Annotated in this window: 42 protein-coding genes (2 of these 42 running past the window's edge); 29 read left to right on the top strand and 13 right to left on the bottom strand. The window is 43.3% G+C overall.

Annotated elements, in window-relative coordinates:
• Together ABR189_RS13630 and ABR189_RS13625 are read left to right on the top strand one after the other, a co-directional pair.
• A protein-coding gene (locus tag ABR189_RS13630; protein WP_354661085.1) for a LexA family protein crosses the window boundary here: on the top strand, positions 1-268 show its 3' portion. The gene continues 308 nt to the left of window position 1, outside the view; the window shows 268 of its 576 coding nt (coding positions 309-576); its start codon lies beyond the left edge, outside the window; its stop codon occupies positions 266-268.
• Between the two features lie 454 nt (positions 269-722).
• Positions 723-1,652 carry a hypothetical protein gene (locus ABR189_RS13625; protein ID WP_354661057.1) on the top strand — a complete coding sequence of 310 codons (930 nt, stop codon included), beginning with the start codon at positions 723-725 and terminating at the stop codon, positions 1,650-1,652.
• Positions 1,653-1,688: 36 nt separating this feature from the next.
• On the opposite strand, the gene ABR189_RS13620 is transcribed toward ABR189_RS13625, so the two are convergent.
• Both ABR189_RS13620 and ABR189_RS13615 read right to left on the bottom strand, forming a co-directional pair.
• Positions 1,689-2,423 (bottom strand): GNAT family N-acetyltransferase, encoded by a 735-nt coding sequence (locus ABR189_RS13620; protein WP_354661056.1) that lies wholly within the window; start codon positions 2,421-2,423, stop codon positions 1,689-1,691.
• Positions 2,424-2,467: 44 nt separating this feature from the next.
• On the bottom strand, positions 2,468-3,466 hold the full coding sequence (locus ABR189_RS13615) for a 3-hydroxyacyl-CoA dehydrogenase family protein (protein ID WP_354661055.1): 999 nt from the start codon (positions 3,464-3,466) through the stop codon (positions 2,468-2,470).
• A gap of 185 nt (positions 3,467-3,651) precedes the next feature.
• Here ABR189_RS13615 and ABR189_RS13610 point away from each other — a divergent pair, with 185 nt between their 5' ends.
• The 18 genes from ABR189_RS13610 to ABR189_RS13525 all read left to right on the top strand — a co-directional run bounded on the left by ABR189_RS13610 (position 3,652) and on the right by ABR189_RS13525 (position 31,580).
• Positions 3,652-4,596, top strand: coding sequence for a DUF5996 family protein (locus ABR189_RS13610; protein ID WP_354661054.1), 945 nt, complete (start codon positions 3,652-3,654; stop codon positions 4,594-4,596).
• Between the two features lie 278 nt (positions 4,597-4,874).
• Positions 4,875-5,450, top strand: a complete 576-nt coding sequence (locus ABR189_RS13605) for an RNA polymerase sigma factor (protein WP_354661053.1) — start codon at positions 4,875-4,877, stop codon at positions 5,448-5,450.
• Positions 5,451-5,543: 93 nt separating this feature from the next.
• Positions 5,544-6,659, top strand: coding sequence for a FecR family protein (locus ABR189_RS13600; RefSeq protein ID WP_354661052.1), 1,116 nt, complete (start codon positions 5,544-5,546; stop codon positions 6,657-6,659).
• Between the two features lie 85 nt (positions 6,660-6,744).
• Positions 6,745-10,122 (top strand): SusC/RagA family TonB-linked outer membrane protein, encoded by a 3,378-nt coding sequence (locus tag ABR189_RS13595; RefSeq protein ID WP_354661051.1) that lies wholly within the window; start codon positions 6,745-6,747, stop codon positions 10,120-10,122.
• Positions 10,123-10,206: 84 nt separating this feature from the next.
• Positions 10,207-11,655, top strand: coding sequence for a SusD/RagB family nutrient-binding outer membrane lipoprotein (locus ABR189_RS13590; RefSeq protein WP_354661050.1), 1,449 nt, complete (start codon positions 10,207-10,209; stop codon positions 11,653-11,655).
• 183 nt (positions 11,656-11,838) lie between these two features.
• Positions 11,839-13,536 carry an alkaline phosphatase family protein gene (locus ABR189_RS13585; RefSeq protein WP_354661049.1) on the top strand — a complete coding sequence of 566 codons (1,698 nt, stop codon included), beginning with the start codon at positions 11,839-11,841 and terminating at the stop codon, positions 13,534-13,536.
• Positions 13,537-13,606: 70 nt separating this feature from the next.
• Positions 13,607-16,603: a SusC/RagA family TonB-linked outer membrane protein gene (locus ABR189_RS13580; RefSeq protein WP_354661048.1), complete on the top strand. Its 2,997-nt coding sequence runs from the start codon at positions 13,607-13,609 to the stop codon at positions 16,601-16,603.
• Between the two features lie 13 nt (positions 16,604-16,616).
• Entirely contained in the window at positions 16,617-18,131 is a 1,515-nt protein-coding gene (locus tag ABR189_RS13575; RefSeq protein ID WP_354661047.1) for a RagB/SusD family nutrient uptake outer membrane protein, read from the top strand.
• A gap of 10 nt (positions 18,132-18,141) precedes the next feature.
• Positions 18,142-19,149 (top strand): fasciclin domain-containing protein, encoded by a 1,008-nt coding sequence (locus ABR189_RS13570; RefSeq protein ID WP_354661046.1) that lies wholly within the window; start codon positions 18,142-18,144, stop codon positions 19,147-19,149.
• Positions 19,150-19,178: 29 nt separating this feature from the next.
• Positions 19,179-20,225, top strand: coding sequence for a DUF5007 domain-containing protein (locus tag ABR189_RS13565; protein WP_354661045.1), 1,047 nt, complete (start codon positions 19,179-19,181; stop codon positions 20,223-20,225).
• Between the two features lie 36 nt (positions 20,226-20,261).
• Positions 20,262-23,387, top strand: coding sequence for a SusC/RagA family TonB-linked outer membrane protein (locus ABR189_RS13560; protein WP_354661044.1), 3,126 nt, complete (start codon positions 20,262-20,264; stop codon positions 23,385-23,387).
• Positions 23,388-23,398: 11 nt separating this feature from the next.
• Complete coding sequence (locus ABR189_RS13555; protein WP_354661043.1) at positions 23,399-24,865, top strand: RagB/SusD family nutrient uptake outer membrane protein; 1,467 nt, start codon at positions 23,399-23,401, stop codon at positions 24,863-24,865.
• A gap of 9 nt (positions 24,866-24,874) precedes the next feature.
• Positions 24,875-25,573 carry a fasciclin domain-containing protein gene (locus ABR189_RS13550; protein ID WP_354661042.1) on the top strand — a complete coding sequence of 233 codons (699 nt, stop codon included), beginning with the start codon at positions 24,875-24,877 and terminating at the stop codon, positions 25,571-25,573.
• Positions 25,574-25,611: 38 nt separating this feature from the next.
• On the top strand, positions 25,612-27,201 hold the full coding sequence (locus ABR189_RS13545; RefSeq protein ID WP_354661041.1) for a DUF5008 domain-containing protein: 1,590 nt from the start codon (positions 25,612-25,614) through the stop codon (positions 27,199-27,201).
• 25 nt (positions 27,202-27,226) lie between these two features.
• A complete protein-coding gene (locus tag ABR189_RS13540) occupies positions 27,227-28,930 on the top strand; it encodes an alkaline phosphatase family protein (protein WP_354661040.1) in 1,704 nt (567 codons plus the stop codon).
• Between the two features lie 64 nt (positions 28,931-28,994).
• Positions 28,995-30,221 (top strand): alkaline phosphatase family protein, encoded by a 1,227-nt coding sequence (locus ABR189_RS13535; RefSeq protein WP_354661039.1) that lies wholly within the window; start codon positions 28,995-28,997, stop codon positions 30,219-30,221.
• A gap of 53 nt (positions 30,222-30,274) precedes the next feature.
• On the top strand, positions 30,275-31,102 hold the full coding sequence (locus tag ABR189_RS13530; RefSeq protein WP_354661038.1) for a 5'-nucleotidase, lipoprotein e(P4) family: 828 nt from the start codon (positions 30,275-30,277) through the stop codon (positions 31,100-31,102).
• Positions 31,103-31,178: 76 nt separating this feature from the next.
• Positions 31,179-31,580 carry a hypothetical protein gene (locus tag ABR189_RS13525; RefSeq protein ID WP_354661037.1) on the top strand — a complete coding sequence of 134 codons (402 nt, stop codon included), beginning with the start codon at positions 31,179-31,181 and terminating at the stop codon, positions 31,578-31,580.
• 86 nt (positions 31,581-31,666) lie between these two features.
• Here ABR189_RS13525 and ABR189_RS13520 read toward each other — a convergent pair whose 3' ends face one another.
• The 6 genes from ABR189_RS13520 to ABR189_RS13495 form a co-directional block, all read right to left on the bottom strand.
• Entirely contained in the window at positions 31,667-32,164 is a 498-nt protein-coding gene (locus ABR189_RS13520) for a DinB family protein (protein WP_354661036.1), read from the bottom strand.
• Between the two features lie 38 nt (positions 32,165-32,202).
• Positions 32,203-33,201, bottom strand: a complete 999-nt coding sequence (locus ABR189_RS13515) for an L-histidine N(alpha)-methyltransferase (protein ID WP_354661035.1) — start codon at positions 33,199-33,201, stop codon at positions 32,203-32,205.
• Between the two features lie 17 nt (positions 33,202-33,218).
• On the bottom strand, positions 33,219-34,367 hold the full coding sequence (gene egtB, locus ABR189_RS13510; protein ID WP_354661034.1) for an ergothioneine biosynthesis protein EgtB: 1,149 nt from the start codon (positions 34,365-34,367) through the stop codon (positions 33,219-33,221).
• A gap of 10 nt (positions 34,368-34,377) precedes the next feature.
• Positions 34,378-35,949, bottom strand: coding sequence for an ABC transporter permease/substrate-binding protein (locus tag ABR189_RS13505; RefSeq protein WP_354661033.1), 1,572 nt, complete (start codon positions 35,947-35,949; stop codon positions 34,378-34,380).
• Positions 35,950-35,953: 4 nt separating this feature from the next.
• A complete protein-coding gene (locus tag ABR189_RS13500) occupies positions 35,954-36,907 on the bottom strand; it encodes an ABC transporter ATP-binding protein (RefSeq protein ID WP_354661032.1) in 954 nt (317 codons plus the stop codon).
• Positions 36,908-37,001: 94 nt separating this feature from the next.
• A complete protein-coding gene (locus tag ABR189_RS13495) occupies positions 37,002-38,387 on the bottom strand; it encodes a mercuric reductase (protein WP_354661031.1) in 1,386 nt (461 codons plus the stop codon).
• A 225-nt stretch (positions 38,388-38,612) separates the two neighbouring features.
• Between ABR189_RS13495 and ABR189_RS13490 the strand changes: the two genes are divergently transcribed.
• Positions 38,613-39,131: a GyrI-like domain-containing protein gene (locus ABR189_RS13490; protein ID WP_354661030.1), complete on the top strand. Its 519-nt coding sequence runs from the start codon at positions 38,613-38,615 to the stop codon at positions 39,129-39,131.
• A 329-nt stretch (positions 39,132-39,460) separates the two neighbouring features.
• Here ABR189_RS13490 and ABR189_RS13485 read toward each other — a convergent pair whose 3' ends face one another.
• Genes ABR189_RS13485 through cas6 form a run of 5 tightly spaced genes read right to left on the bottom strand, consistent with a single transcriptional unit; the run spans position 39,461 to position 45,215 of the window.
• Entirely contained in the window at positions 39,461-40,528 is a 1,068-nt protein-coding gene (locus ABR189_RS13485; RefSeq protein WP_354661029.1) for a hypothetical protein, read from the bottom strand.
• Positions 40,529-40,537: 9 nt separating this feature from the next.
• Positions 40,538-41,842 (bottom strand): hypothetical protein, encoded by a 1,305-nt coding sequence (locus ABR189_RS13480; RefSeq protein WP_354661028.1) that lies wholly within the window; start codon positions 41,840-41,842, stop codon positions 40,538-40,540.
• A gap of 15 nt (positions 41,843-41,857) precedes the next feature.
• Positions 41,858-43,999, bottom strand: coding sequence for a CRISPR-associated helicase Cas3' (gene cas3 / locus ABR189_RS13475; protein ID WP_354661027.1), 2,142 nt, complete (start codon positions 43,997-43,999; stop codon positions 41,858-41,860).
• Entirely contained in the window at positions 43,986-44,546 is a 561-nt protein-coding gene (locus tag ABR189_RS13470) for a hypothetical protein (RefSeq protein ID WP_354661026.1), read from the bottom strand. Before ABR189_RS13470 ends, cas3 begins: the two co-directional genes overlap by 14 nt.
• Positions 44,547-44,555: 9 nt before the next feature.
• Positions 44,556-45,215 (bottom strand): CRISPR-associated endoribonuclease Cas6, encoded by a 660-nt coding sequence (gene cas6 / locus ABR189_RS13465; RefSeq protein WP_354661025.1) that lies wholly within the window; start codon positions 45,213-45,215, stop codon positions 44,556-44,558.
• A 296-nt stretch (positions 45,216-45,511) separates the two neighbouring features.
• Between cas6 and tkt the strand changes: the two genes are divergently transcribed.
• From tkt to ABR189_RS13425, 8 genes are all read left to right on the top strand, one after another.
• Positions 45,512-47,515, top strand: a complete 2,004-nt coding sequence (gene tkt, locus ABR189_RS13460) for a transketolase (RefSeq protein WP_354661024.1) — start codon at positions 45,512-45,514, stop codon at positions 47,513-47,515.
• Between the two features lie 117 nt (positions 47,516-47,632).
• Positions 47,633-48,223 (top strand): RNA polymerase sigma-70 factor, encoded by a 591-nt coding sequence (locus ABR189_RS13455; RefSeq protein ID WP_354661023.1) that lies wholly within the window; start codon positions 47,633-47,635, stop codon positions 48,221-48,223.
• Between the two features lie 77 nt (positions 48,224-48,300).
• On the top strand, positions 48,301-49,275 hold the full coding sequence (locus ABR189_RS13450; protein WP_354661022.1) for a FecR family protein: 975 nt from the start codon (positions 48,301-48,303) through the stop codon (positions 49,273-49,275).
• Between the two features lie 37 nt (positions 49,276-49,312).
• Positions 49,313-52,705, top strand: coding sequence for a TonB-dependent receptor (locus ABR189_RS13445; RefSeq protein WP_354661021.1), 3,393 nt, complete (start codon positions 49,313-49,315; stop codon positions 52,703-52,705).
• Between the two features lie 11 nt (positions 52,706-52,716).
• Positions 52,717-54,102 (top strand): RagB/SusD family nutrient uptake outer membrane protein, encoded by a 1,386-nt coding sequence (locus tag ABR189_RS13440; RefSeq protein WP_354661020.1) that lies wholly within the window; start codon positions 52,717-52,719, stop codon positions 54,100-54,102.
• A gap of 20 nt (positions 54,103-54,122) precedes the next feature.
• Positions 54,123-55,328, top strand: coding sequence for a thioredoxin family protein (locus ABR189_RS13435; protein WP_354661019.1), 1,206 nt, complete (start codon positions 54,123-54,125; stop codon positions 55,326-55,328).
• 1 nt (position 55,329) lies between these two features.
• The gene (locus ABR189_RS13430; RefSeq protein ID WP_354661018.1) at positions 55,330-56,439 is read left to right on the top strand and encodes a redoxin domain-containing protein; all 1,110 of its coding nucleotides are present in this window, start codon (positions 55,330-55,332) and stop codon (positions 56,437-56,439) included.
• A 228-nt stretch (positions 56,440-56,667) separates the two neighbouring features.
• Positions 56,668-57,671, top strand: the 5' portion of a protein-coding gene (locus ABR189_RS13425; protein WP_354661017.1) for a sugar phosphate isomerase/epimerase family protein. 28 nt of this gene lie beyond the right edge of the window; only the first 1,004 of its 1,032 coding nucleotides appear in the window; it begins with the start codon at positions 56,668-56,670; the stop codon falls past the right edge of the window.

Genomic DNA, 57,671 nt, shown 5'->3' with positions numbered 1-57,671 from the left:
CATTTGTTTGTTCAGGAAGTATAATGGCGGAAGCAGGAATGGGGAGATTGTATTGGCTTCTCATACTAAAATTCAAGATGTTGATTTTGGTCCACAATTCACTATTAAGCAGTATTTTAGCGAGAAGACTATTAATGATGATACCTGGCATCATTCAAGTATCATCCTAAGGCCCCTTTCACACGATCCTCGCTATGAAAGCATAATCCTAGAGTATGATGAATTGTCAGAGTTTAAAATATATGGTATCTTCGAAAGAATATTATAACCGCAACATTTTTAAATGCCCCATCAGATATTCATCTTCCTTTCTTACCCCAGTCGTTTCCATTATTTAGAGTAGCATGTTAAGAATGTATCTTCTTAGCAAAAGCTCGATGTAATCCCTTCCCCCCTCCACTAAATTTGATTTTTAGGATACAAGCTATATTTTGGGATTTCATAATAATTTAGTGTGGTAGTGGTAAATCAGCCATGAAAGCATTAACGTGGCCCCAACTTTTAATGAATATTGATTGCCAAATTTGTCTGTTCCCATTTGTGTTCCGTAGGTAGGCTCAGTTGTAGATATGCTGTTTCTCAAGAATAATATAACAAGTGAAAAATGATCCGGTAGGATTGCTTAATTTTAAGCAGAAAGTAAGCATTTTAATCTGAAGCCAGTCATTACTCTTAACCTTGATTATATCAACCTTATACAGACATGCAAATCTTATTGAAAGATGGACAAAATATTAGCGAAAGTAATCAGTAAGCTGGATAAAGATAGGTTTATTGATCAGATAGCGACTGAACTATCGGGGACGGAGTTTAATTCTTTGATGCTGGAAATTTTCAGAAAACGAGCAACAGTTATTCAGCCTGCAGCACTGATGGAAGCATTTGAGAAAAACCGCTTTGTACAACCAGGCAGAAATGCTACAATTAAAAGCAGGGAGATGGAGTTGGAGTGGTTGAAACATGTGCACACCCAAGGTTTCCATGCGCTTACCTTATCCCCGGTAGCTCCTATTGGCTGTTGCGCTGCTGTGGCTACCGTAAATCAGAATAAGGTGCTCAGTAGCCTTAAGGGCACCGAGGTAGTGGCAGACGCTTCCAATATGCTGGCTTTAAAAATAGCACAGGATTTTAAAGAAGAAAAGAATAAAGATAGGATAGTGCAGTATGCAACGGTACATAGACATATCAGAGCGCAGGCATATAATAATCCGGATTATGCCGCCCATTTCTCTGTCCTTTGTATGGCATCAGGTGGTTTTGACAGAGGAGGCTATAATTTTGAAATAAATCAACTTAACCTTCATATGGCAACGCTTTGGACCCTACTGAAGAAAGCGCTTCCTATGGAAGAAATGACCATAAAATTTTATCTCAAATCAACCGATGAGCAGTTTGCTGCACTATTACAACAGGAAGGGCATGTTTGGAGCTCATTAAAATATGAGCTGATCAGTGACCTGAACAAACCATATTACCATACCGTACAGTTCAAAATATTTATTACAGTGGATAATATTGAAATGGACATAGCGGATGGTGGTTTTGTTGACTGGACCCAGCAACTGATTCCAAATAAAAAACATCGGCTGATAATAAGCGCAGCTGGCCTGGAGCTCGTTCAACTTTTATTATCCCGGAAGAGCGCGCAATGATTTTCATTTTACCTTGCAACACCAGGAAAACGATACTTAGAGTGCTTGCTGGTTGATTACTCCTTTGAGTCTGTACCCACAAATTTTAAAACCTGCTTTTAATAATGTGGCCTTTGATATGCTGTTCTTTATATTACATCTGGCTGCGGGTACCCTTCCCATAAGGTAGGCCTCCTTTTTTAGTTCTTGTACGATGAGGCTGCCAAGCCCTCTTTGACGATATGGCTCTTTTACTTCATAATACAGATCCGCGTAAGGCATATTGTAATTGAGCATTAAACCACCTGAGGCTACTACCTCACTATGTTGTTTTAACAAATATGGATAGTCATCATTTTGTTGAATGCTCTTGATCAATATTGTATCCGGAATTGTAAAACTGGTTTGGAAACAATCTTCAAAAAGTATAGCCTCTGCGTCAATATGCTGCGAATGCTCATATAGGAGGGATGACAGTAACAGATCATTGCTTTGGCATTCAATAAACGTAGCGTGAGATAGCGCATGCAATTGAGAAAAGAATACCGTACTAAATTTTCGATATAGAGGAATCATGTAGAATTCAAAAACAGTATCCCGATCTGTTCTGTTATTCTGTCCCCATATGGCACCGTAACCAACTTTTAAATCATCCATTAAGAACAGGTAAGTATCTGCCCAGCCATACAAATGACATTTGTTGAGGATGAACTGAAAATTGGTTTCCTGTAGAAACAGGATGCGGAGATCCTGGATATTGGCTAATTCTGTTTGAATTACTTTTATACCCATCGTGATGTATTAGGTGGCTGAAAGAAATATACTGCTCCTGGTATTTATACTTTTTTCTGCTTTTCCTCTTCCTGTGCTTTCAATTTCTTTTTAACAATATCTGCCGGATATTTTAATGCCAGTTGTCTGATCTCATAACTAAAGTCAGCAAAGGTTTCTTCCCATAGGTGGGCTTCTTCTGGTGTGTATTCATAAAAACCATGTGCATTGGCTACTCCTCTTCCACCTGCTTTAACAATATCGTCAATCAATTTAGGTACAGCAGTGGAGTTATTCAGTTCGGGGAACAGATCTTTCATCACATTGTGATAAGCCGGTACTCCCGTCAGGTCCATCCAGCGAAAAATACCTACGAGTGTCATAAAGTAGCCCGCATTATTACGGCAGGCACGGTCCACATCCTCCACGGTGGCATATCCGTTTTCTACCAGGGAGAATGCTTCCCGGTACATTGCATACATGATCCGGTTTGTAATAAATCCCCTGATATCTTTGCGCACGAGTGTGGGCTCTTTTCCCCAGAGATGGGATAAGTCGTACAGATATTCGCCCAGTTCAATATTGCTCAGGTCGCCACAGATCACTTCCAGGAAACGGGTAGTATGTGAAGGTTCTGCCCAGTGCAGCCCGAAAAATCGTTCCGGATGTTGCGTCAATTTTTGTAGTATGCTGATGGGGATTGCAGAAGTATTACTTACCAGCAGGCAGTTAGTGTCTACAATAGCCTCTATTTTTCCATATACTGTTTTCTTGATGTCCAGATTTTCAATGGTACTTTCAATCACCAGCTTACAGGGGCGCAGCGAGCTAAAATCTTCAGTGATCAACAGGGATTGTAAGAGAACATCCGGGTGCTTATCGGTGAGGCCTTCCTGCCAGGACCTTTGCAGATGTGCTGCAATTCGCCCATGCGCATGCGTCATGTCAGCAGGAATAGGGGCTATAGCCATTACGGGATGACCAGCCATCAGCAGGCAGGCAGTGATACTGCAGCCCATTAAGCCAAGACCAACAACGCCTACCGGGATATCTTTGGGTTCCATCTATTATTCGTTAAGAGGTGATTTAATTTCTTAAAACTAAACTATTCGTGCCAGGAATGCAATAGCCGTTGTGCCATAAGCAGGCACACTTTTCCGGACTTCAACTGCAGCAGCAACTATATCCCCTCCTTTTTTGTTAAATTACTATTGAAAGTGCCTTCTCTTCACATTTTAATAGATATGTTATGGGGAATACTGCCTTAAAACAGGGAAAATGGCCGGAGCTGAAGTTTGAGGATTGGAAAGATACTTTGGCTACGGTACACTTATGGACACAGATTGTGGGAAAGATACGCCTGCGAAAAATGCCCTGGTTAAACCATTCCTGGCATGTTACGCTATATGTTACGCCGTATGGTTTAAGTACAGGTAGTGTGCCATACCAACATGGCATCTTCCAGATCGACTTTGATTTTATTCATCATCAGCTCGTTATCATTACCAGTACCGGCAAAAAAGAAACAATGCGGCTGTCACCCAGAACAGTGGCCGATTTTTATGGGGAATTGTTTGAGAAATTACGGGCATCAGGGGTTGATGTGGTTATTTATGGTGTGCCAAATGAGCTGGAAGAGGCTATTCCTTTTGAAAAGGATGATGTTCATAAATCTTATGACCGGCAGAAGATGGAAGATTGCTGGCAGGCGCTGGTAAATATCCATAATGTATTTACCCGTTTTAAGGCCCGTTTTACAGGAAAGTGCAGCCCGGTCCATTTCTTTTGGGGAGCCTTTGATCTGGCTGTTACCCGCTTTTCTGGCAGAGATGCCCCCGAACATCAGGGAGGTGCGCCTAATATGCCGGTAAAGGTAATGCAGGAGGCTTATTCCAAAGAGGTAAGTTCCTGCGGATTCTGGCCTGGCAACGAGCAATATCCACATGCATCTTTTTACGCTTATTGTTATCCAGCTACGCCTGATTTTGGTAAGCAGCCTGTTAGCCCGGAAGCGGCTTTTTACAGCCAGGAAATGGGAGAGTACCTGTTGCCGTATGAGGTGGTACAGCAGGCGGGTAATCCGGAGGAAGTGTTGCTGGCATTTCTGCAATCTACCTACGAAGCGGCCGCCAATACAGGCCACTGGGACCGCCATGCATTGGAATGCGATCTTTCCAGGTTTGAAACCCCATAACAGCGACTGTTCCTGAATACGTATATACTGTACCGGTAGACGCTTCAGCGCTTTGGTTGTCCCTTAATAGTAAATTAATATATGATCTGCCTGTTTTGTTATAGGTTGCACCCTTATTTAGAAGGACTTGACTTTAATAGGGAAATGAGTATCTTTAAATGATTAATGAATTTACTCGCAGAATATTGTAGTATTGTAGAACACATGTGAATCAACTGAAGTCCATATTTTAATCAGTCCGCGTTTACCACATTAAGCACCAAAAAGTACAGGCATTTATGCAACAATTACTGGAGCGTATACAACAACATGGTGATCAGGCTGCATTTCGTGAATTTTATCTGCTATACTCGCCGCAGCTGCTAACTTTTGCCTATACCTATACCAAAAGTAAGTTTGTAGCGGAAGAGGTGATCAATGATGTTTTTCTAAGCCTGTGGAAAAACCGCTCACGGTTGATAGAGATCTCCAACATGAAGGTATATCTTTACAGAGGAGTTAAAAATGGGATTATCAACTATTTTACGCGAAATAAGGAATGGCAGCACCTGGATATTGATGAGATTGCAGATGTGGAGCTGAAATTCAGTGCAGACCCCGAAGAAATCCTTATTACTGCTGAACTGAGGAAAAAGATCGAAACAGCCATTGCTTCGCTGCCACCCCGTTGCCAGGTTGTGTTTAAACTTATCAAGGAGGATGGTATTAAACATAAAGAAGTGGCCGAAATATTGGATATCTCCCTGAAAACAGTAGAAAATCAGATGACTATTGCAATCAGGAAAATTAATGAGGTGATACAGATTCCCGTAGGGAAAAAGATAGTGGAAACAAATATGAAACAAAATCAATAAGACCAGAATATTAATATATTAAGCAGGGGCTTAGGGGTATTTGAAAAAAAATGTGTCTTAAAGGGTGGAGGGTAGGTAAATTTAAATATATTAATGAAGGACGATAAAATTGCTTTATTATTATCAAAAAAGCTGGCGGGCGATGCAACCGGGCCGGAACTGGAAGAATTGCAGCAATATCTGCAACAGCATCCGGAAGAGGCATTTACCTGTGAGATCATAAATGGTATAAAGCAGGACACAGATAGTAATGATGAAGAGCTGAGGAACCCCGGGAAGTGGGCTGCCAACAATTGGAGTAAGCTGGAACTGGCACTGAATGAACCAGACCAGGCTCCTGCCTTGCCTGATACCCCTCAGTCAGATTATAATTTATCACCTGTCCGTAAGTTGTATTGGTATAAGGTGGCTGCTGCGGTAGCTGCAATAGTCATACTTACTACAGGCTACTTTTATTGGAACCGCACCAGTGCGCCAGTGCCGAATGGGATTGCAAAAAATCAGATATTGATGGAAAGGGGAAACAGGTCCAGTGTAACACTACCTGACGGTACGCTGATCTGGATGAATAGTAGCAGTAAACTTACTTATGGGGATGATTTTGCCCGCGGTAACCGGGATGTATACCTGGAAGGGGAAGCCTATTTTAACATCCGGAAAGATGAAGAACACCCTTTTATTATACATACCAAAAAGATGGATATCCGGGTATTAGGTACTGTATTTAATGTTAAAGCCTATCCCGAAGACCCGATGACAGAGGCGGCGCTTTTAAGTGGCAAGATCAGTGTTGTGATAAAAGGAGAGGGGGAGGGCCGTAGCAGTGATATTGTTTTATCGCCCGAACAAAAGTTAATAGTAAAAAATACCGCAAAGCCAGATGGTGATTTCTCAATGGATGCATTAATGGACTCGGCTGCTGCAGTGAAAATTGTAGCTGTTAACTGTGGGGAGGAAACTACCAGTTGCGATGAGGTAGGATGGGTATTTAATAAACTGATTTTTAAGGATCAAACATTTCAGGCATTGGCAGTACGAATGGAACGGTGGTACAATGTAAACATCCATTTTGAAGATAACTCCCTGAAAACAGAAACTTTCAACGGAGTATTTGAAAAAGAAAATATAACGGAAGCCTTAAAAGCCTTGCAACTGACCACAGATTTTTCTTTCCGGCATGAGGGTAATAATATTTATCTTAGAAAGTAATACCTTGATCTATAGTTTAATATTGATACCAACCATATAAAACGAAAGTTCTGAGACAGGGTAAATGGGTAAAAATTTATCCGATATGAAATTAAGGGTAGCATTGGGAATACTAATGTGGCTAATGGTGGTAAAGCTCGGATATGCCCAGGAAAGATTTAATTTTAATTTCCGGAATATCCCGCTGAAAAAAGCATTGGAAAGAATTGAGCGAAAGAGTGCCTGTAAATTCCTATACAATAATAAAACAATTGCCCATCATAATGAAGTAAGCCTGCAGGTAAGGAATGTTACACTTCCTGAGCTCCTGGGTGCTTTGTTGGGTAACACACTTTCATTTAAAATATTACGGAACAACCTGGTAGTGATTGTTCCGGTGGATACCAAAACAACTTTACTGCAATTTACTGGTATTGTTACCGATAGTGCGGGAGCACCACTCGTAGGGGCAACTATATCCGCAAAAGATATGAATAAGGTGCTGGTCACTGAAAATGACGGCACTTTTATTCTGGAAGCCCCCCCTGGCATGGTTCTTACTGTTAACCACCTTGGATACTACAGAAAGGAGATTCTTACTGGCAGAACCACCCGGCTCAATATTGTATTAAAGAAAGAGATCAGTGTCTTGAATGAAGTAGTGATCACTGCACTGGATATACGTAAAGAAGCCCGTGCAGTAGGTTACGCTGTCCAGAATATCCAGGTAGCAGGTTCCCATATGATCCGCGCCCATAACCCGAATGTTTTAGCATCTTTAGCCGGAAAGGCTGCAGGCCTGGGAGTACAACAGGCGCATTATATGTTTGATGATCCGAAGATCTTTTTACGTGGTAAACGTCCTTTGATTGTAGTAGATGGTGTGCCTAACAACTCAGGATCCTGGAATCTTAATATGGACGATATTGAATCCATTACCGTGCTTAAAGGGCCGGTAGCGGCGGCATTATACGGCCAACAAGGTGCTAACGGGGCCATTCAGATCACTGGTAAACGTGGTGCAGGAAACGGTACCCGCAAGTTTTCCGTAGAGTATAACAGTACCACCGAACTGCAAACCAGCTTTATTGCTATTCCTGAAGCCCAGCATGAGTATGGTCCGGGCGAATATTTTAAATACGCATTTAAAGATGGGCGTGGGGGCGGAACATTTGATTACGACTATTATGTATGGGGCCCCCGTTATGAAGGACAGCCTATCACACAATGGAACAGTGAAACGGATGCCAATGGTAATCTCATTCCCTTACCCTGGCTGTCAAGAAACAATAATAATATAAAAGACTTTTTGCGGAGAGGTATACTATCCACAAATAATGTCGCGGTATCCAGTAAAACAGACCAGGGAGATTTCAGACTATCACTTACCCAGCTGTATCAAAAGGGTATTGTACCTAATACCCACCTGGGTGTTACTACTGTTAATTTATCCGGTGGGGTGAAATTGGGGAAAAAGGCTCACATTGATGCTAACCTCAGTTACAATAAACAATACACCCCCAACTATCCCAGTATCAACTATGGACCGGAAAGTCCTATCTACGAACTGGTGATCTGGAACGGCAGCAATTTTGATATTAATGATCCACGATTAAGAAACTACTGGTATCCGGGAAAAGAGGGCACCCAGCAACAGTGGGTGGAATATCAGCATTATAACAATCCCTGGTTTAATGCATATGAATACCTGAAGGCATACTATAAAGATGTGTTTACCGGGTACACCTCCCTTTCATATAAGTTCAATGATAGGTTTGATGCGCAGTTTAAAACGGCTATCAATACTTTTTATATTAATCAGCAGCATTCTTATCCTGTTTCAGGATTGTACTATGGCAGGGATTATTATAAGGTAGGTGGTTATAGTGAATCCTATGACCATTATTCGCAAACCAACACAGCTGTGATGCTTAATATGCAGCAACCCATAGGAGACAAGATGGGAATAAAAGCATCTGTTGGAAGCAGCTTGGAAACAATTCAGACAAAAGGTATTTCTGCTAATACTTCCGGTGGGCTGGTGGTGCCAGGTATTTATACGCTCCAGAATTCCGTAAATCCCATCAGCAGTGCATTTACCAATAAAACTAACGCCCGGGTACTGAGTGCTTACGGTTATGTAGATATCCACTATAAGCACTTACTTTTTCTGAATATGACAGGTCGAATGGACCGTAACTCTAATATGCCGGAACGTTATAGTACCTATTTCTACCCACAGGCTAGTGTAAGTGCAATCCTGTCAGATGCAATAAAATTTCCCCGCCCTTTTTCTTTTGTAAAACTGAAGGCTGCCGTGACAAGCGTAGCGGAAGGACTGGGGCCATATGCATTATCAGAAGTATATTCAAAAGGAACTACCTGGGGAGAAAACCCCTCCTTACAATTCGCGGCCAATAACATATTGTACGATAAACAGATAAAGCCTGCTTACAATACCAGTTACGAAGCAGGGCTTGAAATGGGATTTTTTAATAATCAGATAGCACTTAAATCCCAGTTTTATAAAACATTTGATGGCCCGCAGATCTTTCCTTTGCCGATTTCTGAAGCTTCCGGCTATTCTACTTTCCAGACAAATGGTCTGGTAGTTGAACGAAGGGGAATAGAATTGGAATTAAATGCACGCCCTTTACAGTCAGGAGCCTTTAAATGGAATATGCTGGTTAACTGGGGCACTAATGTTGGATATCTTAGAAAAGTATATAATGAACGCAGCAGCTACGCACGAATCAAGACAGGAGAACGATATGATCAGCTGTTTATTCATGCTTTTGAGAGAAATCCTCAAACAGGAGCCCTCCTTTATTATTCGGATGGTACACCGGCAGTAGACAGTCAGCGCCTGGCTTTTTATGGCTATACTAATCCCGACTGGACAATGGGTACTACCCAAATGTTGTCATACAAAAAATGGAGCCTGGCACTGGAGTTTGACGGGAGCTATGGGGGGAAGATTTTTAATTTTGTGAATTATAAAATGTGGCAGTCAGGTACACACGAAGCCTCTGCTAATTATTACCGTTACCAGGATTGGCTAAACAGGGATAAACCAGGTTATAAGGGAACACGTGTGGGAGTGGGGGATATAGTAGTAAGTGGTGAGGTGTTACGTGATCAGGCAGGTAATATAATTTCAGATAACCGGAAGTTTGCGCCGAATACAACTCCTGTGCTGGAACAAATATGGGCTAACTCTTATGGTGCCTCAGATGAAATCAATTATCAGAGTAAAACCTATTTTAAGCTAAGAGGAATTACCCTCACTTATCAGCTGCCGGAAAAGGTGGTTAATAACAGTAAACTGATTACAGGTGGGAGCATATCATTCATAGCCAGGAATGTGCTCTATTTTTCACATACCAGGCAGATTGATCTGGATCGCTGGACATATACAGGCCAGAGTGATCTGGAAGAGCCTTCTGTTAGAAGTGTGGGAATAAACGTAAATCTTAAATTCTAATTGCAGGCCATGAATATTTATCACAAATACAAATGGATTTTATTAATTGCAGCAGGCATTTGTTGCTTGCTGTCCTGCAAAAAAATGGCAGAACTAAGGGTAAATCCTAATAATGGCACAAAGGCTTCCCCGGATGTATTGTTGTCAGGTATACTACAACAGATGTATTATTTCCCCTGGAATGATGCGCAGTATAGCAGCCAGTTTCATTGCCAGCTTACGTCTTACTATGGTGACCAGAGTTATAATTTTGGTGCTGCAAAATTTTATTACGCTGCTATCAGGAATATCGATCAGATGGTAAAGGAAGCAAGACGTACCGGAGGAAAAACGATGCAGCCCTATTATGCCTTGTCTTATTTTTTAAGGGCGTTCTTTTATATACAAATGACAGGTCAGGTAGGAGATATTCCTATGAAGGAAGCGATGAAAGCGGAAGATGGGATATTTGAACCTCCTTATAATACACAGAAGGATATTTATCTGCAATGCTTGCAATGGTTGGATATGGCCAATGACAGTCTCACCGAAATAAATAATCAGCCTTTATTTTTAGTGAAGGGAGATGTTTTCTTTAATGGCAATCTTGTCAAGTGGCAAAAACTGGTAAATGCATTTCGTTTGCGTGTATTGATCAGTTTGAGCGAAAAAACGGATGATCCTGATATGCAGGTAAAAGCACGTTTTAAAGAAATTTTTGAGCATCCGGAACAATACCCTGTTATTACGGATAATGATGATAACATGCAGATTACCTATACTGGGGATAATACGGCTAGTTATAATCCGGGATACTCGGAAACCCCAGAGGCTGCTGCCCGAAAGCTGCCTCTGGCCCGTGTTTTTGTAAGTTTGTTGACCGGACTAAAAGATCCCCGTTTGTTCATAATGGGATTGCCGGCTCCCATTGCGGCTAATAGCGGAGATCCGGATTATGCACTTAAGTTTACTTCCTACCGGGGAGCATCCACAGGTTCTTTAATGTCTGTGCTCAATGATTCCCTCGTGGATGGTTATTTTTCTATTCCTAATTATCAATATTGGTTCATGTCAAAAAAGGGGGTACCTACAATACAACTTGGTGCGGCTGAAGTGAATTTCACGATTGCAGAGGCAATCAACAGGGGATGGGTAGGTAGTGGTAATGTAGCATTGGCCGCACAGTATTATGAATCAGGTATTAAAGAGGCTTTACGCTTTTTTGGAATCCGGGCTGATAGCATAGCAGATTATCTTGCTCAGCCAACTGTAATATACAAAGGAAATAATGCTGCCGGTTTAAAACAGATCCTGGAACAAAAGTATTTGTCCTTTTTTCAAAATTCCGGGTGGGAAGCATTTTATAACCAACGTAGAACTGGTATTCCTGCTTTTGATATAGGCCCCTCCAATAAAAATGGTGGTAAGATTCCCCGCCGCTGGTATTATCCCCAGTCAGAATACCTCAATAATTTTACACATCTCAAAGCGGCACTTTTAAGGCAATACCAGGGCGCCGACAACCTGAACAGCAATATGTGGTTATTGCAATGACCTGTCTCAGCCTCATTTTCTCTTTTATAAAAAAATATTTATCCCTTTGGGGGTAAGTGTAAAAATCCGTGTCTTACAGTAGAGTATTATGATTGTAGCGGTTGGCAAATATACCAGGATATGAAAACTAACAAAACAACCAGGAACTAAGCAGGCAACACCCACATCTAAAAATACGATTGCATGAATAAAACTATACCTGTGAAAGGATGGCAGCTGCCTCTTTTTGCATTAGTTACCGTATTATTATTAAGTTATTGTAATAAACCGGTGTCTTTCTATGAAGAGCTGGGGGCAGACTCAGTGAGTGTGAATCTCACCCGGAAAAAGGTATTGCTGATCAATATACAGGGAGCGCAGGGGAATACGGTTAGGGATGCTAATACTCCAAATATTAAGGGATTGTTATCAAACAGCATTTACAGCTGGGACGCTGTTTGTGATACCGTGTCTACAGACCACGTGGGATGGGCAGAATTGTTGACGGGTGTAAGAGGTAAGAAAAATGGCATTACAGATGGATCGTATATAGATAACCGTTTGGTGGAATACCCTTCTTTTCTGAGCCGTTTAACAGCTGCCAATGATAAATTAAAGCTCATCAGTATCAGCAGTGTGGCTACACTAAATGACACTATTATTCCTGCGGCATCTGCATCTGTAATCGTAAAAGCTGCCACTGATGCGGCAGCAAAAGATACGGCCATAAACCGTTTGAAAAATGATCAGGCTGATGTTGTAATGGTAAGTTTGCGGGAGGTGAATGAAGCTGGCAAACAACATGGATTTTCACCTGCCAGCACTGCTTATATGTCCGCGATTGAAGCGGCAGATCAGCATATTGGCGAAATACTGGCTGCTTTAAAGGGCCGGGAAAATTATGCAAAGGAAGACTGGATGGTGATTATTACCTCTAATCATGGAGGAACTGCTGCGGGTACCTATGGGGGAAACAGCTTTAATGAACGGAACACCTTTTTAGTATTCTACAATAACCGTTTTGTATCCAAGGAAATTACCATGCCATTGGTAAATGTTCCCTATGCTGGTAAGTACCCCTTTTTCTATCGCGCAGACAATAAAGACCATGCAGCATATACCAATAACCCGGCTTTTCACTTTGGAAGTGATGTGAGTTTTACCGTAGAATTTAATATCCATACTACAGGATCCCAGCAGGATAACCCGATCGTAACAAATAAAAACTGGAATAGTGGTGGTAACACCGGCTGGATCATCTTTATTGCTAATGGTAATATACGACTCAATTACAAGGGCGCTTCCACAGGCCGTTTGGATATGGGGAACGGACCGCCGGTAGCAGATGGCAAATGGCATCGTGTTACGGTTGTGTTTGACCGTCAGAAAGAAATTGCGATGTACAAGGATGGTGAATTTTTTGTGTCCGGACCCAATATAAAAGATAAGGGTAATGTGGATGCAGGCTTACCGCTTACTGTGGGAACACATGCTATTCTCAATTATGATTACTATGGCCCTAATGATGGCTCACTTAACAGTTATGTAGCTGATATCAGGATTTGGAAAACCGTTTTGTCGCCTGAAACGATCCAAAGCTGGGCATTCAGATCTGTTACGCAGGCACATCCTGACTATGCCTCATTAATTGGTTACTGGAAGGCCAGCAATGGAGATGACGGGGATGTGGTGTTGAAAGATGATAGTCCAACGAAAGCAGATCTTACCATACAGCATGGTTTACGGTGGGATTATATTGATGAGGTTTTAAATCCTTCTTCTATAGATGCTACGGCCTTCGTTCCGCAATCAGTGGATCTGCCCGCTAATGTGCTTGCATGGATGGGATTGAAGCTGCAACCTTCCTGGCAACTGGATGGCAGAATACTGATACTGCAATAATGCAGTGAAAATATAGGCTAACGAATGCCGACCCAATTTTGATGCATTTACAAGTAAGTAAATATATACTATGATCAGATTTTTACCTGCTGCTTTACCCGGCAGAACATTCGGGGTAGTGGCCTGTATATTCACCATTGCCGGCATAACAGGTGCTTTCCAAAGTTATGCACAGACAACGCCGGCAACAAAGCAGGAAAATATACAGCCGGATAGTATGAATGAAAAAACGGTTGCTGTAAAGTATAATCTCCATACACAAAAAATCATTACTTCAGCAACAGGGACATTACCTATTAGTACTGTCAGAGAATTACCCTACAGTTACCTGGGGCAGGCACTGGATGGAAGAGTAAGCGGCGTTACGGTATTGCGCAATTCAGGCGAACCCGGGATAGCACCATCTGTACTTATCAGGGGAGCGGCAGTCCCCATCGGCAGTTATGCTGATATGTTCGATAACCAGCCTTTATATGTGGTAAACGGGGTGCCGATGATTGCAGGCAATCATCCTTATCCCCTTGCCATCAAACAATTTGACCTTAATGGTATTGGTAGCGGGATTGATCTCAATACGATGGTAGATATGAATAATATTACCGGCGTAGAAGTACTGAAAGGAGCAGAGGCTACCGCACAGTATGGTGCACAGGCTGCAAATGGTGCTATTCTTATCACCACTGCCAGGCCGGCTGTGGGTAAATACCGTATCGGATTGAATGTATATGGGGGAGTAGCCGTAAAGCCAACCATGAATTCAGGGAACGGTAGAAATATTGTCAATGGTGCTTTTCAGCGCGATTTTGTCATGCCATTTTACAACAAATATGCCACAGCAGCTGAATGGGTTAATTTCCCTTCTTACCTGATGGACTCCACTCAACAAGCATATTATGGCGCTGCAGATTGGGATAAACTTTACTTCCGTAATGTAATACAGCATGGGGTGGGAGTGAATATTTCCGGTGGGAGTGAAAGAGCAAATTTCCGTTTTGGAGTTGGAGAGCGTACAGAAAATGGTGTAGCGGATAAAACCAGCCTCAAACGGTATAATGTGTATTATGATATGATGATGGTGCCAGTGGAAAAACTAATTATTAATACTTTTGTGCAGGCAGCTACTGCCCGCCGGGATCGTAACCGCTCTATGCGCGAACGTTATGCTGAGCAAGAATATTTTCCTGATCAGCAATTGCCATTGCCACCGAATAAATTATACCTGGGAAAATATTACGGCTATCTCGATGAAGGGATAGATGATAATGCAGCCACTAACCTGCAGGTAAAAGTAACCGCTCAGTACGAATTATCTAAATACCTTTCTGTACAATCGCAGTTATCAGCAGACTACAATGATAACCAACGCAACCTGTTTGTACCGGCAGCGTTGAATGATGGGAATAGCTTTAATAGTTATTATACAGGCGTAAACAGACGGGTAAGGGTAAATAACTTCCTGTTGTTTAATAAGGAAATCGCAAAGGGGCATGCATTAGGTATTCAACTGGGACAAACCTGGCAGAGTGACCAAATGAAATACGATTATATCCGCGGGTATCGCGGGCCTTCTGATTTTATCAAGCTGATACAGGTTGACCTGAACCCGGACAACAAAATCTGGATCACGCATGACAGGTCTCTGGTTTACAGGTACAAGGATTATCTGAAGCAACAGCTGGTCTCTTTTTACGGACATGTTACTTATGATATCCAGAAAAAATACAGCGCCACACTCTCGCTTCGTAGTGAAGGTTCTTCTTACTTTGCCAATGGATATCATTGGTCAGTATCTCCTGTACTGGCATTAAACTGGGACCTGAAGAAAGAACCATGGTTACAATCTTCCGCTCACTTGAACGCACTTACCCTAAAGGCCAGTGGGGGAAGAACAGCACGTTTGCCAATAGATGATTATTATGGTTATGGACCTTATTATACAGTGGATATCGGGTGGGGAGGTAATGAGAAAATCTCCTCTTATGCCTCCTTTCCGACTTTAGGTATGCCCTTTAGTAAAAGTTATGTGGGAGGTGGTGTTAACTGGCCATATACTAATCAGTGGGATGCAGGTGTAGCGTTGCGTGCATTTGATTTTCTGGATGCAGCGGTAAATGTTTATTCCAAAACCAGTAAAGACCTGCTGGCGCCTATACCGGTAGATGCTTCCTATGGTTTTTCCAGCCAAACCGTAAATGGTATGGATGTACGGAACAGCGGTGTTGAAGCAAGTGTACAGGGGACCTTCAAGTTATCTCCTGCATTTAAGTGGGTTTCTTCTATCGTTTCCCAATATAATACCAGCAAGTTATTAAAACTGCCTGGTAATCTGGAGGCTATCAATTATGGTAACCGGAGGTTACAGGTAGGCAAAGCTACTGACCAGTTCTGGTTATTACAGAATGAAGGGATTTATGGTAGTGATGATGAAGTGCCGGTGTCTGCAGCTGGTAAAAAACTTACCTATAATGGGATTGCATTACATGCCGGAGATCCTAAATGGAAAGATGTTAATAATGACTTTGTGATTGACGATAACGACCGTGTGTTGCAGGAGCATGTGATTCCTCCTGTCCGGGGTGGTTGGAATAATAGTTTTCAGTATAAGAACTGGTCGCTGGACATGTCGTTCATGTATGCCTTGGGAAATCACCTGTTGAATGGGGATGTAGCTAACCGGTTCAACTTCGTGAAACGGGAAGGGGTGAATGGTATGGATGGTGTGAAAGAATTAAGCTTCTGGTCTTCAAAAACAAACCTGGATAATTACCCCCGGTACAATCCCTGGAGTAAGGTAGACCCATATCAGGTAAATCAGAACCTGTTCCTGGAAAAAGCGTCTTATCTGAAACTGCAGGCGGTAACATTGCGTTATGACCTGACCAGACTGCCAGTAATACAACAGGCTAAGATCAGACAGCTGCAAGTGTATCTTACCGGCAGCAACCTGTTTACATTAACTCCCTATTCCGGATATGATCCTTCACTGGCTGATTATTACGGATATGATTATGGTTATGCGCAACCATTACCAATGACCTTTTCCCTTGGGGTAAATATTGATTTTTAAATTCAAGCATGTCATGAATAAATTTTTTATCCGGATAGGTAGCGTTGTTTTTACAGGCATGGTATTATCCATGTCCTGTAAGAAAGCCCTGGATGTACCACCCACGCATATGGTACCGGTAAAGCAAATGTGGCAGGTGAAGAATGATGCCAGATCGGCCGTTTTTGGTACCTATGGTTTGTTAAGGGCTGCCCTGTCAAATAATAATGCTTACCTGGCTTATGGGGAGTTAAGAGGCGGAGATTTTGTAAGCACTTCCCGTAGCGATATCGCGGCAGTAACCGAAAATGACCTGAGGTCCAGTGAAGCGGTTGTAGAAGAATGGAAAAACTGGCGGAGATTTTATGCAGCAATAGCACAGGCGAATCTGTGTCTGGAAAAGCTGGCTAAAGTTAAAGAAAATGATTTCAGGTATACTGCGGAGAACCTGAAGCTGGATATTGCCAACGTACGTTATTTGCGTGCGCTTACTTATTTCTATCTCGTTCGTATATGGGGTAACGTACCGCTGATTACAAAGACAGCAGAAGGCACATTCCCACAAGTACAAAAATCGGACAGACAAACGATACTGGATTTTATCACACAAGAAGCACAGGCTGCTTTGAATGATTTACCCTGGCGGTATAATGGACAGTCACCGGAGCAGTCCGGGCTTTACTGGGAGCAAAGTGACAGTCACTGGAGAGGGATTATTGCCAATAAAGGCGCTGCTTATCAATTACTGGCACATATTGCGGCCTGGAGAGGGAATTATCTGGAAACAGAAAGATATACCAAAATAGCGATTGATAATAAAGCACTTGGGGGCTATGATATTATTGATATTGGTAACCTCACCAATACACAGGGAGGTGTTTTCCAGGGGCAATCAGCCAATGTATTGCTGGCACTGCCTGCGGATAAAGAATTTCAGGAAGCTTCTGCCAGTGGGCATATAGAAGACTGGACGCTGGCACTACCTTATGTGTCCAGAAAAACACCGGATATCTATATCCCGAATGATACTATCCTGCAAATATTTAATGAGAAGAATGATAACCGGTTTGGCATTAATGAAAGCGGCACTGCATTAGGTAATTATTTTACAGGTTTTGGCAGCCCCATTCCGATGTTCAGCAAGATAAGACAACTCAGTACTACCGGTGCAGATCCTTTGCGCAACTACCAGTCGGCCATTGTTATTTTCCGGTATGAAGATCTCGTGTTGCTGCGTGCTGAGGCATTGATCTTCCTGGGGGATCCTGATAAGGCCACGCAACTGCTCAACAGTATCAGATCCCAGCGCGGGCTTCCCGAATACAAAGTAGCGGACGGTCATATTGCAGATGCGATCCTGAAAGAAAGAAGGAGGGAACTGTTGGGCGAAGGCTGGCGCTGGTTCGACCTCGTGAGATTTGAACAGGTGCCTGGTTACACCCGTTTTACAGCACAGGATATAAAGGCAGGAGCATTGTACTGGCCACTTTCCAAAGAGGTAATGAATGGCAACCGGGCGCTTCAGCAAAATGAATTTTGGCAACATTAATACTGATAAGATGAAACAAAAATATATATGCTATTGCATCCTGGCTGCAGGACTTATGCTGATCAGTATTACCGGCTGCCGGAAGGATAACAGCTATACCAGATATGAGCCTGTACAACGTTATACCGGTACTATTCAGCAATACCTCGCCTCCCGTACAGACAACTTTGATTCTATGTTGCTGGTATTGAAAAAATCAGGTTTAAATACACTGTTGGAAAAAGATACTGTTACGTTTTTTGCACCTACAGACCAGAACTTGCTGGCAGCATTAAATGGATACAATATATACCGGCAAGCCAATGCATTGCCTCCTGTGGTATTAAATGATATCGATTCTGCTTCCTGGCGGGTAATTCTGGGCCCCTATATTATCCCGGGTCGCTGGGAAATGGCAAATTTTACAGAACAGGACGGACAGATATTAAACTCGGTGGTGATGCGCAATATGCATGGTAAGGTAGTACATCAGGCTACCAGTGGTGTAAAAGATATAGGTCCCGGTACCATCCGTTTTTCTTACATGAACGGATCCCGCTTTGAGCGCGATTGGTTATCTGCCTATGTGACTACCTCAAATATTAATGTGGATAATGGGGTGGTGCATGTGCTGGAACCTGGCCACTTATTAGGGTTCAACTTTTTTGCGGATAAGGCAAAAGAGATGCAGAACCTTTATTCAGAAGAGCGTGCTTTTGCTTCCGGTTCCCTTACTTTTCCTAATACGGATAGCAGGATCTGGACGCTGCGGGTAAAGAAACTGACGGCTATTGATGCTAATACGATAGAAACGGAAGGTGCTGATCTGCTGGCATCTGATTACAGGATCCGGTTAACTATTGATGCGAAGGATTCCATCACACTGGTGCCTGCTCCAGGCAGTGCTAATCAGACCATAGAAAAAAATGGCCCTTGCTATTTTGATCCGGTTACCTATACCTACCGGTTGAGTTACCGTTATCTGGGAGCTGATGGTTACCGGATAATCAGTGAAACGATCAAATATATTGCGCAGTAAAAAAGGTTGTTTACCTAAATATTATGACAATGAAGTGTTGCCAAAATTTCTGGAGTGTTATACTAGCAGTGCTGGTGCTGGCATCCTGCCGTAAGCTCCCTGAAAAAAAGGATTACCTCAGCAAGAATGCCAACTTTGATAAAAAGGATGTGTATGAACCTTTTATGGGACGCACCGCGCTGGAGCAAACAAATTTCAACGCTGATGGTTCTTCCTATCCCATGATCTTTACCGTTGAAAATATGCGCCGTAAAAAAGATGGCGCAGCTGCACCAGAACTGTCTGAAAAGATAAAAGTACAACAGTGGATAAGAGACTATGACGGATATGAAAAAACACTGGAAGAGATTGAAAAGAAGAGGATATGGTCTGAAAAGAATTTCTTTGAAATAAGATCTGGATCCGGAGACTTTATTTTCTGGAATGCCTCATCCGATAAAATTCGTACTTACCCTGATTCAGGATATGTTTTTGATATCAAGATTGTGAATAAGGGGAATGAAAGGGTGATTAAGGATTTCTGGTTACGGCCATTGAAAGAAGTCCCATACGAGCCATATGAATACAATATGTATACCCGTGAGCGTAAGCAGGAAACCAGACAAACACCTGATGGTAAATCTTACCGGGTACCATATACGATCCATCCTGGTGTAATACAGAATATGTACTATACAAAGGACAGCCTGTTTACAGACACGTTGGTTTCCGTGTATATCCAGAAAACCGGTATAAAAGGGCATTCCCTCACTTTCAAGTTTGTAGATCAGCATTTTAACCCTATTGATCCTGCTAAGTTTGGACAAACCAAATGGGATGAGCTGGTACATGGTTTTGACAGACAACAAACTACCACAGGAGTTACCTATCAGGTTGCTTATCCCATACCACTCACCAGTTTAAATACAAAGTATGCGGCAAACGGAAAGGCCAGGGTTTCCTTCGGATACAGCCGGAAAGGTTTCGGGGGAGGACGGGTGGATGCCAACTTTGGACTTGATTTCGCTATTTATGAGCCAGGTGATTGGACAATTATGTTCTTTTTCCGGAGGGATCCACTTTTTGAAAATGATTAATAACTACAATCCATCATGAAATTGAAAAGTATGCTTATGGCTGCATTTTACATACGGATACTCAAATTGTGCCCGGTGCTGTTATGCCTGTGTGCAGTAGTATATGCACAGGCACCGGTAACAGTAAAAGGAAAGGTACTTACCAGTGAAGATGCTACTCCTTTGCCTGGTGTATCCATTTTATTGCATGTTGCTGGTGGTAAGCCTTCGGCAATCGGAATGACGAATGAAAAAGGAGAGTTCCAGGTAAAGGTGCCTGCTAATGCCAGGCTCGAATTTCGCTTTATATCCTATGATGCTCAAACGGTAGCTGTGAATGGTAGAACAAGCCTGACAGTAAAAATGGTTTCTTCTGCCACCGCTTTAAAAGAAGCGGTAGTGGTAGGGTATCAGAAACGTTCAAAAGAAACTGTAACAGGGGCGGTAGCACGTATTACGGCAAACGATATTAAGGATGTTCCGGTTTCCAATATAGAGCAGTTAATGCAGGGGAAAGTAGCCGGGTTAAACATACAGAATACGACGGGCTCCCCTGGTTTTCGCGGATCGGCTACTATCCGTGGTATCTCCCAGGTAATGGTGCAGGGCTCCGGCCAGAATGCTTACCTTACACCGCAATCTCCTTTATATGTTATTGACGGGATACCGGTAGATGCAAATGCCGGCTTTGAATATGGTTTCCAGTCGCAGGGACCTGGTACCAGCCCTTTATCCATGATACCGCCGGAAGATGTAGAATCCATCGATGTTATGAAGGATGCAGAAGCTACTTCCTTATACGGATCTAAAGGAGCCAATGGGGTAATTGTGGTAACTACTAAGCGGGGTAATTCCAAAGTGCCGATTGTTCGCTATACCGGTAATTTGTTTATGAACATCCCGCCTTCTCTTCGCCCAACTATAGGTGGTATGGCGGAGAGAGATTATCGTACCCGTATGATCTGGGGAACAGATAACATAGACGAGATCCGCAAGATTTCTCTGACTCCCTTCTTGTCAGATAGTTTGAACCCTTTTTATAACAACTCTACCAACTGGCAGGAAATCTATTACCAGATGACCCAGAACCACTCGCATAACGTATCTGTGAGCGGTGGTGATCTGAAACTGAACTATAAAAGTAACCTCAACTATTACTCCGAGCGGGGAGTAATTAAGAATACCGGTTTTGACCGCTATTCATTAAGCCTGAATGTAAATTTCAATCCTACTAAAAAACTGCAGGTGTCCGGCTATCTTTCTGCGGGATTAGGTAAGAAGCTGAAAGGAAGTGGTAATGGTCTTACAGATGTGGGTGCAGGTAAAGCGATAGAATCCTCCCTGTTGCCAGGCCCTTCTTATTTTATTGGTGTAGGACAATTTTCCAATGCTATTTATAATAAGAATGATACCAAAACATACATGTCCAGTTTTTACCTGAATGCCATGTATGAGCTGGTACCACATGTACAGATTTCTACCAATACCAGTTTTGATTACACAGCAGATCTTGAGGACACCTTTAAGCCTGCGATGGCTAATTCCGGAATGCCTGCGGTGTACGGCTATACCGGTAAAAAGCAAAATCTTTACAACAGGTCGATGCTGATGTATTCCAATAGCTGGAAAGAAAAGCATAATGTATATGCTTCCGTGTTCTCGGAAGCTACAATGACCAAATCAGATAATAAAGTAATTGATCTGATCAATGGGCCCAACAATGTGTATTATGGTCCGTTGGGCTTTAACTCCTATTATTCAGGGCTGTCGGGAGTACCGCTGGCAGGAGGTTTTTCTGAAGTGCATTCCATCGGCTTTGCAGCAAACGTGCAGTATAACTACAACATGAAATATGTAGTGAACTTAAATTACCGCGCGGATGGTAACTCTTATGCAGGGCTGAAAAACCGGTGGGCAAAGAGCCCTTCTGTAGGCTTACGCTGGAACTTTAATAAGGAAAGCTGGTTGGAAGATTGGTCCTGGTTAGATTATGGTGATGTCCGTTTCAGCTATGGTGTAAACCTCCGGCCTGTTACCAATATTTATGCTTCCCAAGGCTGGTATGATGTAAAAGGGAACTATAACAATGTAACGAGAATATCCCCCCACCTGGGTAATATGCCCAATCCTTTTCTGAAGCCGGAAAGGGTACAGCAATATAACTACGGGTTTGATATGAGTGTTTTTAATGGCCGCTTGAGTGTGATTTTTGATGCCTATACCAAAACAACAGAGGATATGCTGTATGAGCGGAAGCTGGCTACCTCTACGGGCTTTGCCACTACCTATACCAATGAGGCTTCTATTTACAACTATGGATATGAGGCCACCTTTACGGTAAGACCACTACCGGCAAAATCCAAGATCAACTGGACATTCAGCTTTAACTGGGCTGTAAACAGGGATATATTACTCTCCTTACCCGCAGGTGCTGCGCAGGCATTGGCGGCAGATGGTACTATTATCAACCGGGTAGGCTATAGCGGATTGGCTAACTTCTTATATGTATCTGAAGGGGTGTATCGTTCAGATAATGATGTGCCTGTAGACCCGGTTACCGGATTACGTTACCGTTCAGGTAGTAATATTTATCGTGCAGGGGATATGAAGTTCAGGGATGTGAATGGCAACTATATTTCGGATGCTGCCGATCAGCAGGTAGCCGGCTCTCCCGTACCTAATATCACCGGTGGTTTTTCTTCTTTCTTTACCTGGAAGAACTACAGCCTCAATTTCAATGGTTCTATCCTCTTCAAAAGGGTATTGCTGAATGATGCATTGTCCGGGCGCCTGGCTAATCTCCGTAATCCTTATGAAGCCAAGACACTGGTTGACTTAAATGACCTGAACTACTGGAGAGGAAACGGTAATGTAGCGCAATACCCCAATCCATATAATTATCTCTCTGCCAATGGTTCTTATGACCGGTTCCAGACATTATTCCAGGAAGATGGCAGTTATATTAAGCTGAATGCGGTAACCGTAGGATATGCTTTTGACAGGAAACTGTTACAGCGTTATAGAATGAATGCATTGCGTTTGTACGCTACGGTAACCAATCTGTTTATGATTACCGGTTACTCCGGACCGAACCCGGAGGCAGTAACGGATCTGGGACGTGATTACCTGGATACTTATCCATTATCACGATCAGTAACATTGGGACTAAATATAGAATTTTAAAATGCAGAACTATGTTGCGTAAAGTATATATATCCTTTTTATTGACGGGCTTACTCTGCATAAGCAGTTGCAAAAGTTTTCTGGATGTAAAACCCATAGACCGGTTGAGTGACAACTCTTTCTGGAATACAAAGCAGGATGTGGAGTCTGCGGTAGCAGATACCTATGGTGCCATTTTTGACCTGATTACCAATGGCCCTTATAATTTTGCTAATGGAGATTTGCGTGCAGGGGAGGTAAGCTGGGATGGAGAACGTATTGTCTGTTTTGAGGCGGTAGGAGAGAATGATTTGGGAAATGCTACCCGCATGGGAAATCCCGAAAGGTATGTGATGTTGAAGCTGAGCGACTGGTATCCCTTCTTTCAGTCTATTGCTGCCTGTAATATTGATATTGAACGTATTCCCCAGGTGAAGGCTTTGTCTGCTGCTGATTCCAAGCAATACCTGGCTGAGGTACGTTTTGTAAGGGCATTTACTTATTTCTATATTTCCCGCCTTTATGGTGATGTGCCATTATATACCAAAGCATATGATAAAGACCCGCTGCCGCGTACACCTATGCTGAAAGTGCTGCAGTTTTGCCTGGAAGAATTGGAAGCGATTAAAGAAGATCTGCCCTGGCAATATGATGATCCGGCAAAATGGGGCGTGCGTGCAGCACGTGGTGCGGTCTACGCGCTGATTGCTAACGTGAATATGTGGATGGCCGGTTTTGATAAAGCAAATGAGCAGCAATACTGGAAAGCCACTGTAGAAGCAGTGCAGGAAGTAGTGAATTCCGGTAAGTTCGGATTGCTACCGATAGAAGATTTTCACACTCTTTTTAAAGGTCGTACAAAAGAAAGCTTGTTTGAGTTTTCTGTAAATGCCAATTATGGTGCTACCACCAAATATGTAACGCCAGGTCAATGGATGACGCATGAACCGGTGATTGTATACTCGTATTCCTGGGCATGGTTTAAAGGGGACTTTATGAAAAAACTGTTCCCACCGGATAAGGCTGACCGACGCCGCGATCTCTGGTTTTACCTGCCATACGCCAGCACTATACAAACCATGTTCCTGAAATATTCCAATGTAAGTGATCCTGTTAACTGGTTCTTCGATGATAATCTGATGATGTTCCGTTACGGTGGCCTGTTATTGTTGGGAGCAGAAGCGATGGCAGATATGGGAATGAATAACCAGGCTATTACGTTGCTCAACCTGGTACGTAAACGTGCAGGAGCTAAATTGTATGAAGCCTCTGATGGGGACCTGAAAGACTTTATTTTCTCTGAACTGCAACGGGAACTGGTAGGTGAAGGATCCCGCTGGTATGATCTGGTACGTACCGGACGGGTAATGGATCCTAACCAATGTGCCAACTCTCTTACACCAGAGCAGTTTAGTCGCGGGGCCTGGACCTGGCCTATTGACCCCAAAGCCAGAGTGAACAATCCGAATATCACATTAAATAGTTATTGGGCAAATTAAAATCAGGCAATGATGATGCACACAAGAAAATTTGTCAATTATTGTGGAGGTCTGCTATTGATAGCGCTCGTACTACTTTCCTGCCAAAAAGACTATTACAGGGATTCAGGCCTGCAAAAAGGGGTATATACTATTTCCAGCTATGAATTTTTGCAAACGCAACCTTTTTTCTTTGATACACTGGTACAGGTAATCAAGTTGGCAGGACTGGAAGGTGAGCTGCGTGATTCCACGAATACTTTTTATGCTCCAACGGATCATGCTATTCAAAAGGCGATGAATGTAATCCATGCCGTAAGGTATAATGATTTTAAGGATACACTGCGCCTGGAAGAAGTACCGGGAGAAGTATGGCGGAAATACCTTTCCCGCTATATCATCCGTGACAAATATATGCTGAAGGATATTACCCGGTATGATCCTTTACAAAGAAAACTATACGGGGGCATGAACATCGAATCACTGGATGGCTATATCATGCACCAGGGTGTGATATTCAGTGATTATAGCGGTACAAAGGATGTAGGACCACGTAAGTTGGTGTTTACCAGCATAGGAGACTTGGCATCTCCTTTTTATATGGAGTCGCAGGTGGCTACCTCCGATTTGCAGACAAAAAACGGTATTGTACATGTGCTGGATGATAATCATGTATGGGGGTTCAATGCCAGTGATTTTGCAGAAACAGTACAAGAGTATATTAAGTAAGTTTTTATCACGAAGTTTTTCAATTATCAATAAAGTATATGAAAGATTTATCCATACTGTTTTGTATTACTGTGCTTGCAACAGTCTGTGCCTGTAAAAAGGATAAGTATGTGGGTAAGGATCCGTATGAAGGAGCGAAGCCGCCACTGGAAATTGAATTGAGTAGTACAACTCCTTTACAGGGCACTGTAAAGGCAGGTGCCATTGTAACACTGACAGGAAAAGGGTTTATGAAGTATAAGGATAGCGGGATGGTGGTAAAGTTTAATGATATAGAAGGGCTGATCACCGGTGTTACAGATAATGGTATCCAGGTAAAAGTCCCCGAACTGGCTAGTAGTGGATTGGTAACACTCACTATTAAACGTCAGATTTTTGCAGGACCACAGGTAAGGATTAGTGGCCCTATATACATCGATTCTTTATTTCATTCAGTGCCTGGGGCTAATAATGGGATTACCTGTATTGAGTATGTTCCGGGTAATAAGTATATGATAGGCGGAAATTTTACGGATTATGATAATTCCGGCTTAAAAGATGGTGTGAAGGGATTGGCGAGGATTAATCCCGATGGGAGCCTGGACCAGTCTTTTGTAGTGGGTAAAGGTGTTGCAGGAACAGTAACCTCGTTAATAGTGCAGTCTAATGGAAAGTATGTAGTAGGAGGAAGCTTTGGTAATTATAATGAACGTTTTAAGCCTGGTTATATTTCCAATATTGTAAGGTTGAATATGAACGGCTCCATTGACAGCACTATCATTACCACGCAAACCGGCAAGAAGGATACAGTGCCTGCTTTGAATGCCTATTTTGATGGTCCTGTTACTAAAGTATTGCAAACTGCAGATAGTGGAAAGATTGTAGTGATAGGTTATTTCAGGCATTTTCTCCGGAAAGATTTTACGATTTCCACAGCAGATCATCTGCGGGATTCAGTAAAAATTGACAGTATCAGAATGGAGGGCATTGTAAGGCTGCACGAGGACGGTTCCTTTGATTCTTCTTTTAATTATAACCCTGTTACCAGGGGGAGTTTTTCGGGTGCCAATGGATTTATTATGAACGCTATTATGCAGGATGATGGCAAACTGATGATAGTGGGCGATTTTACAAAGTACCATGATAAACCGGCCAACCGTATTGCACGGCTGGATCAAAGAGGGCAGCTGGACAACAGTTTTAGTGCGGACATTGATAATACGGTGTATACTGTTGCAGCAATGCCTGGCAATAAATACCTGGTAGCAGGGCTATTCCTGAAAGTGAATGGAGGTACTGCCAGGAAAGTGGCGGTTTTAAATAGTACGGGAGCCATAGATAAGAGCTTCAGTGTAGGCGATGGTCCACTGGATGGCGCCAATGGTATTATATCCACAGCAGCCCGGCTAAAAAATGGTAAGATATTCTTAGCTGGTGGCTTCGACTTATTCTCTGGTATGAAGCGCAGTGGTACCGTAATATTGGATGAAGATGGAAAGGTGAGCCAGCAGTTCAATAACCTGGGACCAATATCCGGCGGTATTTCACAGCTGCTCAATATGCCCAATACTAATGCCACCCTTGTGGTTGGCTACTTTAACAAGTATGACCTGCAGTCATTTAACCGTATTGCCTTGCTGAGGTATTAATCAATCATCTAATTAATTTTTGTTGATGGCACTTATAAAATATTTGATACGATCCGCCCGGCATTTTGCTGTTATTGTTATGGGAGTGGCATTGGTATTGTTGCAGGCTTCCTGCTTCAAGGAGAAATTTCCGGTAGTCGGAGAGCCGGGGGATGTTGCGCCTGGGGATACTACTTCCGCGCCTGTTATTAAAAGTACAGGAAAAAAAGTATTGCTGATCGCTATTAATGGTTGCAGGGGAGATGTGATGCGGGATGCAGCGATTCCCAATATTAAAGGACTATTACCACATGCAGTATATAGCTTTGACGCACTTACACAGGCGCCTACATTAAGCGGACCAGGTTGGTCTTCTATGCTTACCGGTGTATGGGGGAGCAAACATGGTGTAACCAATGACGGGTTCACACCCAATAATCTTCTGCAATACCCCATGATCTATAAATACATTAAAACATTAAACCCTTCTTTACGTACGGTAGCTATTTGTGCTTCTCCGTTACTGAATGAACAGCTGATCACACATGCGGATGTAAAAGTGAATGCGGATAATAATGACATAGCAGTAAAAGATAGTGCTATTGGCCGCCTAAAGAATGATAATCCGGATATGATGGTGGTGAATTTTAATGGCCCGGAGAATGCAGGTAAGCAGTCCGGATATGATGCTGCTGTACCGGAATATATGAATGCCATTACTACGGCAGATGGATATGTAGGCGAAATGTTAACTGCATTAAACAGCCGTAGTAATATTGCCAATGAAGACTGGCTGGTGATTATTACTACAGATCATGGTGGTAATATAAATGGTCATGGTGGTGGTTCTTATGCGGAACAGAATATTTTTACTGTTTTTTACAACAAGAGCTTTTTGTCCAGAGAAGTAATCCCTCCGGCCAATACCCTGAAAACGGTAAAATATCAGAACTTAAAGGAATATGCCTATACAGATGCGGCTTCCCTTAATTTCGATGATTTTCGGCAGTTTACGGTCCAGTTTGAGGTACGTTCTCCGCAAATGGAAAACTATAACGGTCCGGTACTGATCGGTAATAAAGACTGGAATTCCGGGGGAAATGTAGGCTGGGTGATATATGCCAAGGGGCCTATCGTAGGTTTTAATGCAGGAGATGGAGCGGGCAACAGGTTTGATATTGATGCTACCGATGCACCGCACCTGGATGATAATCAGTGGCACCATGTAACACTGACGGTAGACAGGGGAGGAGATGTACGCCTGTGGCAGGATGGAAAATTGTATAAGTCGGCCAGTATGCTGCGCGTTACCAAGTTAAATCCAAATGTAAGGTTGAAACTGGTCATTGACGATGATATCACCGAAACCTTTGGTAGCCGGTGGGGAAATGCCGAGATCAGTATGACAAATATCCGGTTGTGGAAAACGATACTAAGTGATGAAACGATCAAAAATTACTCTTTGTGTGATACAGCTGTAACTACTGCACATCCCAATTATGCAGATCTGGTAGCCTGGTGGAAAGGCACTGATGGCAGTGGCACTGTCATCAAGGATTATGGTCCTAATCAAATGGATATGACGATAAAAGGTAACCCTTTATGGGAAGAACAGCAGATAGATCTTTGTAACAAACCGTTGCCGCCTACGGTACCTACAATGGTGGACATTGCGCCTGGTATATTGAGCTGGTTGAAGATAAATGTAGACGCAGGCTGGAAGATGGATGGTAGATCCTGGCTGCCGTAATGCCGGTGAAGCAGGAAGTATGATGACAATGGAATAAGTATTTATGACTAAAAAAAATAGAAGCATGAAGAAATGGTCTTTTCTTTTTACGGCAATGTTGGTAAGCGTTTCCTTGCTGGGGCAGGCCCGCAAGAAAAAGGTGGTATATATTATCGCTGATGGCATTCCGGCAGCTATCCTTGAAAAAGTAAATACACCTAACCTGGACGCGATTGCTAAACAGGGCACCTATGTACATGCTTATGTAGGTGGTGAAAAAGGTGGATATTCACAAACACCTACTATCTCGGCAGTGGGCTATAACAGTTTGCTGACAGGCACCTGGGTAAACAAGCACAATGTGCCGGACAATAGTATTACCGCGCCTAATTATAATTATGGTACCATTTTCCGCTTTTTTAAAACGGCTTATCCTGATAAAAAGATCGGTATTTTTTCATCCTGGCAGGATAACCGTACCAAGCTGATAGGAGAGGGATTACCGCAAACCGGTAATATTAAAATGGATATAGTAGCAGATGGGTATGAATTGGATCAGACTAATTTTCCTCAGGACAATGAGCGGCAGTTTATGCACCTGATAGATGAAAAAGTGAGCGTAGAAGCGGCTAACAGCATCCGGGAACAGGCGCCCGATCTTTCCTGGATATACCTAGAGTATACAGATGATATGGGACATCGTCATGGCTACAGCCCGCAATTTTATAAAGCTATTGAGTTGATGGACGTGCAGGTGGGCAGAGTATGGGAAGCTATCCAGTACAGAGAAAAAACGTTTAACGAAGAATGGATGATCGTGATCACTACGGATCATGGCCGTGACACCAATACCGGTAGCGGACATGGCGGACAGTCAGCGGGAGAGCGCAGCATCTGGATTACCACTAATGTAAAGCTGGATCCTTATTTCAAAACCAATGAACCAGGTATTGTGGATATTATGCCTACGATAGCGCGCTTTCTGAATGTGTCTATCCCTGAAGAAAATGCGCGTGAGATTGATGGAGTACCCTTAATAGGTAAAGTATCTCTCGTAACACCGCTGATGACACATGAAAATGGGAAACTGGATATTAAATGGACCCCTATTGAAAAGAAAGGAAAAGTGAAAGTATGGCTTACAACCACCAACAATTTTAAAACAGGAGGAAAGGATGTGTATACGTTAGTGAAAACTGCTACCCTGAAAGACGGACATGTTTCAGTTGATGTTAGTAAATATCCTTCCAATTTTTATAAAGTAGTATTGGAAGGACCTAATAACCGTGTAAACAGATGGTTAACCTTATAGACTTCCAGAGAAGCAGCAACAGTAACTTGGAGAATTATTAAAACGAAAAAGGCATGAGCAAAACATTGAAGTGTATAGTTATACAGACAGGCATTCTTATTGCATTATTAGGAGGTACCGGCTGTAAGGAAAAGCCGGTGACTGTGACTGCTAAAGCAGAAACAGCAGGATTATACCCTCACGGGCCATTGTGGGGCGCTTTATGGCAGCAACGCGCTGCAGAATACAAAGCCTTATGCTTTCAGGCATATTACACCGCTACTTTAAGCTTAAATGAGTTGCTGAAGCAACCGTCCAAAATGCCGAGGGCTATTGTGACAGATATCGATGAAACAGTACTGGATAACAGTCCGTATTACGTTCATCAGGCTTTAAATGGAGAAATGTATTCTGATGCTTCCTGGATGGAATGGACAGCACGGGTAGCATGTGATACGGTGCCAGGCGCTTTATCTTTTTTAAAGTACGCTGCTTCAAAGGGGGTAAAGGTATTTTATATTACCAACCGGCTGGAAGCAGAACGCAAGATAACATTGGAGAACCTGCAGAAATGGGGATTCCCCGATGCTGATGACGCTCATCTCACCTTGAAGCAAACCACATCAAGTAAAGATGAACGGCGTAATCTGGTAGCTGCAGGTCATAACATCATTATGCTGCTGGGAGATAATCTGGGAGATTTTGCTACTGCATTTGACAAGCAAACATATGAAAACAGGGACAGTCTGGTAGTAAATGGGGCCACACAGTTTGGTACCCGTTTTATTGTGCTGCCTAACCCTATGTATGGCGACTGGGAAGAAGTATTGTTTAAGTATGGTAAAGATCTTTCTGTAGCAGAAAAGAATGAGCAATTAAAAAAATGGGTAAAGAATTATTAGTTGTTAATCAGCTCATAAGCAGAGTTTTCATTTTTTAGCATAGTATTTGTATAAATGTTATAGTAAATACATTTATATGAAAACATTAGCACTTTTACCCTTGCTATTTCTTTGCATATGGAGTTCGGGCTGTAAAAAGGAGGAGGTGGTAGTGCCCCAGAATCTGAACCAGACCATTATTCAGGATGTTCAGACAGGTGCATGGACATTGAATACGGAAACAGGAACTTATATGGTAACGATTAAAATGCCGGAGATCGATAATGATGTGAATGATATTGATGGTATTATTGTTTCGGTAAGTGCTGGTGGAACGGGGGCTTATGAAGCTATTCCCAATGTGTATAATGGCGTTTCTTTCTCTTATACCCATCAGCCTGGGTCGCTTACATTGGAAGTGCAGGATGCAGATGGTGCAGGTGCTAGTAAACCAGGGTCTATGATCCGGGTGAAAATTGTGATAGTTCGCTCTAATTGATCAACATAGTTGTTTTAGTAAAGCCACTTGCGCTTGTTGTAATCGAGGATGTATTTCCACCTTACGATGCTGGCGCAGGTGGTTTTTTATTTCCAGGCGCCTAACATTCTTCTGATCACAATTATTTCTCCGGTGTGGTAGCTGGTATGATCTGCTATCAGCATAGCTTCCCGTAGTAAAGTCTGTCCGGAGCCCCAGGAAAAGGGAGTATAGAGGTCACTATCCGGTGCTTTTAATAATGCTATAAATGCTTTGAGGTCTTTATCAATCTGTGCAATACTGTCCTTCCACGCTGTTTTGTTGGGAGGTATTGCTTCGGCAGGCCAGTATCCTTCCGGCCATGTGGGAGATTCGTGTTGGGGATTATATGAGAACTCCAGTATATCCCATTGTGTAATGCGGATATGCTCCACAAGCTGCCAGATACTATATGGCATTCCTTCCGGTACTACCCCCTGTAGTTTTATGGGCAGGTCTTTTACAGCATCAGGGAATGTGGCATGGGCCTGGCCGCCATGCAGTAATTCCTGCAATGTTTTGATCAGTATCAGGTTATTGGCATTGGAAGAAGCAGGTGTTTTCATGTGTGTTTAAATGAAAGTAAAGAAAATGTTATCTAGGGTCAGCTACATTTCCAGAGGCAATCCACAAACCATCTTTTTTTATCAAAGAATTGTGCTATTGGCGTAAAACCTGTAATCGCGGCTAACCGATCCGTTTCTTCAAGACTGTATTTCTGAGAGATTTCCATGTAGATGGTTTCATTTTCCCTGAAATCAATAAAGGTATCCTCACCAATATTGACCCTTTGCTTAACCAGACTTACCAGATAACTTTTGCAGGCACCAGTACCTGGGTCATAAGTAGGATAATGATCAAAATTGTAAGTATTGAAATCTGCGCCCAGCTCACGGTTAATACGTTGTAACAGATTCAGGTTAAACGCTTTGGTAATACCCTGTTTGTCATTATAGGCATTAAGTATCTGCTGGGGATTTTTTTTCAGGTCAAAACCGGTTAACAGCAGGTCACCAGGTCGTAAGTAGTTGCGCAGCTGTTTACAAAATTGCCGGGCCGTTTCAATGGTAAAGTTACCAATATTAGCCCCCATGAACAGCACTACTTTATTTTTTTCTGATATCTCAGCAGCTTCCTGCAGCATGTCAAAGTATTCTCCATGCAGGCCGTGGAGCTGAAGATGGGGGAGCTTGACTGGTAGTTGTTTTTTTAATGTAGCGATCACATTCCCGGAAATATCGATAGGGAAGTAGGTAAAGTCAATAGCTGCCGCGATCAGTTGCTGCAGCAGGTGAAATGACTTAGTCGCATCTCCCGCACCCAGTTCTACCACATCAAAACCATTGGTATGTTTCTTTAAGGTATTTACGATAGTACTGGCTTGCTGTGTCAGGATTTCCATTTCACAGTTGGTAAGATAGTATTCCGGGCAATGCATGATTTGCTGGAACAGGAGATCGCCATGTGCATCATAAAAATACTTGGAGTCCAGGTATTTGGGGGATGCGGTGAGGCCCTGCAGCACATCTTTGTAAAAAGTATTGGATGTTTTTGCGTATGCACTGTGGTTACGTAGCGTGGTGATTACAGTGGTGGTATTCATCTTCGGTGGTTTTTAAGTTACCTGGCTAATCTGATTCCTGTAAATTGCCAGCGCAGGTGTGGATGAAAAAAATTACGGTAGCTGATACGGCTATGTCCCGGAGAAGTTACTTCGGAGGCGCCCCGGAGTACCATCTGATTGACCATAAATTTACCATTATATTCTCCAATAGCCCCTGGTGCTTTGATAAATCCCGGGTAGGGCAGATAGGCGCTTTCTGTCCATTCCCAGCGTGCCCCCCAATTAAATTGTGCTGCCGCGGCTTCCCATTCAAATTCGGTAGGCAGGCGCATTTCCTTCCAGGCTGCAAAAGCTGCCGCTTCATAGAAACTGATATGGCAAAGGATACCTTCCGGATCCAGTGGCTGCAGTCCCTGCCAGGTGTAGTGCATCCATTGCCCATTTACCTGGTACCAGTAGAGCGGGGCTGTTATCTGGTTGTTTTTTACCCAATCCCATCCTTCTGCATGCCAGTATCTAAAGTTACTATAACCACCTGCATGTATAAAAGCAGTGTATTCCTGGTTGGTCACCAGGACATTGCTGATAGTATAATGCTGCAGGTATACTTTATGCCTGCCTAATTCATTATCAAAACAAAACCCCTTATCATGATAGCCTATCTCATAAATCCCTTCTTTTACGGATAGCATGGCGGGAGTATCGGTGGCTGCCACTTGTGGAGCTGCTGTACTACTATATGCAGGAAATAACGGGTTGTGTCCGAGAATATATTTGATATCTGTATACAACAGCTCCTGATGTTGTTCTTCATGATTCAATCCCAGGATTACCAGTGCCATTATTTCTTCGGAAAGCGGCTGTCGCAGAAAACGCTCCATAGCAGCATCTACGTGTTCCCGGTAGCGCAATACATCTTCTACTGCCGGGCGGCTCAGGTTGCCCCTGTCGGTACGTATCACCCGGGCGCCTATTGTTTCATAGTAGCTGTTAAAAACAAAATTGTAGTCCGCATCGTAGATTGTATAATCCTTTGCATAAGGCTGTAGCAGGAAGGTTTCAAAAAACCAGGTGGTATGCCCCAGATGCCATTTGGGAGGGCTCACATCTACAACCGGCTGTACTACATAGTCCTCTGTTTTCAATGGTGCGCATATCTGTATGGTGCGTTGCCGTACTGTTTTAAAATCGTTTATCAGTTGCATAAGCTGGTGGTTATTGCTGCACTAAATAGTTTTTCAGATCAGAAATAGATTGAATTTTTAGGGCGTTCGCTTGTTCCCGCCGCATCATGAGCGCGTAGGTGTTATTAAATCCTACAGGCTTCAGCCATTTAATATGGTATTGTTGCATAAACGCTCTGCTTACATAGTCGTATACTGCCTGTTTATCCTTTATCAGAGCATCTATAACAGGTTGCGCTGTTTGGAGGATGACCATCAGTCCGGTGCCTGTATATTCAGGATACATATCAATCTGTTTATTGGTTAAAGCCTCAAAGCATATTTTGGTGCCGCCCAGTCCTGTTTTAGTAATGACCTGCAAATCCGTATTACCTTCCACCAGGAATTTGTACAAATTTGCCAGGATATAGCCATCTCCAAATATTTTTGCTCCTATTGTTACAGTACCTTTCTTCCCATTGCGGGCGGGCTTCCATAATTGTTTGTCAGTCAGGAATGCTTTCGCTACTGCTTGGGGGTTTTGCTTCAGCTCATCCACCTGATAATTCAGTTCCGTCATTATACTATCATTAATAATGCCGGACAGGCTATTTAGTACCGGTTCGAGTTCAGGATATTTATCCAGGGTTTCCTGAAGTACAATAGGTGCGGCATAATAGGGCGGGAAAATATTTTTATCATCCTGTAATACCAACAGGTCGAAGGCCCTTACACGACCATCCGTGCTACTGCCGCTGATAACATCCAGTTTCTTTTCGTAGGCCGCTTTGTACATAATGTTGTCATTGATTACCACGGTGCGGAGGTGGAGCCCATACACATTTTTCAGCCCGATATTGCCATCCTGCCGGCCCATAAATTCTGCCGTAAAGCCAGCTAGTAGTTTGGATCCATAAGCCTTGGGCAACAAATAAAAAGAGGAAAGCAATAACAGGATGGCAGGCATTGCCCATATGGCCGTGTTAAGTTTTTTGAGTTTCTGTTGCTGAAGTATACCCAGCAGCCAGTCGAACAGGATGGCCAGCAGCGCGGCGGGAATAGCGCCTGCGAGGATCATGTTGGTATTGTTGAGCGCGATCCCGCCAAAAATAAACTCGCCTAATCCGCCTGCTGCAATATAGGCTGCCAGCGTAGCTACGCCCACATTGATCACCGTTGCCGTGCGGATACCTGCAAGGATGACAGGCATTGCCAATGGTAGTTGTACTTTATACAATATTTGCTGCGGACTCATGCCCATGCCGGTAGCGGCTTCTATTACTGCGCTGCTGACCTCCCTGATGCCGGTATAGGTGTTGCGGATAATAGGTAATAATGCATAAAGGAATAATGCTACAATAGCAGGCCGGGGACCGATTCCCAATAAGGGGATCATAAACCCAAGGAGTGCAATGCTGGGAATAGTCTGAAGAATCCCGGCTACACTGAGTATGGTACCTGCCCATTGTTTTTTACGGGCAATAAGGATACCTAATGGTACGCCTATGAGCACAGCTATCAATAATGAAATAAAAGTGAGCCCGATATGTTCCAGCGTTTGCTCCAGCAGTTTGTCGGATTGTTGCTGTATAAATTCCCAGAATCCCGGTTGTGAAGACTGCATGCCCTTACTTATTTTTATACTGACTGAATGCAGCCATGAGTAATTGGTTATCGGCTTGTTTGTTTTCCTGGTGGTGTTGAATGATCAGTGGCTGACCATTGGAAGTCACTTCCAGCGCTTCCCAGCAGCTGGTGCTGGCAGAAAGTAGTTTTTCGCCGGTTTTAGAAGTCTTATTTTGCACAGGAAGATATGCCCATATGTCCTGGAGGGTAACCGTTTGCAATTCCAGCTGCAGGCGTTGTGAGCCAAAGAAAGTACTGACAAAATCATTGGCAGGTTTGAAGAGCAGTGCTGCCGGCGTGCCTATTTGCTGTATGCGTCCTTTGTTCAGCAGGCAGATACGGTCACCCAGTTCAAATGCTTCCTGTACATCATGGGTTACCATGATGATCGTTTTCTTTTGCAATTCATCCAGCGATTTAAATTCCTTGCGTACGTTGCTGCGGGTCACCGGGTCTAATGCACCAAAGGGTTCATCCATCAGCAGTACCGGAGGATCTGCTGCCAATGCGCGGGCCAGCCCTACACGTTGTTGCTGGCCGCCGCTAAGCTGGCGGGGATAGGCTTGCTGATATTCTGCCGGAGGCAGGTGTAGTTTCTGTAAAAGTGTGGTGGTGCGTGATTGGATGCGCTGCGTTTCCCATTTTAACAGCCGGGGAACGACCGCAATATTTTCTGCTACGGTATAATGGGGGAACAAGCCATTATCCTGCATCACATATCCGATTCCCCTGCGCAGGATTTCAGGTGATTGTTCTTTAATATTCCGGCCATTGACATAAATATTCCCGGAAGAAGGGGTAAGTAGAAGGTTGATCATACGCAGGGTAGTTGTTTTCCCGCAACCGCTGGTACCTAGCAGAACCAGCGTTTCTCCTGCCTCCACCTGGAAAGAAATATCTTCCACTGCCATCTTATCATTCCCGAAATATTTACTTACATGTTCAACTTTTATCATGCTATGATTTTATCACTCCTGTTATACCTTCATTTTCAACGGACCCTACTATTCCGGCAGGAGTGAGGAGAAAAATACTCATATTGTTGTGTGGTCATTTATCCAGCTTCATGAAAAGATTGTTAATTGATTCAGCATAAAGCGGATGCGCAAATACATTTTTTTTGAGTTGTTTGCAGGTGATATGGCCCTGCATGGCCATCTGTAGTACAGACATTACTTCTCCACCTTCTGATCCGAGTATAGCAGCACCTAACAGCTCATCTGTATCTGCATTTACCACTGCTTTCATACAACCTTGGGTTTGCCCCGTTTCAATAGCCCTGGCTACCTTGTCCATCGATATTAAAGCTACCTTAACAGCATAGCCCTTTTCCCTGGCTGCTTGTTCAGTAAGTCCGATACGGCCCAGTTGGGGATCGGTAAACATGCAATAAGGCACTGGCCTGTCTTTGATAGAAACACCTGCATGCTCCAGCAGGTTTTCAGATAAAATGATGTAGTCATTATAGGAAATATGTGTAAAAGCGGGGCCTCCTTTCACATCGCCCAGCGCATAGATGCCCGGCACATTTGTTTCCAACTGATCATTTACTCTAATATACCCTTTATCATCCATATCTACCCCTGTTTTATGTAATTGCAAAGCAGCCGTCTGCGGAGTACGTCCTGTAGCTACCAGGAGATGTGAAGCTGTGATGATGTTGATAGTATCATTGGTGGTAAATGTTATTTCCAGTGTATGGTCGGGGTGCTGTATGATTTTTTGAGCAGAGCTGTTGGTGTGAATGTGGATATCTTCCTGTTCCAGTATTTCTTTGACCGATTGGGCGATGTCTTCATCTTCGTGCAACAGGATGCGGGCACTTCTTTCGAGAATAGTTACCTGGCTGCCAAACCGTTTGAACATTTGCCCATATTCAAGACCAATATAATTACCTCCAAGGATGACCAGATGACGGGGTATTTCTTCCACATCCAGCAGGGTGGTGGAGGTATAGTAAGGCACATTTTTTAATCCTTCTACCGGGGGAATATTGGTGGTAGCGCCCACATTAAGGAAGATCTTATCTGCTGAAAGGGCTGCTGTACCTCCATCCCGCAAGTTAACAGTCAGCAATTTTTTACCTGAAAAGAACGCTTCCCCTTCTATGAGCGTGAGATTAGCGGTTTCCCGGAGGCTTTTTTCACTGCTTTCGCGGAATGATCGCACAATCTCATTTTTCCGGGCTACTATTTTTTTGATATCAACAGCAGCTGGTTGTGTAAACACACCGAGTGAGGCGCTGTTTTGAATGGTATAGGCTGCTTTGGCAGAGGCAATCATAGCCTTGGTAGGCGTACAGCCATCATTGATGCAGGTACCCCCAATAGCGCGTTTTTCTATTAAGGCAGTTTGCCATCCTGCTTTAGCCAGTTTTTTGGCCAGCGGTGTGCCTCCTTGTCCGGATCCGATAACAATGGCGTCGAATTGTTTCATGAGTTAAGCTGTTATTTGTACCCCTTTCCAGAATGCGATGTAATGCCTGATATTTCTATCTGTAGGTGACAAATATTGTACCGGGGGGCGTATGGTTGTATGAAAATTGTCGTATTTGCCCTCGGATATTGTCGTATTTGCGCCCGCTGCTGTGTACTAAATTGTGATAGTTTAGCTAAATGAGCCACGTTGCTTCCGGCAGTGGCTGTTAAACAGGATATCCTTATGACCAGGATCAACCGTCAGGTACCCCGATTGGTTGTTCGCGATGAACAACCCTATTTGTCCATACCCATCAAAGTATCACTCCGGGAATGGGGAAAAGCTACTGCATTAGTAGGAGAACTTATTGAATGGATGGAAGAAAATAATATTCCCTGGGCGGGACCTCCCTTCTTCCGTTATTGGGCAATAGGTAACCAGGATCAACCTTTCGATATCGAAGTGGGAATACCCGTTGAAACAGCACTGCCTGGAAATGGTCGTATCATTGCTGGCGTAATACCTGCAGGAACTTATGCTACCCTGATTCATACCGGTAATCCCGATGGTCTGGATCAATCTCTTGATATCCTGCAAATATGGGGCGCTACGCAAGGACTTAGCTGGAACAATCGTAAAACAGGCTTCACAGAGATCTGGGGCGCACGATTTGAATTCTATCTCACAGATCCTGCGGTACAACCTAATGTAGAACAGTGGTCTGTAGAATTAGCATATCAGATCAGAGAGGAGAGAGATTGAAGCTTGCCCTTTGATGGACAAGATTAATCTTTTTATTCCTTTACGGTACAATTAAAACATCATCGTAATTAGCCTGCATGAATTCGATAGCGTGCTTTCTATTCCTTTACGGTATAATTAAAACCCGTTTCATATTTATATTAAAATCCCCGTCTGTGGCTTGCTTGTATAAATAATAATAAGCTTTTTATCGTCGATTGGCAATTGTATAAAAAACACTGGGGAGCGACGATTCTATAATGTGATAGTAATTAATGTGTATGGCAATGACCATAATGTAGCAGATAATAAAATCCCTGGCCAATTACAGCCAGGGATGATAGGAGGGGTTAAATAATCTGATTTTCGTAATCAAAAGATTGCATCATGTCTATCAGTTTTTCAGTTGCTTTGTCCAACGCATCAGCTGATTCATTGTTTGTAACAATATAGCTGGAGCAAGGCAGTGTAATATAGAGATCAGTTCCTGCTGATTCATCCACAATAGGTTTGGCGCTAGGCCGTTCTCCATCATCAGTAAGTTTCGCTCTGATAGAACCGGCTATTTTATTGGCATTATCGCTGATAGATACGGCCAGTGTTTCCATTAAGCTGAATGTCCTGGCCTGGTTGGAGGTAATGCGCCAGTTGATGAGTGCATGTGCTAATGCGGGGATAACTTTATCCCGTTCTGCCTTGGGTAATACAAGACATTTACCAAAAGTAGTTTTAGATGCTACCCAGCCATTGGATTGTAGTTTTTCTATGACTTCTTTAGATAACTCTGGCTCATGCTGATTAAGAGAAACGCTGAATAACGTACGTAAATCGATAGCTACGTCATACACAAATAATCCACTGGTGCGTTGGTTGTCCGGTATCCAGTTTCTTCTGGGCAGTGTACGGTTATTCTCTGAAAGGAAAACGTCGATTTCTTCCTCGGTGAGTAAGGTATCACTGCCAGACATGCGTACATTTACCGGATGATGATCCGGTCGGTTACTTCTGTCAAAGGTGATATTCTCCTTGCTCATACGTGCTAAAAGAGGATGAATAGGCCGCAATGCAGAAATGGAAAGCGGACTCCTGCGCTTTAAGGTGATGCCATCTCCTGCACGCATCCAGCCACCTAAAAGCTGATCAAAATAAGAAGGGTCGCAAGGTGACCAGGGCTCCTTATTTTCCAGTTCTTTCCTGTCTTTCTTCACTACAATATTGTAGTTGAAAGTGACAGGGGCAGTTGGGATATTTAATAGAGAGGTAAAAGCATCCAATATAGATCGCTTTACCTGTTGACCACTGGAAAATGCTACCCATGTATTAAATTGTGGATCCCAATAAGATTTCTGGCCATCTTGTACACAGAAAACGGTATGTTCTGCTCTTTTTAATGCCCTCAGATAAATGTATGGTGTCATAAGAAATATTTAGTGATTAATTTTTGCGTATTGGAACCGGATAAGCGTGATAAAGTAGGAGAAATTATCAGCAGGCATTAAATGAACCGCTTTAGCCAATGCTTCAAAGCTGTCTTTATCTTCCACCTCTTTAAGAATGGGGATGAGATTTTCGATAAACACCTTTTTGTTGGTGGAACCTAATACGGTTTCAGAGCTACGGGAACGGCCCGTAGTTACTTTTTTGGCACCATCTTCATATTTTTTAAAGAGTTGCGCAGCTTGTAGGGAAGTATCCCAGAGTGTTTCATTTTTTAACATAGCAAGTAGCCAGATTTGATAAGTGTTAAAACTGATTATTTTGTCCTGATCTGCTTTTTTATAATTCGGCAGGCTGGTGTCCTTACCTCCGGGCATATATTCGCGCAATCCTTTTGGCTCAAGGGCTTTAATACCTATTACCCCCATGCGGCACGACTGTATAAATCCATAAGCACTACCCAGCAGACTTTCGATTTTATTATGATGGGCTATAAATTCTGCTTCATTAATTAACTTTTTGTACAACTCACTGGGATATCTGATGTTTGGAAGGGCAAATGGAATAAAGCCAATGGTAGTATTCATTTGCCCAAGATTATACACATATCCCATTAATTGGGGAAGTGCATACTGTGTAGCAATACCTATCAGTATACGTACCCAGCTGATAGTCCTTACTTCCATAATACCTTCTTTAGTAACGTCATAGATCCCGGGTGGAGGAGTCGGATCATCGGGAACATACGTGTAAGGATCATACCTGTGTGCCAGCCACTGTCCATTCCAGGTATTGATCTGATTACCTCTCAGTTTAGGATTTTGGTTCAAAGCAGCCCTATAGTATTCCCAACCCTCAAAAATGTGCAACAATATTTCAGCATTGTCAAAAAGAATAGACATGCCTCCCTGAATGCCTACACCAAGGCCACTGCCAATCCAGGAGGCATAAGTGTCGGTTTCATCCAGTGGTAGCTGCATATTTGTTATTTGCCCGGAGGTGGTAGCTGTTATATCCAGTGAAGGATAACCGATAGCAATACTGGCATCCGCTTTACCATTACCAATCTTTTGGGCTAATGTAGCCAGTTTGTCTTTTCGCTCATTTGCCGTTGGTGCAACACCTTTCTTTATTCCCTGCACAAAAGGAGAATTCGTTACCCATTGTGCGTATTTATCGTGATCAAAGAACAATGGGAAGTAGATAGTGTTGAAAAATTCTTTAGCTGAATAAGTGCTGTGGTGCTTTTGGTTATAAGCCAGTAAGAATTTCTTTCCTATGGATGAAGCTATCATATTGGATATTTAGTTTTAGAGCATACGTACTGTTACATCATATAGTGCTGTCCTGACCTGCTTCTTTATAAAGCCGATTTCGTTTGAATATGCATGATCCGGAATGATAAAGGGCCGGCTTCCTGCTTTAATCTGATCTAATTGATAGTAGGCAATGCTTTTGTAGCTTACAGGGATTTCCATTTCCATCCGCTCAATACCTGAGGCGCATTCATAAGCTTCTTTATCGCTTTGTAAAATACAGGTAACACTATCAATATCCAGCAATTCAAATAAAGCGGATTTAGGATGATGAGTTAAGCGTTTAATACACCATTTCCCATTTTTGAAGACGGTATTCATGTCAATATTTAAAGGCTGGATATCCGGATATACTTCGTCCAGCTTAGCTTGTAGCTCCAGTTCTTCCAGTATGGCATCATCCGGTAAGATATCATAGCTTTTTATGAGTGTTGCTAACCGATAAGGCAGGGCTTCATTTTCACTGGCAGGTGGCTCAAGTATATAGATATGGTTTAACTGCCCGATATTAGCCAGGGTACGCTTTCTGTTGATCCTGCCAAAACGCTGGATCATAGCATCTAAAGGAGCACACTCCGTAACCATTACATCAGAGCTGATGTCAAGACTGACCTCAACTACCTGGGTAGCAATTACAATACAGGCTCCTTTCTTTTCATTAAACCCGCTTTTAAGTAACTTTTCCAACTCACTCCTTCGTTTCCTTTTAAACCTGCTGTGGATAAGCATGATGGGAGTATCCGGATATTTTTCTGACAGGTGCTGGAACTGTTCCTGCGCACGTTCCACCTGGTTAAATACCAATAGGATTTTTTGTTTTTTGGCTATGGCGTCTTCTATTGTGGGAATGGCATCAGATATAGCAGCAGCTTTATGTATGATGTGCCGGTTAAATGTTTGAAGGATATTATCCGGCAACCTTACCTGATATACATTTTGAGGACCCAGCAATTGAAGAATGGTATTATACAATACGGTGGGCATGGTAGCGGTGCCTATGTGTATCCTGCATTTAAGAAATTGCAGGATCTCTATTATTTTCAGTACAATGGCTTGTGATACTTCTGCATAAGTATGTATTTCATCCAGTATTACATCACATCCCATAATATCTGTCATAATGGCTTCGTATCCTTTGGTCCCAAAAACCATCGCTGCCAGTTGATGAGGGGTAAGGACCTTAATTGCTGCACCCACGTGCCGCTGCAATATTTTTTCCGTGATGGTATTACCCTTAATGGTAATAGCCGAAGCCGCATGTAGCAGGCGGATATCTGCAGCAGTATTCTTCAGGTCCGCTTTAAAACGATGAAACATAGCGTTGATTGATGCCTGGAAGGGAAGGGTGTAAAATACCCGTCCTTTACAACGTCTCATCAGAAAGTCGGTTTTCCCGGCTCCCGTGGGTGCTGTTACTAATGTATGGGGCCTGGTATTATCAGCAGATATTTGAGAGAGGGGATATAATACGTTTTCCCGTTTGTAAAAAGATAAATCGGGGGTACTAAATAAGGATGCCACCAACGCAGGGGTGATTTGATCTATACCGGATGCCATGTGATCTGCGGCCAGTAATACGCCCTTCCAGATGGATGCATCCTGTATGGGAGGTTTGCAATACTCCACTGCATATAAATAACTTCTTTTTGCTTGTTCCAGCGTAATGGTTTGTGGTACATCCCATCCAAAATGTTGTAGTATTGCCAGTGCATCATGGCTCCATGTTTCAAAATCCAAGGCATGAAATTCAAAGTTGTCCGGATTGTTGATATGAAGGTCCAGAATGCCCTTATTGCCTGCATCCTGATAGGGAGATTTATGATGTGCTACGATCATTTGCACAATTACTTCCCAGTCGCGTTCAGGTACCAGAGAAAGAAAAAAGAGCGAGGCAATTTCATGACGGAATGATCTGTCGGTAGCCTGGGGGCGATAACTTTTCCTCAATCGCTTTTGAAAGAGGGGGCTTGCTTTGCCAATGTCATGCAGTATTGCGCCGATAGCAGCTAATCGGGTATCCATACCTAAATGTGCAGCTATTTTGCAAGCCACTACTTTAACTTCATAGAGATGCTGGCAAAGGGGAGTACTTCCTGCATCCTCTCCTTTTGCCCACAAGTGTTTATATGCTTCCATTTCTGGTATATACAGGGGTGTCTGTAATTTGTAACCAGCCATACATCGGCTCACTGTTAGCATATCTGTTATGACCAACAAGGAAGGATTGTTCCCTATGATCAAATATCAATTCAAAACCTGGTAGGGTATTGAAACTGGCTTCATCCATAGTGAGGATCTCTTCTGTTGGCAGCAGCAGGTCTTCATTGCGGCACAAACAAATATGTTGTACTGCTGATTTTCGGGCATCTTCCATTGTCTCAAATGCCAGCAATAGTAATGGATTGACCATAACACCTCTGGTCAGGATGGATTGAGGCCGGGTCATCGTTTTATGTGGTTTCTTGTATTCCCATCCACGTGTTTGCGTTCTTTCCTGCTGGGAAGAGATGGCTTCATAGGTAAGCCGGTACCGTAGTATTTTATCTACCTCCAGCTTTTGCCGGATGCCTTCGATCATGGAGGGTGTTAAAAATTGCTGGCTGAATGTTTCACTATCCCGTACGGCGGTCCATGGTTTAATAAACCCGAATGGACCGGTATATTGTACTATATAATAGATCATATGCGGAGTTTATGATAATGCACCATAGCCGATGCCGGTAGAGTTGCCGATGCCACTGTTCCAGGCTAATGAAATTTGTTGCGGGGAACCTTCGATAATCACAGGGCAAACGCTCACTTTGTGATGAATACTGCGATACCGGGAGAGTTTAGCCTTTGCTTTAGTATAGGTTCTGTCGAAGTAGATCTTCACGCCTTCTGTTGAAATACCTGCTACCTGCAATTTATGCTTCAGTGTTTCTGTTAATAAGAGGTCACATTGCTGATCTTCATAGGTAAAATGTTTTTCTTTATTGTTTTCCCCTTTTCTTTTAATAAACACCGGGCTGGCGGTGGTAAACCGTTCTCTATTGGAAAACGTTTTGTCAGGCAATATCTGCACCTCCGTTACCCGGCTGCCAAATGCCCATTCCGGATCAGTACGGATGCCACGCAAAAGCTTTTTGAGGAGCAACTCATCATGTGCACTGAAAAAGAAATAAGAGGCCGGGGATAGGTGAATACCTTTTGCAGTGCTTTTGGTGTTTTGTATCCAGGAGAATGAGTAAAGAGATATTTGTCCATGTTCTCCGTTTTTTCCCAGCCACTTATGTATTGCCCCGGCCAGGTACTGATGATAATTAAATGGAATGAGCTGAGTGTTCCGGGATAATTGCAGGTAGATTCTCATGGATTGCGGTTTAAGATTTTAAGGTATGCTAAACAGCGCTTGTAATAATAGGGATTCAACAATGGTGAATCATGGGGGAGAGGAAGACATTACAACGTGTTTAAAAAAATAATGGTTGATAAATATGAAAATCAAAAATGAGTTTTTGATTTCAGAATAATGTTAATTCGGTGTTAATGCAGAAAATTAAAAACGAAGCCTGTTTAGAAGGCTAACCCACCGCAATTATCATTCATCGATACAGCCTTTCCCCCTTTGGCCCATCTTTTGTGCCCTCTACACAAAACCTTCCCATCATGAATACTAAAAATCAATCTATCGCAGATTGGGGGATCAATACCGTGCGGGTATTGGCGGCAGATGCCGTGCAGAAAGCCAATTCAGGACATCCGGGAATGCCTATGGGGGCTGCTCCTATGGGGCATGTGCTATGGGCAGAAAGTATGCAGTACAGCCCTGCTAATCCGGAATGGCCTAACCGCGACCGGTTTGTGTTGTCGGCAGGTCATGGGTGTATGCTGCAATATAGTTACCTCTACCTCACCGGATATGATATCAGTATGGAGGATATTAAACAATTCAGGCAGCTGCACAGTAAAACGGCGGGGCATCCGGAATATGGATTGCTCGCAGGGATAGAGATCACTACAGGGCCATTGGGACAAGGCTTTGCTAATGGGGTAGGAATGGCTATTGCGCAACAGCACCTGGCAGCCCGCTATAATAAGCCCGGCTTTGAGCTGTTCAATTACAGAATTTACGCTATTTGCAGTGATGGGGACATGATGGAAGGGGTAAGTTCGGAAGCGGCATCACTGGCAGGACATCTGCAATTGGGAAATATTATTTATCTCTATGATGATAACAACATTTCTATCGAAGGTGATACCGGTATCACTTTCACCGAAGATGTAGCATTGCGTTTTGAAGCTTATGGCTGGCATGTACAAACTGTAGATGATGGTAATGATGTGGCAGCAATCTCGGCAGCAGTAAAGGCGGCGGTAGCAGAAACGGGAAAGCCTTCTTTGATAAAAGTCCGTACCCAGATTGCCTATGGAAGTCCTAATAAGGTCAATACTGCCGGGGCACATGGTGCGCCGCTGGGAGAGGAGGAAGTGAAGCTGGTAAAGAAGAATCTTGGCTTTGATCCTGACCAGTATTTTGTAGTGCCGGAGGAGGTGCTGCAATTTTACCGGGAGGTGGGTAAGAAAGGCAGCAAAAAGGAGGAAGAATGGAACAAATTGTATCAGGCATACACTCAGGCATTTCCGGAGCTGGCTGCGGAATATGAATTATTCAGCAGTGGAAAATTGCCGGAAGGATGGACAGATAAATTGCCGGTGTTCACCACGGCGGATGGGAAGATAGCCACACGTAAAGCATCCGGAAAGGTGCTAAATGCCATTGCTGGTAGCCTGCCTGCACTCATCGGCGGATCTGCCGACTTATCACCTTCTACCGATACTTACCTGGAAAATTATCCTGCTTTCAGTGCGCAGCATCGGGAGGGTCGTAATTTTCATTTTGGGGTAAGGGAGCATGCCATGGGATCCATCTTAAATGGGATGGCTATCACTAAAGGGATCATCCCTTATGGGGCCACTTTTCTGATCTTTTCAGAATATATGCGCCCACCGGTAAGACTGGCAGCTATCATGAAGATAAGACCGGTTTTTATTTATACGCATGATAGCATCGGACTGGGGGAGGATGGTACCACGCACCAGCCGGTGGAACAATTGATTTCGTTAAGATCCATTCCCAATATTACTTTGATCCGTCCGGCAGATGCCAATGAAACCGCACAGGCCTGGCGGGTGGCGCTGGAGCATACCGATGGCCCTGTGGTATTGGTGTTAACCCGCCAGGGGCTGCCTGTGATAGACCAGGATAAATACGCAAAGGCATCGGGCCTGGAAAGAGGGGCCTACATATTGTCGGACAGCAGCCAGGAACCACAGGTGATTTTAATAGGCACTGGCAGTGAAGTACAGCTCCTGTTGAAAGCGCAGGAAGTACTCAAAAAGGAGGGAGTGCCTGCCCGGGTGGTGAGCATGCCTTCCTGGGAACTCTTTGATAAGCAGGGGGATGATTATCAGCAGCAGGTATTCCCCAAACACATCCGGAAGCGCCTGGCTGTAGAGGCCGGATCACCTCTGGGCTGGCACAAATATGTAACAGATGAGGGGGCGGTATTGGGCATTACCCGGTTTGGGGAGTCGGCACCAGGGGAGGAGGTGATGGCCGAATTTGGATTTACTGTAGATAATATCGTTATGATGGCCAAGGGGTTATAACCATAGTTGCTTAATAAATAGTGAAAATTTCCTATCTATTTTTAAATAATATTTAACGAAAATGCTGAAATAGGTCGCTTTTCATTAATTTGCATCCTCGCAATTAAAGATGCCGGAATGAATATGTTGTCTGACAGGGAACTGGTGGAACTGGCGCATAGGGATCCTTTAGCAGGTTATAAACAGATCTACGATAAGTATTGGAACTTGTTATTTAACATCGCCTTTAAGCGTTTACAGGATACTGCCGAAGCCCAGGATATGGTGCAGGAGGTGTTTGTTACCATTTGGGATCAGCTAAACAGCCTGGAGCCGAAAGACTCTTTATTGCCCTACCTGCAGGTGATCTTAAAAAACCGCATCCTTAATCACTACGCTAAAAATGAAGTAAAACTGCGCTATATCGTGCAGGCGCAGTGGCAAACTGCTTTTGCGCACAACAATATCTCCCAGCAAATTACCCTCAAGGAATTGCAGATGATCATTGATCAGGCTATTGCAAGCCTGCCCCCACGTATGCAGGAGATCTTCCTCCTGAGCAGGGAAGAGCATATGATGCCTGCACAAATAGCGGAACAGCTTTCCCTTTCTGTTCAAACAGTTAAAAACCAGCTGCACCGGGCTACTGAAAAGTTGCGGCAACACCTGAGCATGCACGTAGAACCCGCTGTGCTGCTGATGATCCTCCCTATTATTGCTGCCCAATAAAAAAATAATAAAAATTTATTGTTGACCAATGGTACGATACGGGTACTTGCCTGTACTTATAGTATTACTTGTGCCTTATGCTCAACCACCGCTATATACAATACTTACTGCAAAAACAACTACAGGAAGAACTTACTGCTGAAGAAGAACAGTTGCTGGACAGCTGGTATAATAGCCTGGATGACATGCCGGAAACAGATTTATCGGTTGCTACCCGTCAGGAAATGAAACAACAATCGTGGGAGCAGTTGGTAAAAGGACACGTGGCAGGAACACCCAATAGCTGGCGTAAGCGCTGGTTTAACTGGTCGATGGGAGTGGCAGCAGCGGGATTACTGTTCCTGGGTGGAACGTATTGGGTAAAAAAAGCGGCAACGCCTGCTACGCAGGAACAAACACCCAAATGGGTGGTGCTGGAATGTCCGCCAGGTAAACGCCTTAAAATGACGATGCCGGATGGATCTACCATATGGCTGAACAGCGGCTCCAGACTGGAGTATGACAGCAATTTTACAGACCGCCGTCACTTTAAGTTGTTTAATGGGGAAGTGTTTTTTGATGTGGCCAAAGATGCGGCACATCCCTTCACCGTACAAACTTCAAAGCTTTCTATCAAAGTATTGGGTACTGCTTTTAATGTGGCAGCCTATGAACAGCTGGCCCTGGAGAAAATAACAGTGGCCAGTGGTAGTGTACAGGTGCAGGATGCTGCCAGTTGTAATGTAGTGCTCCATCCGGATGAACAGATTGTATACAACAGGAATGATCAGCAATTTTTAACACAGAATGTAACTGCAGGACAAACGGATAGCTGGCGCAACGGAGATATCTATCTTACGAATGTCAGTCTGGAAGAACTGGCTATTAAACTGGAACATGTATATGGATACACTTTTGTGTTTTCCAACGACTTACTCAAGCATTGTATCAACAGCCTGCATTTTAACGAAAAGGAACCCATTCAGAAAGTACTGGACCTTTTAAAACTGATTAATAAAATTCAATATGAGATCCACGGCAAAGAGATTCATCTGCTGGGCCGGGGATGCTGAACCAACCGTCTTTTTTTAATGTATAACCAACACGCACATGATGTGGAATTTTAGTTCATCAACCAATTCATCTCCGCTTACTTATGCCGCAGGAGAAGTGCCGCAGGCACGCAAAAGCACCAAACTAAACAGTTTTGCTTTTATGCTGCTTGCACTGCTGTGTTTACAGGTAACTGCTGCACAGGCACAGAATTACCTGAGCAAACAGGTCACCATTGCTTTCAGCTATGAAACAGTATCTTCCTGTTTGAAAAAGCTGCAGACGAAAAGCGGGATCAACATTTCCTACAACGAAAATGAGGTGAAAAAGTACTCCATTAATACACTGAGTTTTAAGGATGCTTCTGTTACCGGAATCCTGGACATTTTATTTAAAAATACGACACTGACCTATCAGACCATGCCGGATGGTATTGCGGTCTTTTCTCAGGCTGCTGAGAAAAAAGAGCAAGACCCGGATAAAACAATTACCGGTATAGTAACCAGCGAAAAGGAAAAACAACCTATTCCGGGTGCTTCTGTATTGGTAAAGGGTACTTCCCGTGGTACCAGCACAGATGCGGATGGCCGCTTTAAAGTGAAAGTACCTGCTGATAAGCAGATACTGGTATTTTCTGCTATTGGGATGACTACCACAGAAGTGACCATCACCGGAACAGAGATGGATGTTAAGATGACGGATGATGCTAAAACATTATCTGGTGTGGTAGTAGTGGGGTATGGTACCGTAAAGAAAAAAGATCTGACAGGCTCTGTAGCATCTATCAAGCCGGAAGAAATGAATAAGCTGAATGCTTCCAATTTTGATGTGGCATTGGTAGGCCGTGCCACTGGGGTACAAGTAGTAAAATCCACGGGAGCACCTGGTGCGGTAGCCTCTATCAGGGTTAGAGGGGGGACTTCTGCTCAAGGTACCAATGAACCATTATATGTAATTGATGGAATTCCTATTGAGCTGGGGAATGGTTATGGTAATGACGCTTATGTGAGTAGTCTGAGGAATAATGTTTCTCCGCTGGCGAGCATTAATCCGGAAGATATTGAGAGCATTGATATCTTAAAGGATGCCTCTTCCGCGGCTATCTATGGATCGCGCGCAGCAAACGGGGTAGTGATTATCACCACCAAGCGTGGCAGGGGGGGACCTAAACCTAATATAACATTTGGGTTTAATTCTTCCTTTGATAATTTTACTAAAAAGTATAACGTACTAAATGCGGACCAGTACCACGAAGTGGTGAAACTGGCATATGCCAATCAGAAACCTGGAGGTACCCCACCCGTTAGTTACATCCTTGATCCTTATAATGGGGCGAATACGGATTGGGCAAAGGAAGCTACCCGTACCAGTGTTTCCAATAATGTATATTTAAATGTAAATGGCGGTACCAATGATGGTAATACCTTGTATTCCTTTTCAGGTAGCGTAACAGGGCAGGAAGGGGTGATTAAGTTTACAGATTTTAAACGCCATAATCTGCGTGCGAGCGTGGAAACCTCTTTGTTTGATAAACTCCGTGTGGGTACAAATATTAATTATAGTGCGATCAAAAATAATGGAAGTGGCAATGGCCAGTATTATACGTTGATCAAATATCGTCCGGATGTTCCCATCTTTGATGAGAAAGGAAATTATGGGGCAAGCCCGGATAGCGTAACCTCTAATCCATATGCACGCATGCGCCAGATTTCTACCATTAATACGGAGGTACTGCTGGCCTCTATTTTTGGTGAAGTAGAATTGCTGAAAGGACTACGTTTCCGCTCTACCGTTTCATTCAATATCAACAAAGCAACCAATGTAGAATATACTCCCAGCACTGATGTGTTTGAGATTAAGAACATGCGCACGGGTAGCAGAAGAGACAACGTAAATAATGCAACCTCCCGTATTTTTGACAACACCCTGACCTACCTGAATAGTTTTGGGAAACATAACCTAAACCTGGTTGGAGGTGTTTCTTACAGCACATTGAAGAGTGATTTTCTGAGCATCGAATCTACTGGCTTTCAGGATGATAATGTATTAAATCACCTGGGAGGAGCTAAATCCATCCAGAAATACAATAGTGGTGGAACGATTAGTGGGCTGCAATCCTATTTCCTGAGAACCAATTATAACTACGCCGGGAAATATTATGCCACATTCACTGGCCGTGTAGATGAATCCTCCAAATTCGGACCTAACTACCGTTGGGGGCTGTTCCCATCCGGTGCATTGGCATGGCGTATTGCGGAAGAAGACTTCCTGAAACAATATCCTGCTATTGAGGATCTGAAATTACGGGCATCCTATGGTAAAACCGGGTCTGCCAATTTTGAGGATTTCCAATATAAGACAGTATTCAAGAGTGGAAGTTTCTACAATAATACCAATGGTGTTTTTGCCAGCTCCATCCCTAATCCGGATATCCGTTGGGAATCTACCTACCAGTTGGATGTAGCCGTTGATTTTGCCTTCTTTAAAAATAAATTAAGAGGTACAATCGGGTACTATGATAAAACTACCCGGGACCAGATCCTGAACAGACAGATTATTTTTGAAACAGGCGGAAGAACTCAGAATTATAATGTAGGCGATTTTTCTAACAAAGGATGGGAATTGCAGATAGGTAGTGATGTGATAACCGGCCGCCAGGTTTCCTGGCTTACTGATCTGAATATTACCAAATATAAAAGTAAGGTATTGAAGCTGCATGATGGCCAATATCTGAACTTAAGAGAAGGGCAGCCTATCGGTTATTTTGAAGGGTATAAAACAGCTGGTATTTTTAAAGATCAGAAGGAAATTGATGACCTGAATGCAAAATCTCCAAACGGTTTTTACCAGTCGAAGGACACCAGACCTGGTGATTTTAAATTTGTAGATGTAAATGGAGATGGGTTTATCGGAGATGATGATTATATAGTGCTGGGTAAAGCAGAACCTGATTTTTTTGGAGGCTGGAATAACATTATCCGGTATAAAAACCTCGAGCTGACCGCTTTCTTCAATTTCAGCGTGGGCAACTACTTATACAACAGTGGCAGGAAAGATCTGTTGTTCTACAACGGGGATAACAATAACTATGCTACCGATATCCTGAATGCCTGGACGCCTGAAAATTCCAATGCTACCCTGCCAAGAATAGTAAAAGGAGATCCTAACAGGAATAGCCGGGAATCCGATTTCTTTATTGAAGATGCTTCTTTCTTCCGCTTGAAGAATATCCAGGTAAGCTACGTTTTCAAGCATAGTTTATTGAATAAGGTATTCATCAATAGTCTGAGAGCATACGTGGGATGCACTAATGTATTTACCATCACTGGTTACAAAGGATTGGATCCGGAAGTAAATACTGCAGCGGCCAGTACCTTTAATCAGGGATATGATAGTAATATTTATCCACAAACCAGGACAATTACATTGGGTGTAAATGTTAACTTTTAAAAATGTGCTACATGAAAATGCCAACATATAAAAATATAGGAATCGGAATATTGTTAAGTACAGCTATGGCAGCATGTAATCTTACCAATGTAACAGATGTACTGCCGGTAAATCAGGTGTTTGAAGATCAGGCGATTACTAACCTGAAACAGGCACAAAGTGTATTGGATGGTACATATGGTGTGCTGAAAACAGGATTGGAATTTCCGGTATATGCTCCTGCGGGTGCTACATTGATGGGGCTGACATCCAAACCTGGTGCATCTGCCGGAAATTCAGAGCAGTCTTACTTTGATAATAATGTAGAAACTAAAAACGGTACGCTGGGCAGTGTTTATAGTAAAGCCTATAGTATCCTGAATAATGCCAACTTTATTATCGAAAAGACAGCTGCACTGGAAAGTACAGATCCCCGTAAAAAGGAGATTATTGCAGAGGCCAAATTCTTGCGGGCATTAAGCCATTTTTATTTGTTACGCCTGCATGGACAGTTCTTTAAAATGGATTCCAAATATGGTATTGTAATCAAAACGGAACCTATCAGAATGGTAAAAGCAGTGCCAAGAAACAGTGTGAAAGAATCTTATGATATCATTCTTTCCGACCTGACCGATGCGATAGCAGATGGCCCTGAGTTTACCAATACCTTTTATGCTTCCAAACTTGCTGCGAAAGCATTGAAAGCTAAAGTCCTGTTATATGCCAAACAATATGCGGAAGCAGCAACTTTGGCTAATGAAGTGGTAACCTCTGGTAAACGACAACTGGAGAAAGACTACATTGATATCTTTAAGAAAAAGATTGATAAACCACTGGAGGTTATTTTCCAGACACCATTTGACGATAAGAGCGACAGGAATAACAAAGCATTTATGTTCCGCGCTTATTACATCCCTTCTGATTATTACGTAGAATTGATGAAAGGGGATAACCGTGATTCTGTAGCGATTATTAAAGTGGTATCAAATGGTACAATGAGGAACAATAAGTTCAATGGATCTACTTACGCGGGTCAAACACTGACAGCAGATACCGAATACTTCCTGCGCCTCGATGAAATATACCTGATCCTGGCAGAAGCACTGGCCAGAAGCAATCCTGATCTGAGCGTTGCACGTGATGCGGTAAACGTGATCCGTAAAAGGGCTAATATGCCGGACATTACAGCTAATGCTAAAGCGGCGCTGCTGGAAGAAATCCGTATCGAAAAAATAAAGGAACTGGGTGGTGAAAGTGGTGAAGAATGGTTTGACCTGGTACGTTATGCTACTGAAGGCAATCTGAAAGTATCAGATTATAAACCTGGTGTGGTAAACGAATTGCGTTACATACTGCCTTTACCGTTTGAAACAGTTAGGTTATCCAACGGGGTGTTGGAACAAAACCCCGGCTATTAATCACTATTATAATTAGGAATATGCAATATCGTTTTCTTAAAACATTTGCGATGATCTTTACCCTGGGTGTATGCAGTGCTGCATACGCCCAGGAGAAGGAAGGTATAGATTTTCGCCAGGGAAGCTTTAAAGAAGTGCTGGCCGAAAGTAAAAAGACGGGTAAGCTCGTTTTTATTGATAGCTATACTTCCTGGTGTGCACCTTGTAAATGGATGGAGAGGAATGTGTTCATCAATGATACGGTGGCTGCATTTTATAATGCCCGTTTTATCAATTACAAGGTGGATATGGAAAAGGGAGAAGGGCCGGAACTGCGCAAGCGCTATGGGGTACAAGTATTTCCTACTTACCTGTTTATAGATGGTAAGGGGGAGCTGGTACATAAAGCTACTTCCCGGATGGAAGTGCCTGCATTTATTGAAGAGGGCAAAAAGGCAACAGATCCTAAACGCAATTTTGCAGCACTGGAAAAATCATTTGCCGAAGGTAAAATGAATAAGGAAGGCTTACTGCAATATGCTTTGGTACTCCGGAATATCAACCGGCAGAAAGGAGATTCAGTAAGCGCGTTATTGATTGGTAAGTTAACGGATAAAGAACTGGAAACAGACCTGGGCTGGAAAACAATTGACGCATTTGCCTGGAGCGAACAGGACCGGCTGGGTAAGTACTTTCTGTTGCACAAAAGCCACTACGAAAAAAAGTATGGTGCGGAAGCAGTACAAAAAGTACAAACCAGACTTACACATAGCGCGATGTACGGAATGATCCGTAGCAAAGATTCCGTAGGATTCTTTAACCGCCTGGAAGCTTTAAAGCAAACTACCACCCCTGAAGTACAGAAGCAGGCCGTGATGCTGGAAGCGGAATACTATCTGACCACGCTCAATGCAAATGCTTTTGTTGCACTGACTGACAAAGCGATGGAAGGCATATTAAAGCAGGATGAAATGGGGCTGGGCTTTCTGGCCAGACGTTGCCAGTTTGCGGCAGAAGGGAACAAACCTATCCTGGAACAGGCATATAAAATGGCCAAACGTGCGGTGGAATTAAATCCGGAAGAGTATAGCTCTCAAAGCACTTTTGCTAAATCATGCCAGTTAACAGGCCGCAAAGCAGAAGCGTTGGTGGCCGGACAAAAAGCATACGATCTGTCCCTGCAGGAAACCAGCAAGATCCAGGGACTGGCACAAAAAGCGCTGGATGAAATTAAAAAAATGCCTTAATATGAGCATAAAGCGCGTAATATTACTGGTTGCTGTATGGCTGATGGGATGGCAGCAAATGGCATTGGGCTATGAACTGAAAGGGCAGATCAAGAACCTTGGGAATGCCAAAGTGTACCTGCTGTTACCAGCCAATGGTGATTTTGTGGCGGTAGACAGTACGCTGGCCAATGCAGGGGTGTTTGTAATGAAGGGAAACATAAAGGCGCCTACGGTAGCCAGAATAATGGTGGAAGGACATCCTTATCCGCTGGTGTACTTTATGCTGGAAAATACCACGTACCAGATCACCTCCTTCGTTTCAGACAAAGGCCGTTTAGCCGTTCCGGATATCAAAGGGGGGGCTTTACAAAATGCCTGGAACAATTACAACGAGACCTATAGAGATATCTACGAAGTGAGACGTGTAGCAGGACAAAGGGCATACCAGCTGAAAAAGGCGGGTAATGCGCCTGCAGATACCTTACGGCAATTGGAAACACTGATTACGCAAACAGAGCAGAAAGAAACTGCTTTTACCAAAGATGCAATATTTAAAAACAAGGCGAACGTAATGGGTACCTACCTGATGAGCACGCACCTGTTATCCTATGAATATAATGAAGCCCGTGCTATGGTAGCCCGCTTTGTAGCGGATCTGCGCACAGATTATTATTATAAGGATGTGGTAGCCAGACTTGATAAGATCAGTAATGTGCTCAATGGTAAACCAGCCCCGGCATTCCAGTTAAAGGATACGCTGGGCAATACCGTGAGCCTGCAGGATTTTAAAGGCAAATGGGTAGTACTTGATTTCTGGGCATCCTGGTGTGGTCCTTGCCGGGCCGAAAATCCTGCACTGGTAAAACTGTATCAGGAGGTAAAGGCTGCGGATGTGGTGTTCATGGGAATATCCCTGGACCATGATAAGGCTGCCTGGAAAAAAGCCATACAGCAGGATGGCCTGCATTGGATTCATGCCTCCGACCTGAAAGGCTGGAAATCTGACATGTGTAAAAAGTATGCGGTAGAAGCCGTGCCGCATAAGTTCCTGATAAATCCCCAGGGGGATATTGTACTGTCGGGAGCAGGTATGTCGGATATAAAAGCGGTACTGGAAAAAAGAAAGTGATGATGAATTGATAGACGAAAAGTAGCTGCCCTGCCGTTATGGTGGGGCAGTTGCCGTTAAAAGAGAAATTTTTGTTGCAATAAGAAGATGAAAAGAATATATTTATTACGCTAAAGCGGGAAAATTTCCCGGAATTGACGCAAAGGAAGGCACTAAAACCCAGCCGGAACACGTTGGATAGCAAACGCGTATTAATCATATTATTCACTTAAATTAATTTAACACGTTATGAGTTCATCAAAGAATCGTCGGGAGTTCTTACGACAAATGGGAATGTATACGTTAGGGATGGGGATGTTGCCTGCGGTGTTGGCCGCTTGCGGTGGTGCAGGTACTGGAAGTAAAGATGGGAAGGATTCAGCTGCTGCCGGTTTAGCAGGTGCAGAAACTGCCAAAGAGCTATTCTTTAAAATCTCACTGGCAGAGTGGTCTTTCCACCAGGCATTATTTGCCGGTAAGATGGATCACCTGGATTTTGCCATACGTGCCAAGAATGATTTTGATATTCATGCGGTAGAGTATGTGAACCAGTTTTTTAAGGATAAAGCCAAGGACAAAACCTACCTGGGAGAAATGAAAAAACGCTGTGATGATAACGGCGTAAAGAGTGTACTGATCATGTGTGATGGGGAAGGAGATATGGGCGATGCGGATGTTAAGAAACGTTTACAGGCTGTAGAAAACCACTACAAATGGATTGAAGCAGCAGCATTCCTGGGCTGTCATGCTATCCGGGTTAATGCGGCAGGAGAAGGTAAGCCGGAAGATGTGGCCAAAGCGGCAGCCGACTCCTTATCCAAGCTGGCTACGTTTGGGAAAGACCACAGCATTGAAGTGATTGTGGAAAACCATGGTGGTATTTCTTCCAACGGAGAATGGCTGAGCGGGGTGATGAAAACGGTAAACATGCCGAATTGTGGTACATTGCCCGACTTTGGTAACTTCTGTCTCAAGCACACCCAGCCGGAAAATAATACGCCGGAAGCCTGGGCCAAAATAAAATGCCTGGATGAATATGATCGCTACAAAGGCATACAGGAGCTGATGCCTTTTGCTAAAGGCGTAAGTGCAAAATCACATGATTTTGACGCGGCTGGTAATGAAACCCAGACTGATTTCAAAAAAGCGATGGAAATCGTTAAGAACGCTGGTTATACCGGGTATGTAGGGATTGAATATGAAGGGGTTAATCTGCCGGAAGACGAAGGTATTCGCAAAACAAAGGAACTGCT

This window comes from Chitinophaga sp. H8 (assembly GCF_040567655.1).
Lineage (GTDB): Bacteria > Bacteroidota > Bacteroidia > Chitinophagales > Chitinophagaceae > Chitinophaga > Chitinophaga defluvii.
The sequence above is the reverse complement of the archived record's forward strand: the minus strand, read 5'-3'. Positions and strand labels throughout refer to the sequence as shown.

What these genes read in the sequence shown, in the direction of transcription:
- ABR189_RS13520 (WP_354661036.1), bottom strand. Translation starts at nt 32,164, where the DNA reads ATGAAAACACCTGCTTCTTCCAATGCCAATAACCTGATACTGATCAAA.
- ABR189_RS13525 (WP_354661037.1), top strand. Translation starts at nt 31,179, where the DNA reads ATGAAAACATTAGCACTTTTACCCTTGCTATTTCTTTGCATATGGAGT.
- ABR189_RS13580 (WP_354661048.1), top strand. Translation starts at nt 13,607, where the DNA reads ATGATCAGATTTTTACCTGCTGCTTTACCCGGCAGAACATTCGGGGTA.
- ABR189_RS13625 (WP_354661057.1), top strand. Translation starts at nt 723, where the DNA reads ATGGACAAAATATTAGCGAAAGTAATCAGTAAGCTGGATAAAGATAGG.
- ABR189_RS13495 (WP_354661031.1), bottom strand. Translation starts at nt 38,387, where the DNA reads ATGAAACAATTCGACGCCATTGTTATCGGATCCGGACAAGGAGGCACA.
- ABR189_RS13590 (WP_354661050.1), top strand. Translation starts at nt 10,207, where the DNA reads ATGGCAGAACTAAGGGTAAATCCTAATAATGGCACAAAGGCTTCCCCG.
- ABR189_RS13480 (WP_354661028.1), bottom strand. Translation starts at nt 41,842, where the DNA reads ATGATAGCTTCATCCATAGGAAAGAAATTCTTACTGGCTTATAACCAA.
- ABR189_RS13560 (WP_354661044.1), top strand. Translation starts at nt 20,262, where the DNA reads ATGGCTGCATTTTACATACGGATACTCAAATTGTGCCCGGTGCTGTTA.
- ABR189_RS13430 (WP_354661018.1), top strand. Translation starts at nt 55,330, where the DNA reads ATGAGCATAAAGCGCGTAATATTACTGGTTGCTGTATGGCTGATGGGA.
- ABR189_RS13585 (WP_354661049.1), top strand. Translation starts at nt 11,839, where the DNA reads ATGAATAAAACTATACCTGTGAAAGGATGGCAGCTGCCTCTTTTTGCA.
- ABR189_RS13490 (WP_354661030.1), top strand. Translation starts at nt 38,613, where the DNA reads ATGACCAGGATCAACCGTCAGGTACCCCGATTGGTTGTTCGCGATGAA.
- ABR189_RS13485 (WP_354661029.1), bottom strand. Translation starts at nt 40,528, where the DNA reads ATGACACCATACATTTATCTGAGGGCATTAAAAAGAGCAGAACATACC.
- ABR189_RS13620 (WP_354661056.1), bottom strand. Translation starts at nt 2,423, where the DNA reads ATGGGTATAAAAGTAATTCAAACAGAATTAGCCAATATCCAGGATCTC.
- ABR189_RS13575 (WP_354661047.1), top strand. Translation starts at nt 16,617, where the DNA reads ATGAATAAATTTTTTATCCGGATAGGTAGCGTTGTTTTTACAGGCATG.
- ABR189_RS13555 (WP_354661043.1), top strand. Translation starts at nt 23,399, where the DNA reads ATGTTGCGTAAAGTATATATATCCTTTTTATTGACGGGCTTACTCTGC.
- ABR189_RS13605 (WP_354661053.1), top strand. Translation starts at nt 4,875, where the DNA reads ATGCAACAATTACTGGAGCGTATACAACAACATGGTGATCAGGCTGCA.
- ABR189_RS13470 (WP_354661026.1), bottom strand. Translation starts at nt 44,546, where the DNA reads ATGATCTATTATATAGTACAATATACCGGTCCATTCGGGTTTATTAAA.
- ABR189_RS13565 (WP_354661045.1), top strand. Translation starts at nt 19,179, where the DNA reads ATGAAGTGTTGCCAAAATTTCTGGAGTGTTATACTAGCAGTGCTGGTG.
- ABR189_RS13610 (WP_354661054.1), top strand. Translation starts at nt 3,652, where the DNA reads ATGGGGAATACTGCCTTAAAACAGGGAAAATGGCCGGAGCTGAAGTTT.
- ABR189_RS13455 (WP_354661023.1), top strand. Translation starts at nt 47,633, where the DNA reads ATGAATATGTTGTCTGACAGGGAACTGGTGGAACTGGCGCATAGGGAT.
- cas3 (WP_354661027.1), bottom strand. Translation starts at nt 43,999, where the DNA reads ATGGAAGCATATAAACACTTGTGGGCAAAAGGAGAGGATGCAGGAAGT.
- ABR189_RS13515 (WP_354661035.1), bottom strand. Translation starts at nt 33,201, where the DNA reads ATGAATACCACCACTGTAATCACCACGCTACGTAACCACAGTGCATAC.
- ABR189_RS13530 (WP_354661038.1), top strand. Translation starts at nt 30,275, where the DNA reads ATGAGCAAAACATTGAAGTGTATAGTTATACAGACAGGCATTCTTATT.
- ABR189_RS13540 (WP_354661040.1), top strand. Translation starts at nt 27,227, where the DNA reads ATGGCACTTATAAAATATTTGATACGATCCGCCCGGCATTTTGCTGTT.
- cas6 (WP_354661025.1), bottom strand. Translation starts at nt 45,215, where the DNA reads ATGAGAATCTACCTGCAATTATCCCGGAACACTCAGCTCATTCCATTT.
- egtB (WP_354661034.1), bottom strand. Translation starts at nt 34,367, where the DNA reads ATGCAACTGATAAACGATTTTAAAACAGTACGGCAACGCACCATACAG.
- ABR189_RS13595 (WP_354661051.1), top strand. Translation starts at nt 6,745, where the DNA reads ATGAAATTAAGGGTAGCATTGGGAATACTAATGTGGCTAATGGTGGTA.
- ABR189_RS13500 (WP_354661032.1), bottom strand. Translation starts at nt 36,907, where the DNA reads ATGATAAAAGTTGAACATGTAAGTAAATATTTCGGGAATGATAAGATG.
- ABR189_RS13450 (WP_354661022.1), top strand. Translation starts at nt 48,301, where the DNA reads ATGCTCAACCACCGCTATATACAATACTTACTGCAAAAACAACTACAG.
- ABR189_RS13600 (WP_354661052.1), top strand. Translation starts at nt 5,544, where the DNA reads ATGAAGGACGATAAAATTGCTTTATTATTATCAAAAAAGCTGGCGGGC.
- ABR189_RS13440 (WP_354661020.1), top strand. Translation starts at nt 52,717, where the DNA reads ATGAAAATGCCAACATATAAAAATATAGGAATCGGAATATTGTTAAGT.
- tkt (WP_354661024.1), top strand. Translation starts at nt 45,512, where the DNA reads ATGAATACTAAAAATCAATCTATCGCAGATTGGGGGATCAATACCGTG.
- ABR189_RS13615 (WP_354661055.1), bottom strand. Translation starts at nt 3,466, where the DNA reads ATGGAACCCAAAGATATCCCGGTAGGCGTTGTTGGTCTTGGCTTAATG.
- ABR189_RS13445 (WP_354661021.1), top strand. Translation starts at nt 49,313, where the DNA reads ATGATGTGGAATTTTAGTTCATCAACCAATTCATCTCCGCTTACTTAT.
- ABR189_RS13435 (WP_354661019.1), top strand. Translation starts at nt 54,123, where the DNA reads ATGCAATATCGTTTTCTTAAAACATTTGCGATGATCTTTACCCTGGGT.
- ABR189_RS13545 (WP_354661041.1), top strand. Translation starts at nt 25,612, where the DNA reads ATGAAAGATTTATCCATACTGTTTTGTATTACTGTGCTTGCAACAGTC.
- ABR189_RS13550 (WP_354661042.1), top strand. Translation starts at nt 24,875, where the DNA reads ATGATGATGCACACAAGAAAATTTGTCAATTATTGTGGAGGTCTGCTA.
- ABR189_RS13535 (WP_354661039.1), top strand. Translation starts at nt 28,995, where the DNA reads ATGAAGAAATGGTCTTTTCTTTTTACGGCAATGTTGGTAAGCGTTTCC.
- ABR189_RS13505 (WP_354661033.1), bottom strand. Translation starts at nt 35,949, where the DNA reads ATGCAGTCTTCACAACCGGGATTCTGGGAATTTATACAGCAACAATCC.
- ABR189_RS13570 (WP_354661046.1), top strand. Translation starts at nt 18,142, where the DNA reads ATGAAACAAAAATATATATGCTATTGCATCCTGGCTGCAGGACTTATG.